The 57202-nt window shown below is 54.0% G+C and carries 53 protein-coding genes, 1 tRNA gene and 1 pseudogene (1 of these 55 cut by a window edge); 21 read left to right on the forward strand and 34 right to left on the reverse strand.

All coding sequences use genetic code 11. The features are described from left to right. The coding region (locus tag AAIG39_RS07880; RefSeq protein WP_343193575.1) for a TIR domain-containing protein at window positions 1-396 on the forward strand (396 nt) is incomplete at its 5' end. A gap of 48 nt (window positions 397-444) precedes the next feature. Here AAIG39_RS07880 and AAIG39_RS07885 read toward each other — a convergent pair. The 9 genes and pseudogenes from AAIG39_RS07885 to AAIG39_RS07925 form a co-directional block, all read right to left on the reverse strand. After that, window positions 445-2670, reverse strand: a complete 2226-nt coding sequence (locus AAIG39_RS07885; protein ID WP_343193576.1) for a KAP family P-loop NTPase fold protein — start codon at window positions 2668-2670, stop codon at window positions 445-447. 1 nt (window position 2671) lies between these two features. Further along, a complete protein-coding gene (locus tag AAIG39_RS07890; protein ID WP_343193677.1) occupies window positions 2672-3760 on the reverse strand; it encodes a transcriptional regulator in 1089 nt (362 codons plus the stop codon). A gap of 62 nt (window positions 3761-3822) precedes the next feature. Beyond that, a pseudogene (locus tag AAIG39_RS07895) lies at window positions 3823-4272 on the reverse strand (IS4-like element ISEc60 family transposase); the annotation flags it as partial. Between the two features lie 100 nt (window positions 4273-4372). Beyond that, window positions 4373-4753, reverse strand: a complete 381-nt coding sequence (locus tag AAIG39_RS07900; RefSeq protein ID WP_155034039.1) for a hypothetical protein — start codon at window positions 4751-4753, stop codon at window positions 4373-4375. A gap of 246 nt (window positions 4754-4999) precedes the next feature. Beyond that, on the reverse strand, window positions 5000-6484 hold the full coding sequence (locus tag AAIG39_RS07905; protein ID WP_343193577.1) for a hypothetical protein: 1485 nt from the start codon (window positions 6482-6484) through the stop codon (window positions 5000-5002). Beyond that, window positions 6456-7517 carry a nucleoid-associated protein gene (locus tag AAIG39_RS07910; RefSeq protein WP_343193578.1) on the reverse strand — a complete coding sequence of 354 codons (1062 nt, stop codon included), beginning with the start codon at window positions 7515-7517 and terminating at the stop codon, window positions 6456-6458. The genes AAIG39_RS07905 and AAIG39_RS07910 overlap by 29 nt, the downstream gene beginning before the upstream one ends. A 209-nt stretch (window positions 7518-7726) precedes the next feature. Further along, window positions 7727-8983, reverse strand: coding sequence for a tyrosine-type recombinase/integrase (locus AAIG39_RS07915; protein ID WP_063145386.1), 1257 nt, complete (start codon window positions 8981-8983; stop codon window positions 7727-7729). Window positions 8984-9178: 195 nt separating this feature from the next. After that, a tRNA-Phe gene (locus AAIG39_RS07920) sits at window positions 9179-9254 on the reverse strand. Window positions 9255-9359: 105 nt separating this feature from the next. After that, window positions 9360-10079 carry a DUF554 domain-containing protein gene (locus tag AAIG39_RS07925; protein ID WP_343193579.1) on the reverse strand — a complete coding sequence of 240 codons (720 nt, stop codon included), beginning with the start codon at window positions 10077-10079 and terminating at the stop codon, window positions 9360-9362. A 495-nt stretch (window positions 10080-10574) separates the two neighbouring features. On the opposite strand from AAIG39_RS07925, the gene AAIG39_RS07930 reads away from it, so the two are divergent. Then, window positions 10575-12725: an ornithine decarboxylase gene (locus AAIG39_RS07930; protein WP_343193580.1), complete on the forward strand. Its 2151-nt coding sequence runs from the start codon at window positions 10575-10577 to the stop codon at window positions 12723-12725. A 596-nt stretch (window positions 12726-13321) separates the two neighbouring features. Here the strand turns inward: AAIG39_RS07930 and AAIG39_RS07935 are convergent. Together AAIG39_RS07935 and AAIG39_RS07940 are read right to left on the reverse strand one after the other, a co-directional pair. Continuing rightward, complete coding sequence (locus AAIG39_RS07935) at window positions 13322-14020, reverse strand: response regulator (RefSeq protein ID WP_090083384.1); 699 nt, start codon at window positions 14018-14020, stop codon at window positions 13322-13324. Then, complete coding sequence (locus AAIG39_RS07940; protein ID WP_090083549.1) at window positions 14010-15647, reverse strand: ATP-binding protein; 1638 nt, start codon at window positions 15645-15647, stop codon at window positions 14010-14012. The genes AAIG39_RS07935 and AAIG39_RS07940 overlap by 11 nt, the downstream gene beginning before the upstream one ends. A gap of 332 nt (window positions 15648-15979) precedes the next feature. Between AAIG39_RS07940 and AAIG39_RS07945 the strand changes: the two genes are divergently transcribed. Genes AAIG39_RS07945 through citG form a run of 8 tightly spaced genes read left to right on the forward strand, consistent with a single transcriptional unit; the run spans window position 15980 to window position 23333 of the window. Then, window positions 15980-17344 carry a 2-hydroxycarboxylate transporter family protein gene (locus AAIG39_RS07945; protein WP_090083385.1) on the forward strand — a complete coding sequence of 455 codons (1365 nt, stop codon included), beginning with the start codon at window positions 15980-15982 and terminating at the stop codon, window positions 17342-17344. A 22-nt stretch (window positions 17345-17366) separates the two neighbouring features. Beyond that, window positions 17367-18230 carry a fumarylacetoacetate hydrolase family protein gene (locus AAIG39_RS07950; RefSeq protein WP_090083387.1) on the forward strand — a complete coding sequence of 288 codons (864 nt, stop codon included), beginning with the start codon at window positions 17367-17369 and terminating at the stop codon, window positions 18228-18230. Window positions 18231-18246: 16 nt separating this feature from the next. After that, window positions 18247-19266, forward strand: a complete 1020-nt coding sequence (gene citC / locus AAIG39_RS07955; protein ID WP_249572235.1) for a [citrate (pro-3S)-lyase] ligase — start codon at window positions 18247-18249, stop codon at window positions 19264-19266. 19 nt (window positions 19267-19285) lie between these two features. Then, the gene (citD, locus tag AAIG39_RS07960) at window positions 19286-19579 is read left to right on the forward strand and encodes a citrate lyase acyl carrier protein (protein ID WP_047368902.1); all 294 of its coding nucleotides are present in this window, start codon (window positions 19286-19288) and stop codon (window positions 19577-19579) included. After that, complete coding sequence (gene citE, locus AAIG39_RS07965; protein ID WP_039078038.1) at window positions 19576-20451, forward strand: citrate (pro-3S)-lyase subunit beta; 876 nt, start codon at window positions 19576-19578, stop codon at window positions 20449-20451. The genes citD and citE overlap by 4 nt, the downstream gene beginning before the upstream one ends. A gap of 10 nt (window positions 20452-20461) precedes the next feature. Continuing rightward, on the forward strand, window positions 20462-21979 hold the full coding sequence (gene citF / locus AAIG39_RS07970; protein ID WP_090083390.1) for a citrate lyase subunit alpha: 1518 nt from the start codon (window positions 20462-20464) through the stop codon (window positions 21977-21979). 6 nt (window positions 21980-21985) lie between these two features. Next, a complete protein-coding gene (gene citX / locus AAIG39_RS07975) occupies window positions 21986-22525 on the forward strand; it encodes a citrate lyase holo-[acyl-carrier protein] synthase (protein WP_090083391.1) in 540 nt (179 codons plus the stop codon). After that, window positions 22503-23333, forward strand: coding sequence for a triphosphoribosyl-dephospho-CoA synthase CitG (gene citG, locus AAIG39_RS07980; protein ID WP_090083393.1), 831 nt, complete (start codon window positions 22503-22505; stop codon window positions 23331-23333). Before citX ends, citG begins: the two co-directional genes overlap by 23 nt. Window positions 23334-23409: 76 nt before the next feature. Here citG and AAIG39_RS07985 read toward each other — a convergent pair whose 3' ends face one another. The 4 genes from AAIG39_RS07985 to mutY all read right to left on the reverse strand — a co-directional run bounded on the left by AAIG39_RS07985 (window position 23410) and on the right by mutY (window position 27422). After that, window positions 23410-24663, reverse strand: coding sequence for a nucleoside permease (locus AAIG39_RS07985; RefSeq protein WP_090083395.1), 1254 nt, complete (start codon window positions 24661-24663; stop codon window positions 23410-23412). 239 nt (window positions 24664-24902) lie between these two features. After that, window positions 24903-25991, reverse strand: coding sequence for a membrane-bound lytic murein transglycosylase MltC (gene mltC / locus AAIG39_RS07990; RefSeq protein WP_090083396.1), 1089 nt, complete (start codon window positions 25989-25991; stop codon window positions 24903-24905). Window positions 25992-26066: 75 nt separating this feature from the next. Next, window positions 26067-26342, reverse strand: coding sequence for an oxidative damage protection protein (locus AAIG39_RS07995; protein ID WP_039078032.1), 276 nt, complete (start codon window positions 26340-26342; stop codon window positions 26067-26069). Window positions 26343-26369: 27 nt separating this feature from the next. After that, window positions 26370-27422, reverse strand: a complete 1053-nt coding sequence (gene mutY / locus AAIG39_RS08000) for an A/G-specific adenine glycosylase (RefSeq protein WP_343193581.1) — start codon at window positions 27420-27422, stop codon at window positions 26370-26372. A 149-nt stretch (window positions 27423-27571) separates the two neighbouring features. On the opposite strand from mutY, the gene trmB reads away from it, so the two are divergent. The 3 genes from trmB to AAIG39_RS08015 are packed head-to-tail and all read left to right on the forward strand — an operon-like array spanning window position 27572 to window position 29388. Continuing rightward, window positions 27572-28291, forward strand: a complete 720-nt coding sequence (gene trmB / locus AAIG39_RS08005) for a tRNA (guanosine(46)-N7)-methyltransferase TrmB (RefSeq protein ID WP_090083398.1) — start codon at window positions 27572-27574, stop codon at window positions 28289-28291. Further along, entirely contained in the window at window positions 28291-28617 is a 327-nt protein-coding gene (locus AAIG39_RS08010) for a YggL family protein (RefSeq protein ID WP_090083399.1), read from the forward strand. Before trmB ends, AAIG39_RS08010 begins: the two co-directional genes overlap by 1 nt. A gap of 51 nt (window positions 28618-28668) precedes the next feature. Next, entirely contained in the window at window positions 28669-29388 is a 720-nt protein-coding gene (locus AAIG39_RS08015; RefSeq protein WP_090083401.1) for a YggN family protein, read from the forward strand. A 134-nt stretch (window positions 29389-29522) separates the two neighbouring features. On the opposite strand, the gene hemW is transcribed toward AAIG39_RS08015, so the two are convergent. From hemW to AAIG39_RS08040, 5 genes are read right to left on the reverse strand one after another with little or no spacing between them, the layout of a single operon-like run. Beyond that, window positions 29523-30662, reverse strand: coding sequence for a radical SAM family heme chaperone HemW (hemW, locus tag AAIG39_RS08020; RefSeq protein WP_343193582.1), 1140 nt, complete (start codon window positions 30660-30662; stop codon window positions 29523-29525). Continuing rightward, a complete protein-coding gene (locus tag AAIG39_RS08025) occupies window positions 30655-31248 on the reverse strand; it encodes an XTP/dITP diphosphatase (protein ID WP_090083403.1) in 594 nt (197 codons plus the stop codon). The genes hemW and AAIG39_RS08025 overlap by 8 nt, the downstream gene beginning before the upstream one ends. An 8-nt stretch (window positions 31249-31256) precedes the next feature. Further along, entirely contained in the window at window positions 31257-31547 is a 291-nt protein-coding gene (yggU, locus tag AAIG39_RS08030; RefSeq protein ID WP_090083405.1) for a DUF167 family protein YggU, read from the reverse strand. Further along, window positions 31544-32107 carry a YggT family protein gene (locus AAIG39_RS08035; protein WP_090083406.1) on the reverse strand — a complete coding sequence of 188 codons (564 nt, stop codon included), beginning with the start codon at window positions 32105-32107 and terminating at the stop codon, window positions 31544-31546. Before AAIG39_RS08035 ends, yggU begins: the two co-directional genes overlap by 4 nt. Window positions 32108-32125: 18 nt before the next feature. Further along, window positions 32126-32830: a YggS family pyridoxal phosphate-dependent enzyme gene (locus tag AAIG39_RS08040; protein ID WP_090083408.1), complete on the reverse strand. Its 705-nt coding sequence runs from the start codon at window positions 32828-32830 to the stop codon at window positions 32126-32128. 16 nt (window positions 32831-32846) lie between these two features. Between AAIG39_RS08040 and AAIG39_RS08045 the strand changes: the two genes are divergently transcribed. Then, window positions 32847-33827 (forward strand): type IV pilus twitching motility protein PilT, encoded by a 981-nt coding sequence (locus AAIG39_RS08045; RefSeq protein ID WP_343193583.1) that lies wholly within the window; start codon window positions 32847-32849, stop codon window positions 33825-33827. Here AAIG39_RS08045 and AAIG39_RS08050 read toward each other — a convergent pair. Continuing rightward, complete coding sequence (locus AAIG39_RS08050) at window positions 33824-36082, reverse strand: FAD-dependent oxidoreductase (RefSeq protein ID WP_343193584.1); 2259 nt, start codon at window positions 36080-36082, stop codon at window positions 33824-33826. The genes AAIG39_RS08045 and AAIG39_RS08050 overlap by 4 nt on opposite strands. A 70-nt stretch (window positions 36083-36152) precedes the next feature. On the opposite strand from AAIG39_RS08050, the gene AAIG39_RS08055 reads away from it, so the two are divergent. Next, a complete protein-coding gene (locus AAIG39_RS08055; protein ID WP_090083411.1) occupies window positions 36153-36845 on the forward strand; it encodes an IclR family transcriptional regulator domain-containing protein in 693 nt (230 codons plus the stop codon). A gap of 141 nt (window positions 36846-36986) precedes the next feature. Here AAIG39_RS08055 and ruvX read toward each other — a convergent pair whose 3' ends face one another. From ruvX to AAIG39_RS08105, 10 genes are all read right to left on the reverse strand, one after another. Beyond that, on the reverse strand, window positions 36987-37403 hold the full coding sequence (ruvX, locus tag AAIG39_RS08060; RefSeq protein ID WP_090083413.1) for a Holliday junction resolvase RuvX: 417 nt from the start codon (window positions 37401-37403) through the stop codon (window positions 36987-36989). Then, window positions 37403-37966 carry a YqgE/AlgH family protein gene (locus tag AAIG39_RS08065; protein WP_090083414.1) on the reverse strand — a complete coding sequence of 188 codons (564 nt, stop codon included), beginning with the start codon at window positions 37964-37966 and terminating at the stop codon, window positions 37403-37405. Before AAIG39_RS08065 ends, ruvX begins: the two co-directional genes overlap by 1 nt. 194 nt (window positions 37967-38160) lie before the next feature. Further along, a complete protein-coding gene (gene gshB / locus AAIG39_RS08070) occupies window positions 38161-39108 on the reverse strand; it encodes a glutathione synthase (RefSeq protein ID WP_343193585.1) in 948 nt (315 codons plus the stop codon). 12 nt (window positions 39109-39120) lie between these two features. Further along, window positions 39121-39852: a 16S rRNA (uracil(1498)-N(3))-methyltransferase gene (rsmE, locus tag AAIG39_RS08075; protein WP_343193586.1), complete on the reverse strand. Its 732-nt coding sequence runs from the start codon at window positions 39850-39852 to the stop codon at window positions 39121-39123. 136 nt (window positions 39853-39988) lie between these two features. Further along, on the reverse strand, window positions 39989-40684 hold the full coding sequence (gene endA / locus AAIG39_RS08080; RefSeq protein ID WP_090083419.1) for a deoxyribonuclease I: 696 nt from the start codon (window positions 40682-40684) through the stop codon (window positions 39989-39991). Window positions 40685-40779: 95 nt separating this feature from the next. Beyond that, window positions 40780-41280 carry a SprT family zinc-dependent metalloprotease gene (locus AAIG39_RS08085; RefSeq protein WP_090083421.1) on the reverse strand — a complete coding sequence of 167 codons (501 nt, stop codon included), beginning with the start codon at window positions 41278-41280 and terminating at the stop codon, window positions 40780-40782. Window positions 41281-41359: 79 nt separating this feature from the next. Then, window positions 41360-42181: an alpha/beta fold hydrolase gene (locus AAIG39_RS08090; RefSeq protein WP_343193587.1), complete on the reverse strand. Its 822-nt coding sequence runs from the start codon at window positions 42179-42181 to the stop codon at window positions 41360-41362. 47 nt (window positions 42182-42228) lie between these two features. Continuing rightward, window positions 42229-43857 carry an MFS transporter gene (locus AAIG39_RS08095; RefSeq protein WP_343193588.1) on the reverse strand — a complete coding sequence of 543 codons (1629 nt, stop codon included), beginning with the start codon at window positions 43855-43857 and terminating at the stop codon, window positions 42229-42231. Continuing rightward, window positions 43841-44266 carry a DoxX family protein gene (locus AAIG39_RS08100; RefSeq protein ID WP_090083554.1) on the reverse strand — a complete coding sequence of 142 codons (426 nt, stop codon included), beginning with the start codon at window positions 44264-44266 and terminating at the stop codon, window positions 43841-43843. The genes AAIG39_RS08095 and AAIG39_RS08100 overlap by 17 nt, the downstream gene beginning before the upstream one ends. A gap of 5 nt (window positions 44267-44271) precedes the next feature. Next, window positions 44272-46146: an amidohydrolase gene (locus tag AAIG39_RS08105; RefSeq protein ID WP_343193589.1), complete on the reverse strand. Its 1875-nt coding sequence runs from the start codon at window positions 46144-46146 to the stop codon at window positions 44272-44274. A gap of 334 nt (window positions 46147-46480) precedes the next feature. Here AAIG39_RS08105 and AAIG39_RS08110 point away from each other — a divergent pair, with 334 nt between their 5' ends. The 5 genes from AAIG39_RS08110 to AAIG39_RS08130 are packed head-to-tail and all read left to right on the forward strand — an operon-like array spanning window position 46481 to window position 53734. After that, complete coding sequence (locus AAIG39_RS08110; RefSeq protein WP_090083426.1) at window positions 46481-47170, forward strand: hydrolase; 690 nt, start codon at window positions 46481-46483, stop codon at window positions 47168-47170. A 59-nt stretch (window positions 47171-47229) separates the two neighbouring features. Then, entirely contained in the window at window positions 47230-47481 is a 252-nt protein-coding gene (locus AAIG39_RS08115) for a DUF1427 family protein (protein WP_249572225.1), read from the forward strand. A gap of 2 nt (window positions 47482-47483) precedes the next feature. Next, window positions 47484-47738 carry a XapX domain-containing protein gene (locus tag AAIG39_RS08120; RefSeq protein ID WP_090083429.1) on the forward strand — a complete coding sequence of 85 codons (255 nt, stop codon included), beginning with the start codon at window positions 47484-47486 and terminating at the stop codon, window positions 47736-47738. 26 nt (window positions 47739-47764) lie between these two features. After that, window positions 47765-48136, forward strand: a complete 372-nt coding sequence (locus AAIG39_RS08125; RefSeq protein WP_090083432.1) for a response regulator — start codon at window positions 47765-47767, stop codon at window positions 48134-48136. A gap of 9 nt (window positions 48137-48145) precedes the next feature. Then, entirely contained in the window at window positions 48146-53734 is a 5589-nt protein-coding gene (locus AAIG39_RS08130) for an ATP-binding sensor histidine kinase (RefSeq protein ID WP_343193590.1), read from the forward strand. 9 nt (window positions 53735-53743) lie between these two features. On the opposite strand, the gene AAIG39_RS08135 is transcribed toward AAIG39_RS08130, so the two are convergent. Beyond that, window positions 53744-54364: a response regulator transcription factor gene (locus AAIG39_RS08135; RefSeq protein ID WP_090083435.1), complete on the reverse strand. Its 621-nt coding sequence runs from the start codon at window positions 54362-54364 to the stop codon at window positions 53744-53746. A gap of 214 nt (window positions 54365-54578) precedes the next feature. Here AAIG39_RS08135 and AAIG39_RS08140 point away from each other — a divergent pair, with 214 nt between their 5' ends. Then, a complete protein-coding gene (locus AAIG39_RS08140) occupies window positions 54579-54740 on the forward strand; it encodes a hypothetical protein (RefSeq protein ID WP_249572223.1) in 162 nt (53 codons plus the stop codon). 36 nt (window positions 54741-54776) lie between these two features. On the opposite strand, the gene AAIG39_RS08145 is transcribed toward AAIG39_RS08140, so the two are convergent. Together AAIG39_RS08145 and metK are read right to left on the reverse strand one after the other, a co-directional pair. After that, complete coding sequence (locus AAIG39_RS08145; protein WP_090083437.1) at window positions 54777-56171, reverse strand: sugar porter family MFS transporter; 1395 nt, start codon at window positions 56169-56171, stop codon at window positions 54777-54779. 437 nt (window positions 56172-56608) lie between these two features. After that, a protein-coding gene (metK, locus tag AAIG39_RS08150; RefSeq protein WP_343193591.1) for a methionine adenosyltransferase crosses the window boundary here: on the reverse strand, window positions 56609-57202 show its 3' portion. It continues 561 nt past the right edge of the window; 594 of the gene's 1155 nt are visible here — the last part of the coding sequence; the start codon falls outside the window, past its right edge; the stop codon is at window positions 56609-56611.

Below are 57202 nucleotides of genomic sequence, written 5' to 3' on the forward strand. Positions count from 1 at the left end.
GCCCGTTTTATCTCTCGTATAGGGCTTGAGGAAATCAATCTTTCTGAACGTCCTGACGGCTCAAGGACGGTTATCGAGAAATTTGAAGCGGAGTCAGGAGATGTCAGCTTTGCCATAGTGCTGATGACGCCCGACGATAGCGGAAATGCCCTTTCCTCTGAAAGTACACGACTGCGTGCTCGCCAGAACGTTCTTTATGAACTGGGGTATTTCGCGGGTAAGCTTGGGCGAGGGAAAGTGCTGGTACTCAAGAAGGGAGATATCGAAATACCTTCCGATCTCGCCGGCGTACTCTATACCGAATTTGATGAGTATGGTGGATGGAAACGCAAGCTGCTGAGTGAGTTGGCGTATGCCGGTGTGCCTTTTGATAATGTAAAAGCGGTTAGCGCCTGATTCACTTTATTTAGTAAGAAAAAGGCCGCCAGGTGGCCTTTTATCTTGTCAGTTGTCATTTTCCAGCGCACTTTTGAGTTCTTCCTGCAGAGGCGTCAGTTCGTTGCCGGAAAGCATAGCCCTCAGTTTTTCCTCGACGGCAGGCCAGTCATCAAAGAACGGACTGACCTGGTCACGCGCTATCCTGCGATATGCCCCTTTGTCAGAACTGAACACGCTGGTCTGTAATCGTAGCAACAGGTCAACAAGGCCTTCATCCGTTGAAGTCACCTCTCTGACCCATTGCTTCACGATTTCAGGTGCGCTCATGTCTCTCCATGCATAGAGATAACCGAGAACAGACTGGCGCTGGAGAAGTTGTTTATGAAGTTCTGGCTGATTCATACGTTCAGCAAATCTTTCACGCAACCGTTCCGTAATATCGCGACTCAAAAGAGGTTCAGAGGCAGGAGGCACCGCACTTTGTGCAAGACCGTGTTCCCAGAGAAGTTCCCGCATAAAATCGGCTATCCAGAAAGGTGAAGTACCCCGTGTGACAAACGTTTCCAGCAGCGTGATTGTTCTGGCCTCATCAATAGTCAGCATATGCTTCAGAAGATGCCGTAAAACCTGATTGACGCCCGTATCACGCAGGGAAAACCATGCGTTACGGATCCGGAAGCGAGTGCTGACATCATCTGTGTGATCGAAGAAAAACTGAACCAGCCCTGCGCACTCTTCGAAATTGCGTTCTCTTATCAGGCCCGGAGTCAGCCTGCTCAGTATATGTTCGAACCAGGTTCCGGACAGACTACCCACACTGTTGATTTTTGAGAGGAGGTCTTCAGAGAGCTGCTGCTGTTTTTCCGGTACGCTTGCCTGCATAAAAAGCTGGTTGAAGAACTCAGGGGGAAGAACATTCTGGGGTGAGGAAAAGGCAAAATAATACCGCCAGTGCGTCAGACTGCTGAGTCGCTTGTTGGTCGTCTGGATATGGCGAAAATCCTCACTGACGGGCTCAAAGAGATCCAGATGTTCATCATTATATCCGCTGATACCGGGGATCCAGTCTGCAAGCGTCAGAAACGAGTCTGCATTCGATGCCCTGAACATCGCCATACACCTGATAAGTTCCTCGCGGAAAGCTGTCTTTTCTTGCTCAGCAAGCATGCCCTGGCCGGTTTCAATCACGGACCGTTCTGTCAGGTAATGCTCTGTCCAGTCATACAGGGCCGGGTTTGTCACCCGTATAAGCTGGAGCAGACACAAATCAGGGAAATACACAAAATCCCGCATCCCCGGATAAAGAAAAATCAGGGAGTTAATGGCCTGATGGATCTCACGTGGTGTTGAAAGTGCGGCACCATACGTATCAGTCACCGCGGCGAGATCCCTCGCCATACCTGAGTCTGCCGGTTGATTGTTAATTTGCTCATACAGATCCTCAGCTCGCTGTCGAAATTCATTGCGTAAATCAAAGGCCTCAGGTCGGGGTAATTTAAAACTGAGCTGAATGATTTTCTGCAGGTAGCGGCTGCCATCTTCGATATTCAGCGCATGCTCAACGGCATGAGTGATAATCTGCCTGTCATAACAGAGAATATGGGTAAAGCGGGGCAGATCGGCTACAGCCCGCACCAGTCTGAACACTTCCGCAATCTGATAAGGTTCAAGTCGATCAAGGTCATCCATAACTACGATGAATTTCAGATCCAGACTGACCAGTTGTTTCGCAATTTCCGCCCGCAGTTTTGTAGTCGTTTTTTGATCTACGGCGAGACGGCTCTCGGTAAATACTTTTATCCCGCCTGCTATCCAGTTAATTGTGCGGGAAAACTGCCCGATATACTGAACCAGCGGAAGGACGCGCGATGAAGTATTCTGAGCATACTCAATCACTTTCTGCGCTTCGGGTGACAACAGATATTTATGCCAGAGCTTTTTGAAGCCCTTCGGGGGATGGCGTTTTTCCATTTCCTGCTGGATAACCGTGGCAACAGGAAGAAAGAGCGCTTCAACCGGACTGCTGCCGCTCAGCCAAGGGGATATATGCAGAACATGTGTATACCCGTCTTTTTTCAGGGCAAGATTATTCAGTATCAGATTCAGGAGGCTTGTTTTCCCCGATCCCCATGCTCCTTCTATTCCGACAACATTTGAAGCCTCCTGTGGAAGGGAAAGGATGGACCGGGATATATTTTCTGCGATATGACTGAAACCGTATCGATCATCGGGTACATTTTCAACTGCCGCATCGAGCCCTTTCTGGTTCCACAGCTGCCTCAGTATTTTCATATTACAAATCTCCGTACAGGCAGCGCAGCCCGATCAGGGCCTCCGCAAGCGGCCCGGTCGCGGCAGCAGCGGTCAGGCCGCTGACCAGCGACTCAAAGGCCTCCGCCGGCAGGAAGATGCGCAGCCCCCCGATACCAAAAAATCCCTCCTTCGTGACGTCCCCCGGTGGGGAAAACATCACCAGTTCGCCCTGATGACCGTGAGACAGCGCCTGCGGATGACGGGCATACAGCGTGAACAGTCCCAGCAGTTCCGAGAAGACTTCCCAGCCGTACGGCACCACGAAGTCCTGGCCGGTGATGAGCAGGTGCAGACGGGGAGTGGTGTACCAGGCGCCGGGGCGCTCGCCAGGAGTCTGTCCCTCGATACGGATACCAAGACGCAGCGTACCGGCTTCAAGGGTTTCCGTAACGGCCGGGACGGCCGGACGCAGCTCCTGTGCCAGCGCGGTGGCCTTCTCTTCTGTCCAGTCCAGCCCGCGCAGGATCAGCGGGAAAATGGCCTTCAGCCGTGGCAGGGAGAAAATCTCGGCCAGTATGGCGTCCGGAACATCAGCCAGTGTGAAACAGTCGCTTTCCAGCGGACGCAGGAGATGCTCAGCATAAAGCGGGTCCACGACCGGACGCAGCGCCGCCCGGAAGGCATCAAATTCCGCCGTCCAGTTTTCACCAGCCAGGCGGAAGATCCCCTTCAGGTAGTGGCTGTCGACCGGCCGGTCATGCTCCACCTGCCAGGCCAGCAGATCGCGGGTGATATCGAGCAGTGTGTTCAGGGCCGGCAGCGTGGCCAGTCTGCCCTGTCCACGCAGAAAGGCATCCCTGGCATGAACCAGAATGAAGCGCAGCTCGTCGCGGGAGATCACAGACGTGCCGAAAGTCTGGCCAAGAACAATATGCCGGTACAGCTGCCGGACTGTGGCCTCCGGATCGGCAATCAGCTGAAACCAGCCGTCACCAGCAGCGGCCGTTTTCAGGCCGTCATCAAGGAAGCGTTCGGCCAGGGCATTGACCGAGGTATTTTCGCGACCGGCACGCACTTTCAGCGCCTCGATCAGCTTTTTATGAAAACGCAGGTTAAGCTGGCTGAGCATCATCGTTCTTTTCATCTTTGTTTTACTCATGATGCTAGCCTAGCATTTAAATATTTACTATTAGTGAAGCATTCAGAAAGCGACTCAAGAAAACGCTCATGTACTTCAGGATTCGCCGTCTGAGATGATGGAACGACGCAGCTCATCAGCGGTAAAGATCGGCCATCACATGCCAGGCTTGCCCGCAGGAGCTGGAAACGGGAAGCATGATAAGCGCTCCAGTCAATGAGTATCACAGCACGCGACATTCCCAGCGTCATTTTCTGAGTAATTCGCTGAAAAATGTGGGAAACCTCATTTTGCAAATGAGGATTCCCCAGCAGTCGATCTACACGCTTTATTTTGTTTTTAACTGATGCAGTTCCGGTTAAATGACGTCCGATACTGGTAAGCGTAAGAGAGGAAACATTTATTACAGCGCTGGTTGCCTCAATTAGTGAGTTTTGACGGTAAAGATGCAGAGGTTCCAGTATGTTTTTAAGAAATTTTCGGCATAACGAACGTGCAGGCATAGGGTTATCTCATTGAATTGGTAACACAATCAATAAGATCATAAATCCCAGTGCCTGTCATTTTTTCTGGGGATTCCTCAGGGATTAACCCCGCCTTTCATTATTGCATGCTGTGCTTATTCTTCTGTTGATTAATATTTTTCACTATAAACATTAACCCAAGGTATAACACGAAAGCGATACCTGCAGTCCACATAGCATAATCAGTTCCAGTCATTTTATGGGTTACGGCACCGGCACCAATGAATGCCATAACCTGGACAATAAAAAATAAAAACGGGGTCGCCATAGTCCGCACAGAAAAAAAGCGGGACAACATTTTTGCCATCCAGTATGCCAATAATACAGGTGGCAGTGATTCAGCCAAACTGTTGCTGAAAACAGGCGAAGAAATCAAACTGACCAACACACTTAAAAAAACGTACATCCCCAGACAGTAACAAAAAAAAACACTTTTCTTTCCTAAGAGTTTTAGAGACATTTCATTACCTTTTAGTATTTAAGTAGAGATATTTGTTCTACATGTTTATTTGCATTTAAATTAATCAGGCGCGGTGGTTCATAAATAATTATGATAGATTTTAACCTATATATCCAGACCTATTGTGGGATGCTGCGTGAGACCACTCCAGATATCGTGTATAGCACAGGTCATCCTGCTGAACGGTGATTCATAGGGTACCGCCGGATCTGTCAGATATCGGGACCGACTATATCTCTGATTGCTTCATTTCAAAGGACACACAGGGAACCACTCCGGCTCGCACAGAGCCCACGGAGTCAGAAGCTGTAATGCGCTCATGACCCAGGTGTATCCAGACTGCAGTATCGTACTGAGCGACCAGAATTCACCTGAGGCTGCCGTAAGTAATAGCGTGATTAGAATGAGCATGATGGCCGACGTCATTCCCTCAACCCGGTGATATGACCGCATTGCGGCGTTAATGGGAAGACCCGCCAGCTCCTGATAATCCTGTTCATCCAGAAAACCATATAACTTACTTCGCCAGGTGGTTCTGTTTTTTTCCAGCAACGAAAGGGCATGCCGGTTGATATAGACTGACATCCCATATGAGATGGCGATATACAGGGCCAGTGCACAAAATGTCAGGGCATATACTTTTTGCTGACCACTAGCATTCAGGGCCTCCAGACTGTAGCGGAGGACCAGCGTACTGATGACCAGGGCCATGTCTTTCCACAATGCGGAGGACAGATCCCGCGACTGTTGAAGAATTTTCTGGGTGTCTTCTGTCAGGCTTTTTCGCAAATCGCCCAGCGATTTCAGGGTGTCTTTTCCTCCTGCCCGGATATGTGCCTTGTAAAGCAGCCTGGCTGACTCCAGTGCAGGGGGGAGTCGATACACAATGCCTTCACAAAACGTGACACCCTCTGGCCATTCTCTGGCCAGTTCACTGGACAGAAAGGTATGTTTAAGCTCAGTCTCATTCCCTTCCAGAAAAATCCATTTTGCCGTTTCCTGAATGACGTCAAAGGCGGACAGTGCCGCATGTTCTTCTCCAAAAGGGATTTTCCTAGGTGGTTTTCCGGACAGCCCGACCGTTTTTATTTCGGCGGCAAAAAGCTCATTGACGAAACATTTCAACAACTCCCGGCAGGCGAGCGACGTCCAGATTTTCATTGGTACGTCGGTTATTTTGTCTCCGGATACCAGGAGCCAGGGGGCAATGGTATCCGGAGGAAGAAAGTCGGTTGAAAAACACCTGATAATGCTTTTTATGACGGAGGCTGTCCCGGCAGGGACGTCGGTTTCACTCTCCTCCGGGAGCATCTGTTTCCATGGCACGACTTTCCACTGTTGTGTTTCAAATGATTCGCTGACAAACAGGGCGCAGATACAGCGATACTGACGGAGTCTTGGATCCTGGAGTAAAAACGTGCGCCACCCTTCAAGGGTGAAGAGTCGCAGGATCCCAGGAACCTCATCACTGATGATGGTGATAAAGTGCTTCTGGTCAGGGACTCCCTGCCTGGGGTGGATATTATCCCGGCTTTCATCAAAAAAGGCGATCCTGAGATTTTCGGCATCAGCATCTATCACTTCCCCCCATAACTGGAGGGTGTCACTATCCATGGTTCCGGAAATGAACAGTTTCCGTGAGGTTGCCTGCTGATCCTCCGTGATCACCAGATCAGATGCGCGGCGTGAGCGGTCTATTGCCTTACCGATTTTTTCCAGTATCGATATCATCTGTTACCAGCCCTGCAGTCACTATCACTATACGTTTTCGCCCGTCTTCCATCGTCTCAATATCTGGGGCATTATCCTCATCGTAGATAACGATAACGTCTTCCAGAGTTTCCAGTTTTCTTTTCCGTGGCTTAGGGATGTTCTCAGGGACTATCCGGAAAGATTCACCTGAAATTCCCAGGTCTTTTATTTTACGGGTGAAGGATTTGACCAGTGGATGATCTTCTTCCATTGGCCCAAAAATCTGGTTCAGCAGGGAAAGGGGCTCATCGGTGTTAAAATCCTGTGCCCCATGATGTAACGTTTCATAAATCTTGTTAACACCACTGCGTCTGATGTCGTCCGGCAACAGGTCGCGGTGCTTTTTGAAGATATCCTTGAGAGCGGCAACTAATTTGTCGCTGAGGTCAGTTGTACTGTTGACGCGCTGCACCTGCAGAAAACGCTCAAAATAAACGGAGATATTGGTTCGTTTACTGCGATCCCGTACGACAACCTGTCCACCCTGAGTCTCTGCCGTCAGGCGGACCAGGGCAATTTTCTGCATGGCTTCCGCTTTTTTAACGAAACTTTCACGGAAGCGTTCGAGTCTGGGGACCTGAAACTCGTTTCCCTTCGCATCCAGCACGTAACGCACCACATCTTCATTATCATATTTAATGAGCGCAAACAGTTTTTCATCGTTGAGGATGTTAAGTTCAAAAAGAAAGAATACCCCCATACTGGCATTTTTGGTGTGATGATGAGACTGAAAATCGTTTGCCAGAAAGGTTGACTGTTCAGTGAAACAATGGGCGTCATTATCGGCATGGTTCCTGATGAGGCGCAGAATACGCTCGGTATTGGACAATTCCGTAAACCGGAACATGTTGCCGCTTAATGCAGATTTAATCCTCTCCAGAAAAAAATCGACATGTTCAGGCGGTGATATTTCACTGAGCAGCACGGGGATCTCCAGCTCCCCTCCAACGACATGGAAAATCATTCGCTTTATTGTCAGTGCATTAATTTCTTCATCCGTTAAAAAACTCATAGTGACGTCCCGTTATTTTGCGTCTTATTTTATCGTTAATTGCTGTGACAGGCTTCAATCTGGGTAGTATAAGTAATCACTTGTGCATGCGTAAAATATTCCAGAGCAGGGGGAAGTGCGGTGAATCATTAGCCCTTCTGTGAAGAAATATATACAGGGAAAAGAAAAATAAGGAAACATTCTCCCGGCAGTAATGCCGGGAGAATGGATTATGAGCGTTGTTGTCTGGCGTAATCGAAAGGCGAGACTGGGTTTTCACGGTTTGCATCCAGAAAATCAGCCCACCATTGCAGCATCAGTTTGCGTTCTTCAAGAAACTCCGCCCTGTGAATATAAGCTGCACGTACACCGTTACGTTCCTGATGGCTCATCTGGCGCTCCACTGCATCCCTGGACCATAATCCTGACTCAATCAGTGAGCTACAGGCCATAGCCCTGAAGCCGTGACCACATACATCGACCTTTGTATCGTAGCCCATCAGGCGTAATGCGTTATTCACCGTATTTTCACTCATGGGCTTCCAGGGATTGTGGTCGCCAGTGAAAATCAGTTCATGTTCTCCGCTGATGGTCTGTATCTGCTGCAGAATATCCAGCGCCTGAGTAGAGAGTGGCACCAGATGCTCTGTCCGCATTTTTGAACCACGATGCGAATACTTGACCCCGTCAATAGGTTTCCGCTCTGGAGGAATGGTCCACATGGCTTTCTTGAAGTCGATCTCAGTCCACCTGGCAAAGCGAAGTTCACTGGAACGGATGAAGATAAGCAGGGTAAGATTAGTTGCCAGTCGTGTGAGAGGTTGGCCTCTGTAAGCATCCAGTCGTTCAAGGAGCTCTGAAATGCGATTTAAGGCGAGAGCAGGGCGGTGTTGGCGTTTCACTGTCGTTAATGCGCCAGCCATATCGACAGCGGGATTATAGCTGATAATGCCGGACTGAGCAGCATAACGCATGATTGCTGTGATTCGTTGCTGGAGGCGGGCAGCTATCTCATATATCTCTTTGGCTTCGGCTGCTTTAACAGGAACAAGCAGGTCTGGCGTTTTCAGTGTGGTGATATCGCGTGAACCGATAAAAGGAAATACATGGGTTTCAAGGCTTTTAAGGGTTTTCTCGCTGTGCGACTCAGACCATTTTTTATTGCTGCTGTGCCATTGCCGGGCGATAGTTTCAAAAGTATGGGTGATATCGGGTACAGACTTCTTTGCTCGCTTTTGTTCGCAGGGGTCAATACCTTCGGCTATTTGCTTCCTGGCACTATCCCGCTTCTCTCTGGCCTCTGACAATGAGATGTCCGGATACACACCAAGAGCAAGCGTTTTTTCTTTGCCAAGGAAGCGATAGCGGAGGCGCCAGTAGCGGGAACCATTGGGATGAACAAGCAAAAACATATTGCCGCTGTCAGCGAGTTTATAAGGTTTTTCATCCGGTTTAGCTGCACGGATTTTAGCGTCAGTGAGCGCCATTGGTGAGGTCTCCTGATAGTAAAAGGGGTATAAATTTTATCGAATCAGACTATACCCTCAGTTGTACCCTCGCAAGGGACTTGATGTGGGTTGAAGTTGATTGAGTTGGGTGGAGTTAAAATATTATAAAGGTGTTGATTTCGGCGGGCTTTGAATGCAAAAACGGACCTCCGTGGAGGTCCGTTGATATGAATTTGGTGCCCGGACTCGGAATCGAACCAAGGACACGGGGATTTTCAATCCCCTGCTCTACCGACTGAGCTATCCGGGCAACGGGGCGCATTAAACCCGATCCATCTCGCCTCGTCAACGAAATTTCTTCAAATCGTTGCAGACTGCACAATCTATCACCACTTTGCTGATGATGCACGCGAACTCAGGCAAAAAAAGCTGTCCACAGGGCAGAAAGCGGCATCGCAAGTACCAGCGCTGGCAGCATATTTGCCACCGCAAACATCTTGATTCCACAAATCCTTAGGCCTGTTGCCAGCAACAGTACGCCGCCAACGGCGGTAAAATCCCCCATCATTGCAGGCGTGGTCAACGGTAAAATAAGTGTGGCGCAGGTGGCGAGCGTCAGTTGGATAATAAGCATCGGTATGGAGATCAACGCTACGGCAAAACCTAAGGAAGTGGCAAATATAACCGCCGTAAAGAAATCGAGAAAGGCTTTGGCAATCAGCAGACTCGGGTCACCGGTCATCCCCTCGCGCATGGCACCGAATATCCCGGTTCCACTGGCGCAAAACAGAATAATGATGGCCACCAGGCTTTGGATAAAAGATTCGTGGGCATCCAGCGCATGGCTTGCTGAGCGACGTTTTTGCGCTAATTTACGTAAACCGTTCACCGCGCCACTGATACCGCGCTCCACATAACACAGTTCACCTATCAACGTGCCGACCAGGGTTGCAAGCACCATAACGGGCAGATTGACGCATTTAATCACCAGCAGAATACCGATGCCCAGCGAGGCAAGACCAAAGATTGAGGGCATCGAGGAGCTAACCCGCTCCGGTAAACGGTGGCTGAGCAGTGCACCAATCGTCCCCCCCAGCAAAACGGCGGCGGCGTTGATATAAGGACCTGTTAACACGTCTTTTCTCCAGAGATTTTGCGAATACAACTGCATATTATGTCGCAATGAATCACATTATTATGCCTGATTAATGCGAGCAATAATTGCATTTGGCTTTTAAATATAATCACTTATGTAAATTACTAAAAACGTAATTGCATTATGTTGCATTTCGCCTTCGCTTCGTTGGTTGCACCTGCGAAAAAATGATGACATGATTGCGCGAATTTTCTTCTCAACCTCACGGGGACACCTGAAATGACGCAGTTTTTATCGCTCATACAGAGATGCCGCGCCACGCTGCGAACGTGCACCCGTTCAATTTTATCCCATACTTCACTCACCATGCGGTGAGGGTAACGCACGCTCACTGTAGGACAACAGTAAAACCAGAACATCTCTGTTTTTACTGATGTCTGGCGGTCGGAGCTGGTTCCAGTCAGACACGTTCGTTGGGTAAGGCTCCAGCTTTGCCCGGGGCCTTTTCTTCCCCTGAAACGGGTATCTGTGCTTATGAAAACAATGAAAATTGCCGTCAGCCGCGAGCTGATCTCCACTCTGTCTACCCACCGCCAGATGGTGACGATGGACAGTACCGATTTTACGGATGTGGCGGCAGTCGTCATTACGCTGGCGGAAAGTCGTAGCGGCATTCTGGCCTTGCTCAAACGGACGGGCTTCAATGTGCCGGTATTCTTATTTGACCAGGTGTCGGATGAAATGCCGGACGGCGTCACGGCGGTGATTAATGGCAAAGAACAGGACTGGCTGGAGCTGGAAACCGCCGCCTGCGATTATGAAGATAATCTGCTGCCGCCGTTTTTCGATACGTTACGTCAGTATGTCGAGATGAAAAACGACACCTTCGCCTGCCCCGGTCATCAGCACGGGGAGTTCTTTAAAAAGCATCCGGCCGGCCGACAGTTCTACGATTTCTTCGGTGAAAATGTTTTTCGTGCCGACATGTGCAACGCCGACGTGAAGCTGGGTGATCTGTTGATTCACGAGGGTTCGGCTAAACATGCGCAGAAGTTCGCGGCCAAAGTCTTCAATGCCGATAAAACCTACTTTGTTCTTAATGGCACTTCTGCGGCTAACAAAGTAGTGACCAACGCATTACTTACCCGTGGCGATCTGGTGTTGTTTGACCGTAATAACCACAAATCCAACCATCATGGCGCGCTGATACAGGCTGGTGCGACGCCGGTCTATCTGGAAGCCTCACGCAACCCGTTCGGCTTTATCGGTGGCATTGACGAGCACTGTTTTGATGAGCAATACCTGCGCGAATTGATCCGCGAAGTGGCACCGGAAAAAGCCAGCCAGCCGCGCCCGTTTCGCCTGGCAGTAATCCAGCTTGGCACCTATGACGGCACGATCTATAACGCCCGTCAGGTGATCGACAAAATCGGCACTCTGTGCGACTACATTTTGTTTGATTCGGCGTGGGTGGGCTATGAACAGTTCATTCCGATGATGGCGGACACCTCACCGTTGCTGCTGGAACTGAATGAAAACGATCCAGGGATATTCGTCACGCAATCCGTGCACAAACAGCAGGCCGGGTTTTCGCAAACCTCGCAGATCCATAAAAAGGATAACCACCTGCGTGGGCAGGCACGTTTCTGTCCGCATAAGCGCCTTAACAACGCCTTTATGCTGCACGCCTCGACCAGCCCCTTCTACCCGCTGTTTGCGGCACTCGATGTGAACGCCAAAATCCATCAGGGTGAAAGTGGCCGGCGCCTGTGGGCCGAGTGTGTGGAGGTGGGGATCGAGGCACGCAAATCGATTATCGCTAACTGCAAAATGATCCAGCCGTTCGTACCGCCGGTTATTGCCGGGCGTCCGTGGCAGGATCATCCGACAGAGATCATCGCTCGCGAGCGTCGCTTCTTTAGCTTTGAGCCCGGAGCAAGCTGGCACGGTTTTGAAGGCTACGCGCAGGATCAGTACTTTGTTGATCCTTGTAAGCTGCTGCTCACCACGCCGGGTATCGACGCTCAAACGGGTGAATACACCGAGTTTGGTATCCCGGCGACGATCCTCGCAAATTATCTGCGTGAAAACGGTATTGTCCCGGAAAAATGCGATCTCAACTCCATTCTGTTTCTGCTGACGCCAGCAGAAAGCAGCGCGAAGATGGCCCACCTGGTGGCTATGCTGTCGCAGTTTGAGCGTCACATAGAAGACGATACGCCGCTGGCGGATGTACTGCCCACTATCTATAACAAGTACCCGGTGCGTTATCGCGATTACACGATCCGCCAGCTATGCCAGGAGATGCATGACCTTTACGTCAGTTTCGATGTGAAGGATCTGCAAAAAGAGATGTTCCGTAAGGCGAGTTTCCCGGCGTTTGCCGTCAATCCGCAAGACGCTCATCAGGAGTATATTCGCGGCAACGTTGAGCTGGTGCGTATCAGCGAGGCGGAAGGACGGATTGCGGCGGAAGGGGCGCTGCCATATCCGCCGGGCGTGCTGTGCGTGGTGCCAGGGGAAGTATGGGGTGGGGCAGTGCAACGTTACTTCCTGGCGCTGGAAGAGGGCGTGAACTTGCTGCCAGGCTTCTCGCCGGAGCTACAGGGAGTCTATTCCGAGACGGATGCAGACGGGATTAAGCGCTTATACGGCAATGTGTTGAAACAGTCCTCTGCTATCTGATGTCCTCACCCTGGCCCTCTCGCACAGGAGAGGAATGGCAGAAATCCCGGATGGCGCTTTGCTAATCCGGGATACGACCGGTTTTCTCCCCGGGAGGGTTGGGGTGAGGGAATATGCGGCTCAGGAGGAGGGTTCCGTTCACCGTATCTTCATGGCGAAATGGATCTCCTGAACACGTGAACGGGTAAAGGGTAACACCGCGTTCCCCTTTACAATCCCCGCGGCCCCGCAAAGAAATCGGTGCTTCGCACTGCGTTCGCCTCCCGCCCCGCTGCCTGCGGTCGGTTTGACTCGCATTACTCGCCCCCTCCCTGGGGTTCGCCCTTGGGGCCAACGCGTTGCGTTGTTCAAAATTGTTCCGGACGATTTTGTCCTGTCCCGACAAACCTCAGTCCGCCATCCCTGGCGGCCTGCCCTTGTCATCGGGTCTTCGTCTCACCAATTTCAGCGGGGACTCAACCCCCTCGCTGCACGCTCTGCGCCAGGGGGCACAAAGATGTCGCTGTGGTTGTCATGCGGGAAAACGAGTCAGCCATGGTTAAGAGGTTGAAGGCGTTCACAGTATCTACGTTCTGGTGAGGTGAAAACCGCGAAACCTATACCTCGTCGCCCGACCGGCGATACATCCTGCGTGGATGCCCTATCTTGCCATATTGCATCTCTACCGATAAAAAGCCGGACTCCACGCCATGCTCCAGGTAGCGGCGGGCGGTGGTCTTACTTAGCCCTGTCTCTGTCACCACTTCATCCACGGAAAAACAGCGCTCACCTGCATCAGCAAACAGTGTCTGCACGCGGGACAGCGTATTTTCCTCAATCCCTTTACTGCCGTTATCCAGCTTGTAGTTCTTCGCCTGCAACTGATAAAGCGAATCCACGTTCTGCTGATCGACAATCTTCCAAACCCGTTGCTGTTCGGTGAACTGGACAAAACGTTCCAGTGACTGGCTCAGACGCTTCCATGACACCGGTTTGAGAATGTAGTCAAACGCGCCGTTGCGAATAGCCTGGCTACAGGTATCCATGTCGCTGGCGGCAGTAATGAAGATAACCGAGCAGTTGGCACGAATGATCATCGGGTCGCTGATAAGCGTAATCCCTTTACCGTCCGGCAGATAATTATCGAGCAATACCAGCTGCGGTTGTTTACTGGCGAGCTGTGCCTTAGCTTCTGCCAGGGATGTGGCGATGCCCACCAGCCGCAATCGCGGATGCTTACCAATAAGTTCCGCATGGAGCTGCGCCAGCTCATTTTCATCTTCTACTATCAGCACATCTATCTGTTCATGTCGCATAATTCTGATCTTCCAGAGTCGGAGCAGGGCGTTGTATATGACCCGTTTCCGGAATAAATAATGAGAAAATCGTTCCGCGCGGCGCGTTATCAGTAACTTCGATGGTGCCACCCACCTGCGTGACATAGCTGGAGATCAGATACAGGCCAATGCCATGATCGCCGTTGCATTTTGTCGTCATCCCCCGGTCAAAAATGCGATCCCGAATGGAGGGATCGATCCCGACGCCGCGATCTGCCACTTCAATAATCAGCTCGCGTTCATTTTGCAGGATCAGGACCTCGACCGGCTCGTGCGGCAAATCGGCACGTTGCGTAGCTTCAATGGCGTTATCCAGCAGGTTACCAATAATCGATATCAGTTCGGCTTCCACCAGCAGGTGCGCGGGGCGCGGCATCTGGCAGCCTGGGTCAAAAACCAGCTCCACCCCTTTTTCTCTGGCGCGGGCCGCTTTGCCCAGCAGCAAGCCGCATAACGTTGGGGAGCTAAAACGTGACGAAATAAAGTCGAGCAACTCCTGCGCATGTTCCGACTGGGCCTGAAGATAGCGTATTGCCTCGTCGTAGCGTTCCATATGCAGCAGACCGGAAAGCGTCGTCATCCGGTTAAGCTGCTCGTGGCGCATGATGCGCAGGTTATCGACATAACGCTTCACCTGACTTAACTGGGCGCTGAGGCTGTCGATTTCGTTGCGATCGCGAAAGGTAATGACCCAGCCTTGTAGCTTATCTTCCAGCATGATGCGCACACGACTGGCAATGACCGTCGCGTGATTAAAACGACAGATCTCATCGTGTGTATCTTTTGCCAGCATTGCGTTCCGGGAGAAAAAGGGGACGGCCGGAATCACTTCGGTAATCAGTTGCCCTCGCAGTTCGCGCGTGGGCTGGCTCAGATTGAGCAACGTTCTCGCGGCCTGGTTTATCACCTCGATGCGCAGATTGCTGTCGATGGCGATCACCCCTTCGTAAATCGACTCCATCATCGCTTTTTGCTGGCGAACCAGCAGACCAATTTCCCGTGGCTCCAGTGAAAAGATCTGCTTTTTGATACTGCGGGTAAAGAACCATGAAAAGACAAATAGCGCCGCTAACAGCAGTACGGCAGCGATAAAGATATTGATTGCCTTGCCCAGCGTGATGGTATCGAGATAGCTGGTCAGATAACCCACGGAAACAATACCGATCACCTGACCCGCATCATTGAATATCGGTGCTTTACTGCGTAAGGAAATACCCAGGCCGCCCTGACGAATAGTGGTCAGGCTTTTACCCTGCAACACTTCCTGGTTATCGCCTCCGACCAGGGTGGTCCCCACCCGGTCATCATAAACAGAATGGAACAGATGAATACCTTTATTATCGCCAATAACAATAAAGCTGGCATCGCTACGGTCGACCACTTGTTGCATAAATTGTGCAATCGCGGGAATATCTTTTTCAGCAACCGACTTGCGTAAATTCGGAATTATCGCTATTTCTTCAGCTTGTATTTTTGCTCGTGTACTCATTTCCTGATAAAGCTGGCGACCGATATCGATATAATAATAACCACCCAGTAAGATGAACAAACCGGAGAAAAACAGCACCAGCGATATAAAGAGCTTAATCTGGAAAGAAACTTTCATGGTGTGGTACACACAGAGCAACAAAACAGTAATGTAACATCTTTCCTGTTGACAGTGGCGAGTTTACTGGAAACTTGTGATCCTTTGCACACCAGACGCTGACTGGCGATGTGAAAGAAACAAAGATTTTCTGGAAATGTTATTAACTTGTTTTTTTATTTAAAAAAACCATAAAAACCACAGAAATAATTACGGCATTAATCACACTAAATAAAAGAAACCATAAAAACCATAGGTGCCATTAAAACTTCGGTTTTATTATGCTGTGCCTCACATAACGTCAAAACCTGGCCCTTTAAGCTAAAAATGCAAAATAACCAAGGGGCTTAATTATGAGCACAACTGACGATTCTTTTTCTATTACCTCTGAGTCGCTATCGATTCAAAAACCATCATTGAAAGACAGATGGTGGCACATTATGGATACCTGGAAAGTCGGGATTATTCCATTGCCGTTGTTTTTACTGGCTGGTGTATTAATCGCCATTGATTGTCTGGGTGGTAAATTACCCAGCGACATCGTGGTAATGGTCGCAACGCTGGCGTTTTTCGGCTTCGCCTGTGGTGAGTTCGGTAAACGTCTGCCGATTATCGGTAAACTGGGTGCGGCGGCGATTTGCGCTACCTTTATCCCTTCCGCAATGGTCTATTATGGCCTGCTGCCAGACGTGGTTGTTGAATCCACCACCAAGTTCTATAAATCCACCAATATTCTCTACCTCTACATTTGCTGCATTATTGTCGGCAGTATTATGAGCATGAATCGCACCACGCTGATTCAGGGCTTCCTGCGTATTTTCTTCCCGATGCTGTGCGGCGAAATCGTCGGCATGCTGGTAGGGATGGGCGTAGGGCTGCTGCTCGGTCTTGAACCGTTCCAGATCTTCTTCTTTATCATTCTGCCAATCATGGCGGGTGGTGTGGGTGAAGGCGCCATTCCGCTTTCTATCGGTTACGCCACCATTCTGCATATGGATCAAGGTGTTGCGCTGGGTCGCGTATTGCCGATGGTCATGCTTGGCGGCCTGACAGCCATCATTATCTCCGGCTGTCTGAACCAACTGGGTAAACGCTTCCCGCACCTGACCGGTGAAGGCCAGTTGATGCCTAATCGTGATAACTCCGATGAGAAAGCCCCTGCTGCGCCTGCGTTCAGCGGTAAAGCTGACGTCACCACTATCGCATCCGGTGCGCTGCTGGCTGTGCTGCTGTACATGCTGGGTATGCTGGGCCACAAACTGATTGGCCTGCCAGCGCCGGTTGGCATGCTGTTTATGGCGGTGCTGGTCAAACTGGTTCACGGCGTATCACCGAAGATCCTCGAAGGTTCTCAGGTCGTTTACAAATTCTTCCAGACCTCTGTGACTTACCCAATCCTCTTCGCTGTGGGCGTGGCTATCACCCCGTGGCAGGAGCTGGTACACGCATTCACCATCACTAACCTGCTGGTGATTGTCAGCACCGTGTCCGCGCTGGTCGCCACGGGCTTCTTTGTAGGTAAAAAAATCGGTATGCATCCGATTGATGTCGCCATCGTCTCCTGCTGTCAGAGCGGGCAGGGTGGCACCGGGGATGTTGCCATCCTCACTGCAGGTAACCGTATGAGCCTGATGCCGTTCGCACAGATCGCTACCCGTATCGGCGGCGCGATCAACGTCTCGGTATCACTGCTGATTCTCGGCAACTTCCTCGTCTGATTCATGTGTTACAGGAACTGATATGAAACTCGCAAGCTTTGTCCATCAGGGGATCCGCAGTTACGGGATCGTGAAGGCGGATGGTGTGATCAATCTGGGACGCCGTCTGGGCGATCGTTACAGCGATTTGAAATCGTTGCTCGCCGCCAACGCGTTAAATGAAGCGCAACAGCTGTCTGGCGAAACGCCGGATCTGAGCTTCGATGCGCTGGAATTTCTGCCGGTGATTGATAATCCAGGAAAAATTCTTTGCGTCGGCATGAACTACGCCGACAAACGTAAAGAGTTCGATCAGCACAATCCGGCACCGACACTGTTCGTCCGTTTTGCTGATTCGCAAACCGGCCACCAGACCCCGGTACTCAAACCGCGCCACTCCAGCGAGTTTGATTACGAAGGCGAACTGGCGGTGATCATCGGCAAAAGCGGTGAGAACATCTCCCGTGAAGAGGCATTGAGCCACGTTGCCGGTTATAGCTGTTATATGGACGGTTCTGCACGCGACTGGCAGCACACCTGGTTCACTGCCGGTAAAAACTGGCGTCAGACCGGTGCGTTCGGTCCGTGGATGACCACGGCAGATGAGATTCCCGATCCGCACAGTCTGGCGATCCGCACCTGGCTGAATGGCCGCATGGTGCAGGAAGACAACACCGCCAGCATGATCCACAAAGTGGCTGAGCTTATCGAGTACATCAGTACCTTCACGCGCCTGAATGCTGGCGATGTGATCATCACCGGTTCGCCGGGCGGCGTGGGTAAAAAACGTAACCCACCGCTGTTCATGAACGCAGGCGATCGCATCGAAGTGGAGATCGAGAATATCGGTCATCTCAGCAATGTGATTATGGACGCGCCAGCCTTATCGCTGTCGCCCATGCACTAAGGAAAGCGGCGGATTTATGCAAGCACAACCCCCCATTGATTTTCGCATTGCGGATGTCACGAGCGGTACGCAGCGCTTTACGCAGATTCGTAATCTGCTCGCGGACAGCGGCTTAGGCATGGACAACGATATCACCACTTTCGTTGAAGCCTGGTCGGGACTCCGGCTGGTGGGTTGTGCGGGCCTGGCCGCCAATGTCATCAAATGTGTGGCGGTAGATGAAAACCTGCGCGGAGAGAATCTCAGCGCTCGTTTACTGGCTGAGGTTGAACACCTCGCGCTTTCACGGGGCCATTTTCACCTGTTTCTGTGTACGCGCCCCTGTAATAAGGAGCGCTTTGCGCACAGCGGATTCTGGCCAATTGCGCAGAGCGGCAACAACGCGGTGTTAATGGAAAATACGCCCTTTGGCATCAGCCGTTATTGCCGCTCCTTGCAGCCTTATCGCGTGGAAGGAAAGCGCATTGGGGCTATCGTGATGAACGCCAACCCGTTCACCCTTGGGCACCGCCATCTGGTGGAACAGGCGGCGCACTCCTGCGATCACTTACATCTGTTTGTGGTTCAGGAAGATGCGTCCTTTTTCCCCTTCACCGACCGTCTGGACATGGTACGGGCAGGGGTCGCTCATCTGCCGAACGTGACCGTTCATAAAGGATCGGAATACATCATTTCGCGGGCGACATTTCCGGCCTATTTCCTCAAAGAGACCGGCAAGGTACAGCAGGCGTGGAGCGAAATCGATCTGTTGATTTTTCGCGACCACATCGCTCCTGCGCTGGGTATTACCCATCGATTCATCGGCTCAGAGCCGTTTTGCGATATTACGCGCCAGTACAACCAGACTATGCACCGCCTGCTGACAGGCGCGGTAGAGGTGGTGGAGATCCCGCGCATCAAAGCCACGGGCAATGCCATCTCTGCCTCGGAAGTTCGCCGTCTGCTCAAGACGCACCAGTTTTCCCGTATTCGGGAAATAGTACCGGATACCACTTTCGTGCATCTCGAAACGCACTACAGCGCGGAAGTCGCTTAAAAAACTCAGGAAATAAATTATGAAAATTGTTAGGGAGGCGCTGGCCGGGACTATGGAGTCCAGCGACCTGATGGTGAAAATAGCCCCCGCTGATGGCGAGCTGGACATCGTCATCCACAGTGAAGTGATTAAGCAGTTTGGCGATCAAATTCGTCATGTGGTCACCACCACGCTGCGCACCATGGAAGTCCACCAGGGACTGATCATTATCGAAGATAAAGGCGCGCTGGACTGTGTGATCCGCGCCCGCCTACAGAGCGCGGTATTACGCGCCAGTGACAGTGACAATATTGACTGGGAGAAACTGCAATGAAAAAGCTTCGTCGTAGCATGCTGTTTCTCCCGGGCGCCAACGCCGCCATGCTCTCCAACTCGTTTATTTACCGCCCGGACTCCATCATGTTTGACCTGGAAGATGCCGTGGCGCTGCGTGAAAAAGACACCGCACGTCTGCTGGTCTTTCATGCGCTGCAACACCCGATGTATGAAGACATCGAAACTGTCGTTCGTATCAACCCGCTCAATACCCCGTTTGGCCTGAAAGATCTGGAAGCCGTGGTTCGCGCCGGGGTGGATGTTGTACGTCTGCCCAAGACCGACACGCCGGAAGATATTTACGAACTTGAACGCCATCTTGAACGCATCGAAATGGCCTGCGGGCGTGAAATCGGATCCACGAAGGTTATGGCGGCGATCGAATCCGCGATCGGCGTTATTAATGCGGTGGCGATCGCACGCAGTTCTCAGCGCCTGATCGGCATTGCGCTGGCAGCGTTTGACTATGTGATGGACATGCAAACCGAGCGCGGTGACGGCACCGAGCTGTTCTATGCCCGCTGCGCAGTACTGCATGCCGCGCGTGCCGCCGGGATCGATGCCTTTGACGTGGTGTGGTCGGATGTTAATGACGAAGCCGGTTTCCTGCGCGAAGTCGATCTGATCCGCAAAATGGGCTTTAACGGTAAGTCGCTGATCAACCCGCGTCAGATCGATCTGCTGCACAACGCTTATGCGCCAACGCAGCACGAAGTGGATCACGCGAAGTTAGTGATCGAAGCGGCAGAAGAGGGCGAACGCAACGGGCTGGGCGTGGTGTCGCTGAACGGTAAGATGATCGACGGCCCCATTATTAATCATGCGCGAATGGTGCTGGAACGTGCCGCCGCGTCCGGCGTGCGTCGGTAAGGACAGAACAATGAATCAGACAGAGCTTCTCCACGTTAACTTTCCACATCTGCGCGATTTAAAACCGTTCGATAGCGCCCATGCCAGCACGCCGTGGCTTGCCGATCTCGACAGCAAACATAACCGCAAATTGTGCGCCACCCTTGAAGATGCCATTGCCCGCAGTGGCCTGAAAGACGGTATGACCATTTCGTTCCACCATGCGTTTCGCGAAGGCGATCGGGTGATCAACAATGTGGTGGAAATCCTGGCGCGACTGGGCTTTAAAGATCTGACGCTGGCCTCCAGCTCGCTGATGACCTGTAACGAAAGCCTGATTGAACATATCAAAAACGGCGTTATCACCCGCATCTACACCTCCGGTATGCGCGGCAAGCTGGCGGATGCGATCTCTCATGGCCTGATGGCGGAACCGGTGCAAATCCACTCGCACGGCGGTCGCGTGAAGCTGCTGCAGGATGGCGAGCTGAATATTGATGTCGCCTTCCTCGGCGTACCGTGCAGCGACGAGTTTGGTAATGCTAACGGCACACAGGGTAAATCCTGCTGCGGTTCGCTGGGTTATGCCATGGTCGATGCGCAATTCGCGAAAAAAGTGGTGTTGCTGACCGAAGAACTGGTGCCGTTCCCGAACATGCCCGCCAGCCTGGTACAGGATCAGGTGGATTACATCGTACAGGTCGAGAGCGTAGGCGACCCGGCGAAAATCAGCGTTGGCGCGGCTCGCGTGACCAGTAACCCGCGCGAACTGATGATTGCCCGTTATGCGGCAGACGTGATTGAACATTCCGGCTATTTCAAAAATGGCTTCTCCATGCAGACGGGTTCCGGCGCCGCTTCGACGGCCTGTACACGTTTTATGGAAGAGAAAATGGAACGTCACGGCGTGAAAGCAAGCTTTGCGCTGGGCGGTATCACCGGTGGTCTGGTGTCTCTGCATGAAAAAGGTCTGGTAGCAAAACTGCTGGATACGCAGTGCTTTGACAGTGAGGCGGCAGCGTCGCTGGCGCGTAACCCGAACCACGTGGAAATCTCTACCAACGTTTACGCCAACCCAGGCAGCAAAGCGGCCTGCTGTGACCAGCTGGACATCGTTATCCTCAGTGCGCTGGAAATCGACGTTGACTTCAACGTCAACGTCATCACCGGCTCCGATGGCGTGATGCGCGGCGCATCCGGCGGCCACTGCGACGTCGCTGCGGCAGCAAACTTGACCATCGTCGTGGCACCGCTTCTGCGCAGCCGTATCCCGACCGTGGTAAAACGCGTCACCACGCTGCTGACGCCGGGGGAAAGCATTGATGTGCTGGTTACCGACCACGGGATTGCCGTTAACCCGGCACGCCCGGAAATTCGCGAGCGCCTGGTGAATGCAGGGCTGAAAGTGGTGGATATCGAGGCACTGTACGCGCGTGCGATCTCGCTGACTGGGGCACCGAAACCCATTGAATTCACTGACCGTATCGTCGGGGTGATTCGCTATCGTGACGGCAGCGTGATTGACGTTGTGCGTCAGGTAAAGGAGTAACATCTCATGACATTACTGACGCCCGTAAGAGCGGGCGTCAGCCTTGAAGCGCTGCTGACGGCAAAAGAAAACCGCGCGGCGCGTCAGGCTGACTGGCTCACTCATTATCACCATCCGGTTATCTCCCTGACGCTGGTTACCCCCGGCGCGCAGAAAGACAGTATCCGTTACCGTAATACCATGGGCGTGGCGCTACAGGCGTGCGATCAACTGTTGTGGCAGAACCACTGGCCAGTGCTCGATCGCCAGGTGCTGTGGTTGCCGACCGGGGCGGAAGCTCTGTGGTGTGTTGACCATGCTGCGGCGGAAATTAAAGCCCAGTGTATTGAGCTGGAGCAGACGCATCCGCTTGGCAGATTGTGGGATTTTGATGTGATTTGCCCGAAAAACGGCCAGGTGGGACGTCAGTCTCTGGATCTCACTACCCGACGCTGTCTGGTCTGCGATGAGCCTGCCCACGGTTGCGCCCGTTCGCGCCGTCATCCCATGGAAGAGGTCGTATCACGCGTGGAGACCCTGATCGATGGCTGGTTCGCTCGCGACTAAACTCGCCCGTTTTGATGTCTGGGCGCTGGCCGCCACGGCACTGCGTCTGGAAGTTAATCTCACCCCCAAACCGGGGCTGGTGGATATGGCGAACAACGGTTCGCACAGCGATATGGATCATGCGCTGTTTTTACGCAGCATCGACGCCATCACCCCCTGGTTTCGCGTCTTTGAAAAAGCCGGTTTCGAACATGCTTTAAAACCCGCCAGCGAGCAGTTGCGCTTATTGCGCCCGGCAGGAATGGCCTGCGAGCAGGCGATGTTCGAGGCGACTGACGGCGTTAACACTCATAAAGGCGGCATCTTTTCCCTCGGCCTGATCTGCTTTGCGGCAGGGCGTTTACGTGGGCAGAATCGCCTGGTCTGCGCGGAGTCTGTCTGCCAGCAGGTAGCCGCAATCTGCAAAGGGCTGGTAGCGCGGGAGCTGGCTTCCCGCACGCATGCAATAACAGCCGGTGAAAAACAGTATCAACAGTTTGGCCTGACCGGCGCGCGCGGTGAGGCGGAACTGGGCTTTCCCACGGTACGGCAACATGTGCTGCCGTACTGGTATCAGGAGGCGGGTGAACGGCGTTTTCACCATGCATTGCTGCGTTTAATGGCGGTAAATCCCGACAGCAATCTGGTCTCCCGCGGCGGTATCGACGGGCTGTGTTATGTTCAGGAATATGCGCAGACACTGTTAAAAAATGGCTGGAACATGGCGCGCCTGCAGGAGATGGACAGAGCCTTAATCAGCCGTAACCTCAGCCCCGGCGGCAGCGCCGATCTGCTGGCGGCCTCGTATGTGCTGGCGACGCTGGGTTAGCTGTGGAGGTTAACCTCCAGCCATAAAAAAGCCCGGTGGCATAACGCGCACCGGGCAGGCATTAAATCAATCAGGCTTACGCTTTCTGCGCTACGCCAGCCGCTTGCGGAACATGTTTGTATTTGAACATCGCCATAAACGCAAAGGCCAGAACCACGGAGTAGCCGGCGAAAATCAGCCACACGGTTTTCCAGTCGGTTGCGCCCGCAACGGTGTACATTTCAACCACTTTACCGCTCGCCATGCCGCCGAGAATACAGCCGAAGCCGTTAGTCATCATCAGCAGCATACCCTGCGCACTGGCACGGATAGCCGGGTTCACTTCTTTCTCTACGAATACAGAACCAGAGATATTGAAGAAGTCGAACGCACAACCGTAAACGATCATGGAGAGGACCAGCAGGACGGTGCCGAACGGGGTCGGATCGCCGTAAGCGAACAGGCCGAAACGCAGCATCCAGGCAACGATACTCATCAGCATGACGTTCTTAATGCCGTAACGGCCCAGGAAGAACGGAATAGCCAGGATAAAGATGGTTTCTGAAATCTGCGAAATGGACATCAGCACAGAGGCGTGCGTCACGATGAAGCTATTTGCGAACAGCGGATTTGAGTCGAAGCTGTGCAGGAAGGTGTTACCAAACATATTGGTAATCTGCAGTTCTGCGCCCAGCAGCATGGAGAAGATAAAGAAAATGGCCATGCGTTTGTTTTTGAACAGCGCGAAAGCGTTCAGCCCCAGCATTTCCACCCAGGTCTGGTTTTTCTGAGTGTTGCTTACCGGCATATGCGGCAGGGTCAGGGAGAACAGGCTCAGCAGCAGGGAGAGCACAGCACCGATATAGAGCTGCATATGGCTCAGCTCGAAGCCAGAGAAGCTCACCGCCCACATCGCCAGAATAAAGCCGATGGTGCCCCAGATACGAATCGGTGGGAAGTCCGTAACGATGTCATAACCGGCATTTTGCAGACGTGCGTAAGAGATGGTGTTTACCAGGCCCAGAGTTGGCATATACGCCAGCGAGTTGAGCAGGATAACCGCAAACATCGCACCCGGTGTGGTCACACCCGCGGCGATAAACAGGGTAATAGCACCCACCAGGTGGCAGATGGCGTAAACCCATTTCGCGCTCAGCCATTTATCGGCCACGATACCCAGCAACGCAGGCATAAAGACCGATGCAATACCCAGGGAGCTATAGACCGCGCCAATTTCCGCACCCTGGAATTTCAGGGTGACGAACATATAAGAGCCGAGCGTAGTCAGCCAGCTCCCCCACAGGCAGAACTGCAGGAAGATAATCACTTTAAGCTGCAGCTTAAGATTCATGTTAGTTTCCTCACCGAAGGAGTCTGATAGATGTTGGAATTAAGACAATTACTGTTGTTATGTGGGGCGATTCTATCATTGAAGCCGGGGCGAGATTGTTACATCCGACATATAAATGCAAACTTGATATGGTTGCAGTCGAATATAGTGACGTTCGTCACATTTGTGTGCGGGGGATACCGGGATTCAAAGGGAATACTTATCCCCTCCCGCTAAAACGGAAGGGGATAAATCACCTCTTACTTCGTGCGACGATAGCTTTTTTGCGCAGTATTCACTTTATAAAGATAGTTGCGCGACTCCGCAGAAGGGTGGCGTGTGGTCAGGGTGGAATAGACATCGCCCGGCGCCATCGTGTTGATGATATTCGCGGCCTGCACTTTGTCGCTGGAGAAGACACGCAAAACGCTACCCGCACCGCCATTGTAAGCCGTGATGACGGCATAACGGCGTGAAGTGGGGTTGGTTATCCCGGAAAGATAGACATTATTCAACATTGCCAGGTAAGCCGTGCCGGTATCGATATTGCTTTCCGGATCGAAAAGATAACTGCGGCTCGGAGTGCCGGATTTGCCCTGTGCGCGGAATACATCCCGACCGGCACTATGCTGCACTACCTGCATCAGCCCCAGCGCGTCGGAGCGGCTGACCGCATAGGGGTTAAATGACGATTCGGTCTGCATAATTGCCAGAATCAGCGACTCGTCAACGCCATAGCGACGAGCGGCCTGATGTACCATACCGATATATTTATGCGCACGTTTATCCAGGTGGTTTGGCACCAGATTAAACGTCACGCTGTAGATGATTTTTAGCCCGACGCTGCGTTTTTGCAGCCGCGTTGTCAGCAGGTAATCCGCGAAGCTGGTTGCGCGTCCGATCCAGCGAATAGGCTGGCCCGTGTTATCCACTACCTGGCCATACAGGAACGGTTCTCTGGAAATCTGGATATCATCAGCGTCGGAATAGAGATCGATAGAGCCGGGATCATCACCCATCAGCAGGGTTTTGATAATGGCCTGGCGCAAATGTGCCGTAGGATCGGTGCCGGAGATGGTCTCGACGGTGATGGTGCCTTCGTCGAAGTTAATGTGGCTTCGGGTTTGGTACTGATCGGTGTATTTGACGTAATCTTTTGGACCGGCAATCAGTACTTCGCTAAACCCCCATAAATTCTCAATATTGTGGGCGAACTGCCCCATTAAAATGTCAAAACCGTTGGTATCTTTAACCCAGGCTTCGTTATAGGTCTCGCCATTTTTATCTGAGCTGGAACAAGAAATAAGCAACGGCGCAATGATCGCTAGCGCTAAAAATTTTCTCATCATTCCGGAAGTATTGTTGGTTGTATAAATGACCCTGAATCAGGCCGCAGAGGGGTATCCATCACTGCGGCCATGACACTATTTTTTATCTTCCGGCGTATAGCCTTCAATATGCACATCTTTCCCTTCGAACAGGTAACTCACCATTTCCTGCTCAAGCAATTTACGATGCTCAACGTTCATCATGTTAAGTTTCTTCTCGTTGATCAGCATCGTCTGCTTTTTCTGCCACTGGGACCAGGCTTCTTTGGAAATTTCGTTGTAAATACGCTTACCCAGCTCGCCCGGATAGAGCTGGAAGTCTTGCCCCTCTGCATCGCGTTGCAGGAAGGTACAGAAAATAGTGCGGCTCATAAATTGTCCTCTTTACTCGGCGCGGCGTTACATCGCCACGCCGATACGTAATTGTTGTAACAGGCGCTCCACGGGGGCTGCCAGACCCACTGACGGCGGCTGCGCTAAGTTATACCAAAGACCTGTACCTTCATCCATGCAAGAACTGAACGAGGACACGGTAAGCCACACAGGCACAATATCCAGATGGAAATGGCTGAATGTGTGGCGAAACGCAATCAGTTGGCTGAGATTATCGGCCTTAATCTGACGTTGCGCCAGCCAGTCACGTAATGACTCTTCATCTTCGAACTGCGGAAAACAGAACAAGCCGCCCCATAACCCAACCGGCGGACGCTGTTGCAGGAAGACCTGATCGCCTTGTTGCATCAGTAAGAAGTAGGCGGTGCGTTCCGGCAGCGTTTGCTTTGGTTTTTTGCCAGGATACTCGGCCCATGAGTGATTTGCGTAGGCAATACAACCTGTTTGTAGCGGGCAAAGCGTGCATTTAGGCTTTGAGCGTGTACAGACCATGGCGCCTAAATCCATCATCGCCTGGTTAAAACGTTCCACGCCTTTGGCTGGGGTCACCTGTTCGGCCAGATCCCACAGCCGTTTCTCGACCTCTTTCTTACCAGGCCAGCCAGCAACCGCGTAGCAGCGTGCAAGGACACGTTTTACGTTACCGTCGAGGATCGCAAAGTGTTTGCCCAGCGATAAGGAAAGAATGGCACCGGCAGTCGATCGTCCAACGCCTGGCAGGGCGGCAACTTCGTCAAAGGTTTGCGGGAAGACGCCCCCATGAACCTCGGCCACCTGTTTTGCCGCCTTATGCAGATTGCGCGCACGGGCGTAATAGCCGAGCCCCGTCCATAAATGCAGCACTTCATCAAGTGGTGCATTCGCCAGATCGGTGACGGTAGGGAACCGCGCCATAAAACGTTCAAAATAAGGGATGACGGTTGCGACCTGCGTCTGTTGCAACATCACTTCGGATAGCCATACTTTGTAAGGCGTTTTTTCAATTTGCCAGGGCAGGGTTTTGCGCCCGTATTTGTCGTACCAGTCCAGAACCTGGGCTGAAAATTGAGACGCTTGCATGGTCACCAACATTGCGTTAACAGGGTGGGTGATTGCAGCACAGCGGCATGAACGTGTAAACCGGAACTTTCCGGTGCTTTCATCTTGCATACTGTATCGAACTTTGGATAATGCCCGTTTCCTGAACACTCTCACAAGCAGACTCATTTATGAATAACGACGTCATCTCACCAGAATTTGATGAAAACGGCCGCCCGCTGCGCCGTATCCGCAGCTTTGTCCGCCGCCAGGGGCGCCTGACCAAAGGGCAACAGCATGCGCTTGATAATTACTGGCCGGTGATGGGTGTTGAGTTTGCTGAACAGCCGCTCGATTTTGCCGCCCTGTTTGGCAATAACGGACCGGTGACGCTGGAAATTGGCTTTGGCATGGGGGCATCGCTGGTGGAAATGGCGAAAACCCGTCCGGAGCAGAACTTTTTAGGTATTGAAGTACATTCGCCGGGTGTGGGCGCCTGCCTCTCTTCCGCCCATGAAGAGGGCGTCGGGAACCTGCGTGTGATGTGCCATGATGCCGTTGAAGTGCTGCACAAAATGATTCCTGACAACTCATTAAACATGGTTCAGCTCTTTTTCCCTGACCCGTGGCATAAAGCACGTCATAATAAGCGCCGTATCGTTCAGGTGCCGTTTGCTGAACTGGTGAAGAGCAAGCTGAAACTGGGCGGCGTATTTCATATGGCGACAGACTGGGAAGCCTACGCAGAGCACATGCTGGAAGTGATGTCCTCTCTGGATGGTTATCAGAATCTGTCGTCGACGAAAGATTATGTGCCGCGCCCGGATTCACGCCCGGTAACCAAATTTGAACAACGTGGTCATCGTCTTGGCCACGGCGTATGGGACTTAATGTTCGAGAGGGTAAAATAATGGCAAAGAACCGTAGTCGTCGTCTGCGTAAAAAGATGCACATTGACGAATTTCAGGAGATCGGTTTTTCCGTCAAATGGCGTTTTCCGGAAGGCACCACTGAAGAACAGATCGATCAGCTGGTTGATAAGTTTATCAGCGAAGCCGTTGAAGCTAATGGTCTGATCTTCGGCGGTAGCGGCTTCCTGGCATGGGAAGGTCTGGTCTGCAAACCGAACATTGGTCATTGTACCGAAGAGGACCAGGCGCTGGTTCGTAAATGGCTTGAGGAGCACAAATTCGAAGAGGTCAGCGTCAGCGAACTTTTCGATATTTGGTGGGACTAAGAATGAAAGGGTCGGCAAATGCCGGCCCATTTTGTCTCTACAGGAGTGGTTATGATGCGCAAGACGCTACTGGCGGTAGTACTGACGGCAACGGCTTTTGCCGCGAATGCGGATTACAAATGTAGCGTGAACCCGCGTGATGATGTGATTCTGAGCCCGCAAACCGTCCAGGTGAAAGGCGAGAACGGTAATCTGATCTTAACGCCGGAAGGTAATGTGACCTTCAACGGTAAACAATATTCGTTAAGTGCCGCACAGCGCGAGCAGGCGAAGGACTACCAGGCTGAATTGCGCAGCGCGTTACCATGGATTGACGAAGGCGCTCGTACACGGGTCGAGAAAAGTCGCGTGGCGCTGGATCGAATCATCGTCAAGGAAGTGGGCGAGAGCAGCAACATGCGTGGTCGTCTGACAAAGCTGGATGCCCAGCTTAAAGAGCAGATGAACAAAATTATTGAGCATCGCAGTGACGGTCTGGCGTTCCACTATAAAGCAGTTGATGACGTGCAGGCTAACGGCCAACAACTGGTGAACCAGGCGATGGGCGGTATTCTGCAGGACAGTATTAACGAGATGGGCGCCAAAGCGGTGCTGAAAGGCGGCGGCAACCCATTGCAGGGTGTGCTCGGTAGCCTCGGCGGTTTACAGACTGCCATCCAGAATGAGTGGAAAAACCAGGAAGCGGATTTCCAGCAGTTCGGTAAAGATGTCTGTAGCCGGGTGGTGTCGCTGGAAGCTAACCGCAAAGCGCTGGTAAGCGGACTTAAGTAAGGCTCTGTTCTGTCTGTTCCCCCATGCTGCCCCCTCCCAAAAGGGCGAGGGGACTTATCGCACGGCGTGAGAGGTGCAGGTTTGTCGGCGAGGTGTAAGTGCGTTCAGTATGACAATGCCGGACTGGATACAGCTCACTCTTCGGCGAGGAACAGCTCCAGCAGGGAGTTGAGGAACAGCTTACCGTGCCCGGTGATTTGCCAGTACTGCTCGTTTTCGGTGATGTAGCCCTGTGCTAACGCCTCGTCGATTTGCGGGCGAATCACGCTTTCATCCAGTCCGGTGAAGAGCGTGAACTCCGTACGTGGCGCCGCTTCAAGCAAACGAAAGCGGTTCATAAAGAACTCGAACGGCTTATCTGCGGCTTCCACATCATGCTGGCGCTCCAGATAACGTCCCTGCATATACCCACGTGGGTGGCGCGTTTTTGCGGTGCGAAGAATGCGCCCGTCGGGGAACGTCACTTTGCCATGCGCACCACAGCCAATACCCAGGTAATCACCAAAGCGCCAGTAATTGAGGTTGTGCTGACACTGGTAGCCCGGTTTCGCGTAGGCCGAGGTTTCGTATTGCTGATAACCTGCGGCGGTCAGTAACTGATGGCCACGCTCAAAAATATCCCATAGCGCATCGTCATCCGGCAGCACCGGCGGACGCGAGCCGAACAGGGTGTTCGGTTCGATGGTCAACTGATACCAGGAGAGATGCGGCGGGTTCAGTTCAATGGCCTGGCGCAAATCGTCCAGCGCCTCTTCCAGCGTCTGATCGGGCAGGCCGTGCATCAAATCGAGGTTAAAACTGCGCAACCCCAGGTTGTTTGCCAGTCGCGCGGCGCGTTTGGCCTCTTCCGGGCCGTGGATACGCCCCAGTCGCTGCAATTTCGGCTCGCTAAAGCTCTGGACGCCAATCGAAATACGGTTCACCCCGGCACGTTGATAATCAACAAAGCGGTCCGCCTCAACCGTTCCGGGGTTGGCTTCCATGGTGATTTCCGCATCCGCCGCCAGATTCAGGCGCGCACGCACGCCGTCCAGCAACGTCTGCATCGCCGGGCCGGAGAGCAGGCTCGGCGTACCGCCACCAATAAAGATGGTCTTTACTTCACGCCCCTGCGCATAAGGCACATCAGCCTCAAGATCGGCGAGCAGGTGCTGCACATAATCATCGTGAGGCACTTCGCCTTTCAATGCGTGGGAATTGAAATCGCAGTACGGGCATTTCTGCACGCACCACGGAATGTGAATATAAAGGCTCAGGGGTGGCAAATTAGCCATTACGTAATGCTTCCAGTAACTGTTTCAACGCCTGTCCACGGTGGGAGATGGCGCTTTTTTCTTCGCGGGTCAGTTCGGCGGCGGTTTTACCTTCCGTCGGGACGAAGAAAATCGGATCGTAACCAAACCCGCCCTGACCGGCAGGCGCACGGGTAATCACACCAGGCCAGCTACCGTGGCACACCAGCGGCGTCGGGTCTTCGGCGTGGCGCAGATAGACCAGCACGCAGTGGAACTGAGCCTGACGCTTGTCGTCCGGGACATCCTGCAAGGTAGTCAGTAGTTTTTGCAGATTGGCTTCGTCAGTGGCATCCGCACCAGAGTAACGCGCGGAGTAGATCCCCGGTGCGCCACCCAGTGCATCGACGGCCAGACCGGAGTCGTCAGCGATCGCGGGCAGACCGGTCACCTGAGCAGCATGGCGCGCTTTCAGAATGGCGTTTTCAATAAAGGTCAGGCCGGTCTCCTCGGCAGACTCCACGCCCAGCTCGGTTTGCGCCACGATATCCAGACCGAAATCACTCAGTAGCGAGGCAAGCTCGCGCACTTTGCCGGCATTACCGGTTGCGAGAACAACTTTTTGCATAATAGATCCTAATTCATCAGGGCCGTGATGGCCGAAGGTATCTGTTGCGGATGGGTAATTTTGATTTGTTTATGGCGGCCCAGTTCGCCTTTTTCAATCAGCACCTGATTTTTGGCCACCCGAAACTGTTTGGCGAGAAATTTCACCAGATGGGCATTGGCCTGCCCATCAACCGGTGGGGCGGTAATGGCGACTTTTAGCTCATCGCCATGCAACCCAATAATGCTGTCCCGGCTGGCCTTTGGCTGAATATACAGCCGCAACACCAGCCCGTCGTCACAGGAGGTGACAGCACTCATGCCCAGTTCCAGATATAGGCTAACGGTACGACGGTGTTAGCCAGAAACTCCATCACGCCCATATTGATGACATACATCAGCAGCACCAGAATCATCGGCGAGAAATCAAGACCGCCCATTGACGGCAGCAGGCGACGAATCGGGCGCAACAAGGGTTCGGTAAGCTGCAGCAGTACATATTCCACCGGGCTACGGCCCTGGCTGACCCAGCTCATGATTGCCATTAACAGCAGCACCCAGAAGATCAGCGAGCCAAGGGTTTTGATAACAATCAGCACCGCCGCCAGCACGATGAGCACGCCGTCCATGGATACATACGGGTTCAGGAAGGCTTTCACCACACACAGTAGTAGCGCAATAAGCAATGATGCGCTGTCAATTGGCCCCATCGCCGGAATGATGCGACGCAGCGGGCCAACAATCGGCTGGGTGATTTTCACGATAAACTGGGAAAACGGGTTATAAAAATCACAGCGCGCCCACTGCATCCAGATACGCAGCAACAGCACCATCGTGTAAGCCTGGATAATCAGTGACAGGAGAGTGGACAACGTATTCATGGCGTTCCTCAGTTTTCCTTAGTTTTTTGTGTAATCGCGCGCGCCAAAAATGGCGGTTCCGATGCGCACCATGGTGCTACCTGCCGCAATCGCGGCCTGCATATCGTCAGACATTCCCAGCGAAAGGGTATCCACGCCCGGATAACGTACCTTAAGCGCGTCAAATGCGACAGCCATTTGGCGGGCCACGGCAAACTGCCGTTCATAATCAGCCTCGGGAGCGGGGATCGCCATCAGTCCACGCAGGCAAAGACCGGGTAATTCCACCACCTGCGCCGCCAGCGCGTCCAGTTCCGCAAGGGCGATGCCGGATTTGCTCTGCTCGTCACTGATATTAACCTGAATCAGCACGTTCAGCGGCGGCAGAGACTCCGGTCGCTGCTCGCTCAGGCGGCTGGCGATTTTGAGGCGGTCCACGGTGTGGCACCAGTCAAAATGCTCAGCCACGAGACGGCTTTTGTTGGACTGTAATGGGCCGATAAAGTGCCACTGGATATCCGCGATGCCCGAATCTTTAAAATGGCGAATCTTATCCACACCTTCCTGCACGTAGTTTTCACCAAAACCACGCTGACCCGCCGCGTAAGCTTCTTCGATGGCGCTCGCAGGTTTTGTTTTGCTCACTGCAAGCAGTGTGACTTCTTCTGGAGCACGGCCGCAGGATGTTGCAGCGGCTGAGATTTTGTCCCTGACCTGTGCCAGGTTATGCGCAATATCGTTCATGTTCCCGGGTGGCTTTATGAATATGGAAAAAATAGTGGAGCTTAGTGTAAAGCATAATGTCTCGGATCTACACCTGTGCGATTGCCGTCCACCGCGCTGGCGAAGGCAAGGACGGCTGGAAGCCGCACCGTTCGCCGCTGTGGATATTCACGCACTGCTTGCTGAAAGTTTAAACACGAAGCAGCAACAGCAGTGGCAGGCGTGTGGACAGATTGATTTTGCCCTCACTATCCGGGGCCTTCAACGCCTTCGCGCCAGCGCGTTTTTACACCACGACGGGGTGTCGCTTGCTCTGCGTCTGTTGCCTGACGCCTGTCCGACGCTGGACATGCTGGACGTGCCCGCCGCCATCCCGGAATTACTCAAGCGCGACAACGGTATTATCCTGGTTACCGGGGCGACGGGGAGCGGGAAATCCACGACGCTTGCGGCGATGGTGGATAATCTTAATCACTTTCTCGACGGGCATATCCTGACCCTGGAAGATCCGGTGGAGTTTATCCATACGAGCAAACGTTGCCTGATCCAACAGCGGGAAATCGGCCCACACTGCCCCTCATTTGCGGCGGGATTACGCGCGGCATTACGCGAAGACCCGGATGTCATTTTGCTGGGCGAACTGCGCGACAGCGAAACTATCCGCCTGGCGTTGACCGCCGCCGAAACCGGGCATCTGGTACTGGCAACATTGCATACACGCGGCGCGCCGCAGGCTATTGAACGGCTGGTGGACAGTTTTCCCGCTCAGGAGAAAGACCCGGTGCGCAGCCAGCTTGCCGGAAGCCTGCAGGCCGTCTTGTCACAGCGGCTGGAGGAAGACAAGCAGGGCGGGCGTGTGGCGCTGTTTGAACTGCTTATCAATACACCTGCGGTAGCCAATCTTATCCGTGAAGGGAAAACCCACCAGTTGCCCGGCGTGTTACAGACCGGGCAGCAGGCGGGAATGCAAACCTTCGACCAAAGCCGCCGCCAGCGGCAGGCGCAGGGGCGACTTTAGCGGATGTTCAGTGCGTAAACCGCCGGTAACGCGCCTGCGGTGGCTATGATCTCCAGGCGCACATTTTGCGCGGTGACGGGGGCGGATAACCGGTGTTCACGCACGGAGTGGTGGTTATTTGTTTCCTCGGCCAGCAGGATATCATCGGCCCAAAGGCGATAATGGGTGATGCAGTGTGGCGTTACAGGCAGGAAATGGCCCATCTGCACGGTTTCCATAGCGTTATCGAAATCGTTGTCCTGTACCAGCGTCAGGCTGGTAAAGGTTTGCGGTACATCCCAGTGCCAGCGTAATACCGGTTTGATGTCATCGGCCGCGGGCACCCAGGCATTGGCCTGTTGCTCGGGGCGCAGGCGACCGTTAAGCACGTTGTCGGCGCGATAGCAGTTTAACGGCCGGTTAAAACGTAATGCAGGCATTACCTGATGTGGACGACGGCGCGGCAGCCAGAAGTCAAACTCATCGACACCATAGTCACCGTCCACCACCTGGCGGGTATGTTTGGCGACGCGGGCATTCAGGCTATTGAAAACTGTCATGATTCCGGGCAGGTGTGTATCAGTGAGGGCAATTTCTACCTGCTCATTCGCCTCAAAGGCGATAAAGACATACTCATCGCGCTCGCTTTGCCACGGAAAATGTACCGTCTGTTCCTGTTCACCCGCGACGTTTAGCGTTGTACTGGCGTACTGATAGTCGGGCGTGAAGTTACCGCTACGCGCGCTGCCCAGAAGCGACACCTCAAGTGTCTGCCGCGACGCTGAACGCAGGTTAAATATGATGTCGGGCAGCGATTCCCCTGCTTTGACAGGCAGCAGTAGCGCCATTCTTTCGCCAAGCGAATGCCAGTGACCGCAAGGGGCAAGCGCACTGAGGGAATATTCACTGCTGGCTGTGACCGAAGCACCCAGGGCCGGGTCCTGTAACCACTGGCGGGGGATGTAGCAGCCACTGGCCTGCAACCGCTGTTGCAGCAGACCGACGTTTTCCCTCTGTGCAAGATCTGCGGGGGAGAGGTTATTCGCTTTACACAGCGCGGCAGCACGGCCAACCACCTCACCCAGCAGGCCGCAGGTACACATCACCCGTGCGCTACCAAAGGCAACGTGGGAGGCAGAAATGAGTCGCCCGGTCAGGAAAAGGTTGTCCAGCGAGCGGCTATAAAGGCTTCGCAGCGGAATGGTATAGGTGCCTTTACTGTGAAACTGGCGACAGCCATCATGGCTGCTGTAGACCCCATCAGCCGGATGCAGATCGATAGACCAGCCGCCGTAGGCCACGGCGTCGTAGTGGTCGCGCTGTTCAATGATGTCCTGCTGGCAAAGCAAATGATCGCCCATAAAGCGACGGCTTTCGCGCTTACCGGGAATGACGCCAACCCATTCGATGGTCATGTTGGCCGCTTCCGGGAACTCGCCGGAGTTTTTTATGTAATCCCACACCCCCCAGACGATTTTCCACAGCTCCCATTTGATCTCTTCACTCTGGTGAACGGTATCCAGCCGTCCGCCCCACTCCAGCCACCACAGGTCGCAACCATTGAGGGTGGACGTCAGACGTTTGTAGCGGGGAATAGCGGTAATATCTTTTAACGCGAAGGAAGGGGGGACGAAGTTCACCGGCCCGGTCGTCTGTTTGGTGTAGAAATAGATTGAGTGCCCAAGCTTGTGGCCGAAGTTATCGCCGGGCGCCATTTTTTCCCCCAGTTCGTCAACCTCTTCTGCGCCTTCACGGTATTCTGCGCCGGCCAGAAAGCCCAGTACGCCATCCCCCGTTGCGTCGCAAAACTGGTCGGCGGTGACGGTATAAAACGTCTCGTTAATGGCGTTAAAGGCGCTCACCTGGGTGAGGGTTTGCTGATTTTTCTCCAGCGCATAAATAGTAGTATTGAGCAGCAATGTCAGCCCCGGCTGGCTTTTGGCCATATCCAGCAGCACCAGGTCGAACATAACCGGGTTACCCTCTTTGTTGCGCCAGAGGTTTTCTTCGAGGATTTCCCCCATGATTCCGCCTTCACGCGCCCAGCGGTTATTGTTTCCCATATGCGATGTCGCACCATTGGCCCACAGGCGAACTTCGCTGGAGGCATTGCCGCCAAGTACCGGTCGGTCCTGGACCAATACGACCTGTAACCCGTCTCGGGCGGCGGCGAGCGCGGCGCAAAGACCCGCGAGGCCACCACCTGCCACCAGCAGATCGGCATGCAAGTGTTCAGAGGGAAAGGTTCTGGACGCAGTTTGCGGATAGATGTTCATACCTTGTATCCTTCTTTACTGAACTGACGGTAAAATCGAAATTCCTGCCACCTGAGAGATAAAGCCTGTTATGTCCTCACAACCGAACCAAAGTCTGATTGATGGCATTCGCTGCCTGCAGTACCTGGTCTCCAGCGGTCGCGCGATTGGCTGTCGCGAACTGGCGCGTCTGATGGGGATCAATACCACCCGCGTAAACCGGTTGCTGATGACGATGGCATCCATTGGTCTGACGATGCAGGACGACCATCGTCGTTACCTTCCCGGCCCCGGTATTCATGCTCTTGCGGCGCAGGCGATACGCGGCTCGGCACTCTTTTCCCAGGCGCTCCCCCTGCTGGAAAGCTATGCGCCCAAAGACATCGTGGTGGCAATGGGGGTGCTCTGGGAGGATCAGGTGATTTATATCTATCACTCTGAGCCCGGTAGCCGGATGAGCCAGGCGCTGGCCGGTTTTCATATGCTTCCCGCATGGCAGTCGGTCATCGGCATGTCGCTTCTGGCGGCAGAAAGCGATGAAGAACTGCAAAAACGTTTTGTCGACGAACAGTGGCAGCAACTTGCGCCGCATGTTGCCCAGCAACGTGAGTCTGGACGTGTGGTCTGGCATCACGATGACGGCGAAGTATCCATGGCGAAGCCTCTTGGCGCACACTCTGCCGCGCTGGCGTTTGCCGGGATGTGGCAGGCCGACGACGCTGTCATTGATGAACGCTTAAGCGAACTTCACACCCTGGCGCGGCGGCTGACGCAAAAACCCTGACGCATTTTATTGCCTGCCAATGTTTCTTTTATAGAAACATTGGCGGAAATGCAAAAAGCGCCTCTCTGAAGTGTGAGAGCGATCGATGGATTGCGTCTTTGGGAAAGGGAAATGAAGGCTGAGCGATGCTCAGCCCGAGAATTACAGATTTTGTTCGAAGTAGCTTTCGAGGATGATAACCGCAGAGGCTGAATCAACACTGCCTTTATTCAATGCGCGAAAACCGCCGCGTTCAAACAGACCCGCACGTGCTTCCACCGTACTAAGCCGCTCATCATGGAGAATTATTTTTGCGCCGAAGCGGCCATGGATTTTATTGGCGAAGTTGCGTGCGCGTGCGGTCAGTGGTTGCTCTGTGCCATCCATATTCAGCGGCAGGCCAACGATAACGGCTTCCGGTTGCCACTCTTTTAACAATTTCTCGATAAGCTTCCAGTCCGGCGTCCCGTCCTGGGCTTTCAGGGCATTGAGCGGGCGTGCCGTACCGGTCACACGTTGTCCGATGGCGACGCCAATACTTTTGGTACCAAAATCAAAGGCCAGCAGGGTTCCACTCATCAGGCATGTCCCGCCACGCCCGGCATGGTCGAGATATCAATGCCGATAAGCTTCGCCGCTTCCCGCCAGCGATCGGCGATAGGCGTTTTAAACAGGATATTTTGATCCGCAGGAGCGGTAAGCCAGGCGTTATCCAGTATCTCCTGCTCAAGCTGGCCTTTTTCCCAGGAGGAATAGCCCAGCGCGACCAGCACTTCCCTGGGTTGATCGGCCGTGCCCAGGGTTTCCAGGACATCACGCGAGGTAGTGATCACGGTGTTATCCGAGACGCGAATGCTGGAAGAGAAGCTGGCGGGTGGCGTATGCAGAATAAACCCGCGATCTTCCGCCAGCGGGCCGCCAAGCAGCACTGGTTTATCCAGACGAATGGCCGGATCGCGTGCTTCCGGGTTAATTTTCAGCTTCTCCAGAACGCTATCAACTTTCAGGTTTTCCAGGGGCTTGTTGATGATAAGACCCATGGCGCCGTCTTCGTTGTATTCGCAAATATAAACCACAGATCGCCGAAAAAGGGGATCCTGGAGAGCAGGCATGGCAATAAGAAAGTGATGCTGTAAATTCATTGTCAGAGGTTCTGTTTCCTGGTTCAAAAAAGCAGCAGCCTGGTAGTATGAGGGGAAAGCTACACGCTGTCACTAGCCAGACTTTGGAGTTTATGAGCGGGTTCCCTCCCGCCATCCCTTTACCTGACCTCCTTCGCGTTGCCTGTGCGTTGGCACGGTTGTGCAACCCGAATGAGTCAGCGTTGATATATTTATTATTTCGCCATGCGTTTTTCGATAGCGTCCATCAGCATGCCGGTAATAGAGATCGGGAACTCTGCCTCGATTTCGCGCACGCAGGTTGGACTGGTAACGTTAATTTCGGTCAGACGGTCGCCAATGATATCCAGCCCGACGAAAATCAGCCCTTTGGCTTTCAGCGTCGGACCGACGCGGCGGGCAATCGCCCAGTCGCTTTCGGTCAGCGGACGCGGTTCGCCACGCCCACCAGCTGCCAGATTACCACGCGTTTCGCCCCCCTGCGGGATACGCGCCAGGCAGTAGGGCACCGGCTCGCCATCCACCACCAGCACACGTTTGTCGCCATCTTTGATAGCCGGCAGATAGTTCTGCGCCATGCAGTAGCGGTTGCCCAACTCAGTCAGGGTTTCGGTAATAACACCCAGATTCGGATCGCCCTCTTTAACGCGGAAAATCGAGGTGCCACCCATGCCGTCCAGCGGCTTGAGGATGATATCGGTGTGCTTTTGCCAGAACGCTTTAAGCTGTGCTTTATTACGCGTCACCAGCGTTTCCGGCGTCAGTTCCGGGAACCAGGCGGTAAACAGCTTCTCGTTACAATCGCGCAGGCTCTGCGGTTTATTAACGATCAAGGTGCCTTTTTCTTCGGCACGCTCAAGGATATACGTGGCGTAGATAAATTCCGTATCAAACGGCGGATCCTTACGCATCACCACCACATCCAGCGAGGCGAGTTCGATATCCTGCTCGCTGCCAAACTCGTACCATTTGTCGTAGTTTTGCTCGACGGAAAGCAGACGGGTACGCGCACGGGCTTCGCCGTTGATCAGGTAAAGATCCGCCATTTCCATGTAGTGCAGTTCATAGCCGCGACGCTGCGCTTCGAGCAGCATGGCGAAGCTGGTGTCTTTTTTGATATTAATCTGCGCGATGGGATCCATCACGATGCCGAGCTTAATCATAGGCTTCTCCGTTTAACCCAGATCGCCAAACCGCACCTGCAGCGCGGTAATGGCAGTAAGGGCAGTTGTCTCTGTGCGCAATACGCGGGGTCCCAACAGAATATCAGTAAACTGGTAGCGCGAGGTCATGGCGATTTCGTCTGCCGTCAATCCGCCTTCCGGGCCAATCAGTAATCGTACACGTTCCACCGGCAACGGCAGGGTATTAATGCTCTGGCTGGCGCGAGGATGAAGATTGAGCTTAAGGCCGTTCTCTTCTTCTGCACACCACTTTTCGAGATCCATCGCCGGGCGAATTTCAGGAATACGGTTACGACCACACTGTTCACAGGCGGCGATGGCGATCTTCTGCCACTGCTGAATCTTTTTATTCAGGCGGTCGGCATCCAGTTTAACGCCGCAGCGCTCAGAAAAAAGTGGCGTAATGAGGCTTACACCCAGTTCGATCGATTTCTGGATAGTAAATTCCATTTTCTCGCCGCGAGACATCACCTGGCCCAGATGAATGTGCAGCGGCGACTCACGATCGTCCACCGCACCCTGAATCACTTTAACGATAACGCTCTTTTTATCGGCGCGAGTGATTTCAGCGTCAAACACCTGGTTTGAACCGTCAAAGAGCTGAATAGTCTGGCCCTGGACCATACGTAATACGCGGCCAACATGGTTTGCCGCATCATCGGCGAGTGCGATTTCAGTGCCAGTCTGGATGAGTTCAGGGTGGTGGATGCGTGGGACGCGCATAGTTCAGATTTCCGTGTGAAAGGTGGCGCATTTCCCCTTCGCCTTCAAAGGGGACGATTTGCGCCCTCTCCCTTTCGGGGAGGGCCAGAGTGAGAGTCAATGCACCTGCAAAATTTACAATTGCCGCTAGTGTAGGTTAGCTCTTTCGCGCCATGCAAGCGCGCTGCACATACGGGTTATGATTCCCCTGTACCTGAGCGATGCGCGCATCACGCGTACATTCCCAGTCGGTCACCGGGTAGAGTTTATCCCAGGCAGTAAAAAGCTGTGTCTGCTGGCGCGACAGGGTGAGCTGATACTGATCGCGCATATAGAAGTAAGTGCGGGCAATCACGCCACGGGCGCTGGCAGGCGGTTCGGCCAGTTTGGCTCTGAAGTCGACTTTCATTTCGCAGCGACCATACTGGCCTTCGCCACCGTTCCACTGGCCATACATAAAGTTGCCGCGATCGGCGTTCACTTCACCCACAGCGGGTTGCAGGTTATGCATGTCGCTTTCCATCTTGCGATAAACAGGATCTTTGGCGCAGTTTTTCCGTCCGCCATCCTGCCAGCACTGACGCTGATGACCGAATTGCCAGGCCGGGACAACATGCTCCCATTCAATACGGCTGGCGCGGTTTTCATTTTTGCGCACCTTATAGCCGCAAGAGGCCAGATCCACCACCCCTTTTTTCCCCTGCCACTGAATTTTACAGCCGCAATAAAAATCGCCCGGTACGTCGGCGTTGACTTTAACCCCGGCGGCTTTGGCCTGCGCGAAGCTATTGATGCCGTCCGCCAGTACCGGCGCGCTGAGAATAAGCAGTAAAGATGAGATAACGCGTAACATTGAGAACTCCCTGTCAACTGGAGTGCGCAACGTAGCGGAAGCGATTGTCAGATGCAATCAGTAGGCGCGGAAAACATTCTTAATGGTTCATGTAATTAGCGCTCAGGCACCAGCGTTTCGCCACAGTGTACGCAGCGATAGGTGGTCTCACCGCGTACCACGCGATTGTGCCGCCGCACGGTCAACTGATGCTGCTGGCACTTGCAGCGGTAGGGAAAGGTATCAGGCCGCACCGATTCAAGTTCAAACTGATGAGTACGGCGCGCGGGGACGCCAAGCACGCTTTCCATCATCCATTTCCACTCTTTGCCGTGTGGCGAAACGCGGCCAAAATGTTTCCAGACCAATAAGTGCGCCAGTTCGTGCGGCACCACTTCGTCGATAAACGCCTGTTGGTTTTCCATCAGCAACACCGGGTTAAGGCGGATTTCATACGTATTGAGCCAGGCCGTGCCTGCCGCTGTCCCCCGTTGCTGATAAACCAGTTTGGGTTCCGGATAATTACGCTCAAGTTTCTGATTGGCCAGGGCAAGTTTTTCCCGCAGGCTGCGCATGACGGCCTGCTGTATAGCGATGGGGAGACGGGAGGTTTTCATAAGCGCAGAGAATAGGGCGATGAGCGGGGGAGTGCAAGAAAAAGCCTCCTCCGGACAGGGAGCGAGGCTTCATTCTGACTTACAGCGATTGCAGGAAGGAGAGTAAATCGTTGTTCAGTTGATCCTGATGAGTCACCGCAAAACCGTGCGGTCCATTGTCATACACTTTTAATTGCGCGCCTGGGATCATCTCTGCGGCCACTTTACCGGTTGATTCGAACGGGACGATCTGGTCGTTGCTGCCATGAATCACCAGCGTCGGCACGTTAACTTTGGCGATATCCGAACGGAAATCGGTCTCGCCGAAGGCGGTGACGCAATCAATGGTCCCTTTAAGTGAGGCCAGTAGCGCAATGTTCAGCGTCTGGGTCAGAACCCCCTGAGAAACCGTCTGCCCGGCGTTAATGCCATAAAACGGCGTGGCGAAATCGCTGATAAACTGCGCCCTGTCTTTACGCAGTCCGTCGCGAATGCCTTCGAAAACGCTTGAATCGACACCCTGCGGGTAGTCTGCCGTTTTGCCGAAAATTGGCGTCACCGCACCCAGCAGTACCAGCGCTTTGACACGCGCCGTGCCGTAACGACCAATATAGCGAGACACATCGCCGCCGCCCATGGAGAAGCCCACCAGCGTCACATCCTGCAAATCAAGCGTGGTGATAAGATCGTTAATGTCAGATGCGAAGGTGTCGTAGTTGTAACCTTCCCACGGCTGATCGGAACGACCAAAACCACGGCGGTCAAAGGCGATGACGCGATAGCCGCGCTCTGCCAGAAAATTTAACTGGCTGTCCCACATATCGCCATCCAGCGGCCAGCCGTGGCTGAACAATACCGGTTTTCCCGCGCCCCAGTCTTTGTAATAAATCTGCGTACCGTCCTGCGTTTTGATTGTGCTCATACGTAAATCCTCACTGTCGCTATTGCTTGGGTTGATATGGGTTGCTGTTACATTATGGGTGCTATCAGATAACGTGCTTCGGGAAGATGCCCGCCGCGATGGAATGCCTGTACTTTGCTTTGAATCAGCAGGTCATTCACCGTATGGCGCTCCAGCTGGCGCAGATGCTCGATCCATGTGCCGACCACGAACGATTCCACAAAGACGCCGGGGCGCTGGATATCCTCATACACAGACCAGCTCAACGCACCGCCGCGCACTCGCACCCGGCGAATCTCCTGGATACAGACGACAAAGCGGGAGACATCCTCGGGATCGATCAGATATTCATACATCACCATTACCGGACCACGTTCATGTGAAACATCAAGTGCCTGGGCATTACTGTCGATATCGCGAATGTCCAGGTTGAGATCGGGGTCTTTATTCAGTTGCCAGCGCAGTACAGTCAGACTCGCCAGCAGCATGCCGACTGTTGCCACGCACAAGGAGGTGGGAATACTAAAGTGCGATGCCAGCTGGCCCCAGATGGCGCTACCGAGCGTCATCGAACCAAAAAAGACGGTCAGATAGACGGCCAGCGCCCGGGCTTTCACCCATTTGGCGGCGCTACGTTGTGCTCCGACATTGAGGGTGGAGAGCACCGCAATCCAGGCGAAGCCGGTCAAAAATTCAAAAGCGTTGAGCAGCCAGAAATGGCGGATAAACGCCAGCGCCAGCATGCTGATAGCGAAAATGACGCTGTTAAGTACCATCAGCCTGTCCGGGTTAAAGCGTTTGCGTAAACGCGGCAGCACTATCGCACCGCAAATCGCCCCCAGGCCGATACAGGCCAGCATGATGCCGTAACCGCCAGGTCCAAGGCCCAGCTCGCGGCGAGCCACCAGCGGCAGAAGCGCCCAGCCGGCGCTGGCAAAGGTGAAGAATGCCACGGTCCGCACCAGCACGTTACGCAGTACCGGAGCGGCATGGACATAGCGCAGCCCGGCCCGTACGGCGGAAAAGAAGTGTTCCGGCGGCAGGCGCTGAATCAACGGTTCTGCTTTCCAGCGCCACAGGACCCAGGCGACACCCAGCACCGACGTCGCATTGAGGGCGAATACCACCCAGGGGCCGGCAAAAGAGAGGATCAGCCCGCCCAGCGCCGGGCCGATGGCGCGGCTGATGTTGATGCCGAGCGAGTTCAGCGCGATGGCCGCAGCCAGCTCATGTTTTTCCACCAGGTCCGGCACAATGGCCTGAAATGGTGGAGAGCTCATGGCTGCGCCAGTGCTTAATAAGAAAGCCGCAACCAGCAGCACCGTCGGTGTCACCAGCCCGGCAAAAGAGAGCAGGGTTAGCCCGGCGGCAGCAATAAACACCCACAGCTGGGAAAACAGCAGATATTTTCGCCGGTCGACAATATCTGCCATCACGCCGGAGGGGAGGGCGAAAAGAAACATCGGCAGACTGCTCGCTGCCTGGACCAGGGCCACGGAAAGCGGATCGTCGCTTAACGTCAGCATGGTCCAGTTCACCCCCACATCGTTCATCCATGAACCGATGTTAGAGACCACCGTGGCAATCCACAGCATCCGGAATACTGGCTGGCGTAGCGGCTGCCAGGAGGACGCACCAGCGGAAGCGGCTGACGGAGTTTGTACCGTCGCCGCATGAACATCATTGACTTGCGCCATGCCTGAACTCCTGTTTGCCCGGCATACTCACCCGCCATTTACCCGGGCCGGTTAACGCCAGCGTGGTGAAGATGATGAGCAGCAGCCAGCCAAATTGTCCTTCCGCGATACTCCATTGCGGGTGTACAACCAGCATGGCAACCAGCAGCACGCCAATAATCGGCAGGCAAGCCAGCCGCGTGCCAATGCCGGTAATAATGAATATCGGGCATACCACCTCTGCCAGAATGGCGGGCAGCAGGCTGAACCAGGGGCCAAAACCGAACGGGTCCTCAATTCGGCTAAGTTCTTCATGAAAGTTCAGCACCTTCGGCAGACCATGCACATAGAGAAGTAACAGGCTGCCGGTCAGGCGCAGGAAGAAGAGCCCCGCATCAATACGGGGCGACATCAGCGTTGTATTTTTCATAGGCATCAGAACGCGAAGCAGCTGCAGCCGAGCGCGCCCCAGAAGGCGTTATCGTCTGAAACCGGAATGGAAGATCCGCGCGCCACATCGTGCTGGTGATGATGCACGCCACAGGGGCCACTGCAGTGATGTACGGTGGGCATCATCCCGACGCGTGTCTGCTGTGGCGGCGCGCTGCGGTAGTGACCCGGCACGTTGACCACCGGCGACCACTCCGGCAACACCGGAATCGCAGGCGGGGCTTCTGAGCTGAAACCGCCTGCGGCATAGACGATGTTGCCATTGACCACGGTCAGTACCGACTCAATGCCTTTGATTTCGTCTTCCGGTACGCGGAAATAGTCTTTGCTCAGCACTGCGAGGTCAGCCAGTTGGCCCACCTTAATCTGACCTTTTTTGCCCTGTTCGCTCGAGAACCAGGCGCTGCCCTGTGTCCAGAGCATCAGCGCGGTGTCGCGGTCGAGCCTGGCATTGACATCGTACATCTGCATACCGCCGACGGTGCGCCCTGAGACCAGCCAGTACAATGCGGTCCACGGGTTGTAGCTGGCCACGCGGGTTGCGTCGGTTCCCAGCCCGACCGGTACGCCGGTTTCGAGCATTTTTGTCACCGGCGGGGTGTGGCGCACCGCGTCCATGCCATAACGTTCCGCGAAGTATTCCCCCTGAAACGCCATACGGTGCTGCACGGCGATACCGCCGCCCAGCGCTTTGATGCGGTCAATGTTGGCCTGGGTGACGGTTTCCGCATGGTCGAAGAACCAGTGCAGGCCGTTGAACGGAATATCGCGGTTTACGCGCTCGAAGACGTCAAGCATGCGGCTGATGGATTCGTTATAGGTAGCGTGCAGGCGGAACGGCCAGCGGTGCTCCACCAGGTGGCGCACCACGCGCTCCAGCTCATCCTCCATGCCAGGCGCGAGGTCCGGGCGCGGTTCAAGGAAATCTTCAAAATCCGCGGCAGAGAACACCAGCATTTCACCTGCGCCGTTGTGACGGAAGAAATCGCTACCCTGGCCCGGTGTCAGCATATCGGTCCATTTCTCGAAATCTTCCAGCTCATGGCCGGGGCGCTGGGTGAAGAGGTTGTAGGCGATACGGATGGTCATCTGCTCTTTGGCGTGCAGTTCGCTTATCACTTCATAATCTTCGGGGTAGTTCTGGAAGCCGCCGCCCGCGTCGATAGCGCTGGTCAGCCCCAGGCGGTTTAGCTCGCGCATAAACTGGCGGGTGGAGTTAACCTGCTGCTCCAGCGGCAGCTTCGGCCCTTTGGCCAGTGTGGCATAGAGGATCATGGCGTTTGGCCGGACAATGAGCATGCCGGTGGGGTTGCCGTTGCTGTCGCGCTGGATCTCTCCCCCCGGCGGGTTCGGCGTATCTTTGGTGTAGCCGACAACGCGCAGGGCGGCGCGGTTGAGCAGGGCGCGGTCATAAAGATGGAGGATAAAAACCGGGGTATCCGGCGCGGCCTCGTTGATCTCCTCAAGCGTCGGCATCCGACGCTCGGCAAACTGGAATTCGCTCCAGCCGCCCACCACGCGCACCCATTGCGGTGAGGGGGTACGCAGCGCCTGTTCTTTCAGCATCCGCAGGGCGTCAGCCAACGATGGTACACCTTCCCAGCGCAGTTCAAGGTTGTAGTTGAGACCACCGCGAATCAGATGCAGGTGTGAGTCGTTAAGGCCTGGAATGGCGGTACTGCCTTTGAGGTCCACCACCTTGCTGCCGTCGCTGTGATATTCCATCACTTCGGCCTGCGTGCCTACCGCCAGGAATTTGCCGTCACGGATGGCGACCGCTTCTGCGACCGGGTTTTCCCTGTCCACCGTATGAAATTTGCCGTTGATTAATATCAGTTCAGCTTTGCCGAGCGAGACCATAAATCCTCCTGTCTGAGCCATCCGAAGCAGGCAAAACGCCGCCGGACGATAAGATGCGATGCTCCGTCAGAACAGAGCGTGGAAGTGGGAGGGATTATGGTGAGCTGGCGAAAACGGCGTCTAGTTATACGAAGGTATACCTATACGAACGTATAGTTATACACAGAGATAATAGTTCTCATTTCTGACAACTCTTACTATCCGTCCCGACAGCAGCGTCCGGGACGAAACGCATTTCGCCTGTTCAGGCAGCGCGAGAATACCCGGTCACTGTCAGAAAAATCTCCGCTCCCCTTTCACGGGAAACTGCTACTTAACGACAACGGGTATTCTTATGACCAACTCTAAGCTTGAAGTACTGACTCCCCAGAATTGCCAGATTATTTTTATCGATCAGCAGCCGCAGATGGCGTTTGGCGTGCAGTCTATTGACCGCCAGGTGCTGAAAAACAATGTCGTGGGCCTGGCGAAAGCGGCAAAAGTTTTCAACATTCCGACCACTATCACCACCGTTGAGACGGAAAGCTTCTCCGGAAATACCTTCCCTGAACTGCTGGACGTATTCCCCGAGCATGACCTTCTTGAGCGCACCTCCATGAACTCCTGGGATGACCAGAAAGTGCGTGATGCGCTGGCGAAAAATGGTCAGAAAAAAGTGGTGGTATCCGGCTTGTGGACGGAAGTGTGCAACAACACGTTCGCCCTGTGCGCCATGCTGGAAGGGGGATATGAAATCTATATGGTGGCTGATGCTTCCGGCGGTACTTCGAAAGAAGCGCATGATTACGCGATGCAGCGCATGATTCAGGCGGGGGTGATCCCGGTGACCTGGCAGCAGGTTTTGCTGGAGTGGCAGCGCGACTGGGCGCACAAAGAGACCTACAACGCGGTGATGGATATCGTGAAGGAGCACTCCGGCGCCTACGGGATGGGCGTTGATTACGCCTATACCATGGTGCACAAAGCACCGGCACGTGCCAAAGGGGCGCACCGCACTTTAGCTCCGGTTCCGGCCAATAAATAATTTGCAGGGGCGGCGCGTCAGCGTCGCCCGATTCTGAACCCGATAAGGGGAGAATGACCATGAGTACAGCGCTCATTTCCCTCGGCGCAGGTGTGTTTATTGGGCTGGTCTATGCCTTGTTAAACGTCCGTTCCCCGGCCCCGCCAGCGATAGCTCTGGTGGGACTGCTCGGCATGCTGGCGGGCGAGCAGGCGATCTCCGCGCTGCGCTCGCACCATCAACCCCAGGCCGCCATAAGTCAGCCGCAGGCCGCAGCGCAAATGGCGGACAACGCGATCCTTTCTTCAGGCCGTCAGACAGGGGCGGGTTAACTATGTTGAAATCGTATCTAATTTCCCTGGCGACGGGCCTGTTAGTGGGCGTTATCTATGGCGCAATGCAGGTGCACTCACCCGCACCACCCATCATCGCCCTGCTGGGCCTTTTTGGTATGCTGATTGGCGAACAACTGATTCCGCTTGCCCGTCGGCTTCTGCGCCGCGAGCCGGTGACAATGGCGTGGTTTCGTCATGAATGTGTGCCCAAAATTAGCGGCACGCCACCTCCTGACGACAAAAGCGCCCCTTAGCCTGAGGGCAGACAGAGGAGTACGGCATGAGGCTGTCACCGCGCATTGTCATCATTGATGATGAACGTTCCGTCCGTAGTGGATTAAGCAACCTGCTCCAGTCGGAGGGGTACGACTCTGACGCCTTCGACTCTGCGGAGGCATTTCTTCATAATGAATCCGCGCTGTCTGACGCATCTCTGCTTATTATTGATATCAAGCTAAAAGGTATGAGTGGCCTGGACCTGTATCGCCGGGTGGCTCAGCGTTGCGCTCCGCCGCCGGTGATTTTTATCTCCGGACATGAAGATGAAAACCTGTCGCGTTATGCTCCTGAGTTCGGGGGCGTTACGCTGCTGCGTAAGCCCATTAAAATCGAAACGCTGCTGGAACAGATCCGCCGCGAACTCTCTGTGTGAGGAGCGCTAATGAGCGAGAAACTTTCTGCTGCCGGTAAAATGATGGATGGTGAGGTTGTCACCTTAACCGATGACATTATTTTCACTCCGCTGACGCAGGAAGGAGGTATCGCCTGGACGCTGTGTCAGCCGCTACATTCCGGCAGCAGTTTTATTCTTGCCTGCGCGGCCGTCACGGGTGATGAAGCCGCATTCCATACCACCCAACGCTTAAAAAATGAATTTGCTCTGCGCAGACGACTCTCTGGTGTATGGGCGATAAAGCCGTTCAGCAGTACCAGTTACCATGGCCATTACGCACTGGTCTATGCGCCATTTCCTTTCCGCACCCTTGCACAACTGCCCCGGCAGCGAGCGCGTAGCATTGCCGATTTTCTTTCGGTTGCTATTGGCCTCTGTGCCCCGCTACGCCAGATGCATGCGCAGGGGCTGATGCACAGCGATATCAAACCAGGCCACTTTTTTATCGACCCCGGCGGCGCTTACCGCCTGGGGGGATTTGGCCTTGCCAGCGAAGGAACGAATGCCTTCGACCCGTCTCGCCTGACGGAGCCTGGCGGGACGCTGGCGTATATGTCGCCGGAGCACACCTCCCGTACGCCGGACAGGGTCGACAGCCGCAGCGATCTCTATAGTCTTGGCATTGTGCTCTACGAACTGCTGACCGGTGAGTTGCCCTTCGATCTCAGCGATGGCGGGCAGGCTGAATGGGCCCATCACCATATTGCCTCCGCCCCCAGGCCACCCCGGCAGGTACGTACATCGGTTCCCCCAACGCTCTCGGACATGATTTTGCGGCTGCTGGAGAAATCCCCGGATAACCGTTACCAGACGGTTGACGGATTGATTGCCGACCTGCGCCGCTGCGAGGCTTCGCTGGCCAAAAACGGTGAAATTACGCCGTTTATTCCCGGTTTGCAGGATCGGGTTGCGGCGCGTCTGCAGCCGGACCCGCTTTTTCTCGACCACCCGCAGCACCATCAACTGCTGGCGGTGTTTGACCGGGTGGCGGAGAGTGGCACGCATGCCCTGGTAACCATCAGTGGACCGCCGGGCTGCGGTAAATCTTCGCTCATTGCCTCGGCGCTCAGAAAGTTGCAACAGCGGCAGGCGTTACTCGCCGTGAGTAAGGCCGACCAGTATTCCCCGGTTCTGCCTTATACGGTCATTGCTTCTGCGTTTCGCTCGCTGACGCTCTGGCTGCTCGGCCAGGGAGCGGAAGAGGTGGCCCGCTGGAAAATGCGTTTAACACGGGCGCTTGGCGTCCATGCCGCGCTGGCGGTCAATCTGGTGCCGGAGTTAGGTTTACTGCTTGAAAACCCACCGTTGACCGTTGTGAATACCCAGTCGGCGGATAGCCGAATGCGTTTCAACCTGATGGCGCATCGGCTTGTTGAGGCGTTTGCCACTCCTGACCGCCCGCTGGTGCTTGTGATTGATGATATTGACTGGATAGATCAGGCAAGCCTGCATCTGCTGGAGCATCTTGTCAGCAGCAGCGAGTCGCTGCCGCTGCTGCTGGTGGTTTCCTGCGCTGACACCGGCGTGTTTGCGGATGTCAGCGAAGAGGCGCAGTTGTCGACTCTGCGCGTCGGCGCCCGCTATACCGTTGAACTGCGGCCTGAACCGTTGAGCGTCAAAGCGGTATCCCGATGGCTGGCGGACCTGTTGCAGGCGCGGGCCTCCTGCCTCGGTGAACTGGCAACGCTGATCCACGAAAAAACCGGTGGTAACCCCCTCTTTACCCATGAGTTTATTCAGCGCATCGTCAAAGACGGGCTGATTACTCATCACAAACAGCAGGGCAAATTGCACTACGATTCACACGCGATCCGTTCACGTAACTACACGGAAAATGTGGCAAGCCTGGTGGTGCTGCAACTGGCAGAGATGCCACCCATGACGCGCAGACTGCTGGGCTGTCTGGCCTGTGTAGGGGGAAACGGTAATCCCGCACTGCTTAGCGCAATGCAGGAGACAGGGCCGGAGCTGCTACATGACCATCTGCTGCCTGCTGTTGCCGCCCGGCTGATTAGCCGCAGCGGTGATCAATATGCCTTTACCCATGATCGGGTGCAGAAGGCTGCGCAGGCACTGCTCGAAGCTGATGATATCTGTCATCTCAATTTTGCTGCCGCGCGGTTCTTTACCGACGCGGTGTCTCAAAACGACAGCAATGAAAATCTGTTTCTGGCGGTCCACCACATAAGCTCATCCATCGACTGTGTTCGCGTTTCACCCGAACGCGATAATTATCGTGCGATCTGCCGTCTTGCTGCGCAGCGCGCCAGGTTGACGGGGGATTATGCCTCGGCGGTGCGCTATCTGCGTACCGCGCGGTTATTGAAAGAGGATGCCCTGATTACCGCGCCTGATGAGGATTTCGCTCTCGCTTTTGAAGAGGCGGAGTGTGAGTTTTTGCAGGGTAATCTGCCCTCTGCGCTGACGCTGTGTCAACAGCTACTGCGTGCGCCGGGTAGCCTGCAACAAAAGGCGGTTACCGCAGGCATGATGGCGGAAGTGCAAATGCGACAGTCGGATATGAGCCTTGCGCTCGAGACCGCCCTGGCCTGGCTTGCGGTGTTCGGCATTCATCTGAGCCGTGCGCCGACAGATGCGGAGTGCGATGATGCCTGGCAAATGATTGAAGCGCGTATCGGGGATTATCCGGCGAGCCATTTTCGCCAGCTTGCGCGGATTGAAAACCCCGAGGCAGAAGCCGTCATCAACCTGATGCTCAGCGCCAGTATGTTTGCCGCATTTACCGCTCCACGCCTGCATTTTCTGTTACTTTGCCGAATCATATTGATGACCCTGGAGCATGGCTTAAATGGCGCGTTTACCACGGCGATTGCCTGGTACGGTGTCTTGACTGGTTGTCGCTACCATGCGTATGAAAAGGGGTATATGTACACGCTGCTGGGGCGCGATTTAGTGAAGGAGCAGCCGCTAAACCCCTTTATGGGGCGTACCTTTCTGGCGGTGGATTTGTGCAGCGCCTGGGTGAAGCCGCTGGGCGTTGCGGTGGATCACGCTAAAGCGTGCTTTACAGCGGCGGTTGAGCACGGCGATTTAACCGCAGCCTGTTTTATTATCCGCCATCAGACGATGAATTTCCTGATTCGTGGCGACCACCTCGACGGGGTGTTGACGACCATTGAAGGCGGACTGAGTTTTATCCGCAAGCTACGTTTCCCGGATGTTGAGGTCATGCTGCTTATCCAGCGCCTGTACGTTAATCATTTGCGTAACGCTGGATCGGGCAAGTTAAGTGGTCATAACCTCTATTCTGCGGCGTTGCTCAACTCAACCAACAAACACGAGAGACAGCCGATACCCCTGACCATTTTCTGGTTCTGGCTCTATCAGGGCATGGCCCATTTTATGGCAGGCGAGTATGACGATGCTTCCCGCTGTCTGGAGAAGGCGGCCCCGGTAGCCGATATGGTGCCGGGCTATCTGCATCTGCTGGATTATCACTTTTATAGCGCTCTCTCGCTGAGCCTGAGATTAACACCGGAAACGGTGACGCCCGCGCAGCGGGAAATCCTTGTTGCACATTATGACGTTATCGCACGCTGGGCGGATCATAACCCGGCGACCTTTGCCGATAAGGCCGCGCTGGTGCACGCGGAACTGGCGAGGCTGGAGCAGGCGAACGATGTCGCCATCGCCCGGTACGAAAACGCCATCGCCCTTTCTGCTGAGGTTGAGTGTCATCCGGTGAATGGCCTGGCTTGCGAACTGGCCGGGGGTTTTGCCAAAGCGATGGGCTGGCATGTGGCTGCAGATGGCTATTTCAGAAACGCCTTTTCCGCATGGCGGCGCTGGGGGGCGGTGGCAAAACTGCGTCAGCTTGAACGCCAGTACCCCCATCTGGCCTCCTCAGGACAACGCTCGCCTTACGACACCATCACTTTCGCGCAAAACGAAATGATGCACGATCTGGAAAGTGTCCTGCGGGCGGTCCGTGCCATGACCGAAGAGATTGACCTCGACCGCCTTGTCCACACGTTGATGACGATGTTACTGGAGCGGGCAGGGGCGCAGCGTGGGCTTTTGATTCGTATCCTTGATAATACCATTCCCGAAACCCAGGCGTGGGCGGAGACATCCTCTGAAGGGGTGAAGGTACAGATTGTCAGAGAGCGCCCCTCTGCTACCGATATGCCCCTGTCGGTACTGGCGGCGGTGATGCGTACCGGGCAGGAGATTCGTATCAGCAAGTCTGAGTTGTTCGGCCCGTTCAGTCAGGATCCGTATCTGGTGACTTCCGGTGCGGGCATCATGTGTGTACCGATGCATAAGCAGGGAAAACTGGTGGGGGTGCTCTATCTGGAAAATCGGGTGATGCCGGAAATTTTCACCGCCGGGCATTCACGTATCGTCAGAATGCTGGCGGCGCAGGCGGCGGTTTCGCTGGAGACGGCACGCCTTTATGCCGAGCGGGTCGAAGAGAACGTACAGCGTCGCCGGGCGGAAAAAGAGCTACGCGCCAGCCAGACCTCGCTGATGCTCGGGGAGAAAATCAGCAATACCGGAACATGGCGTTGGGAGCTGGAGCAGGATGTGATGTTTGTTTCCGATGAGTATGCGCGCATCCTTGGCCTGCCCGACCATCAGCGGACGTTATCAATGGCCGACTTTATGACGCTGGTGCATCCGGAGGATTTTCCGCGTATCAACGCTCTGGTTAACGATAGCGTGCGTAATAGCGTCTCAATGCGGGCGGAGTTTCGTATTTTCCGCCCGGATGGTGAATGCCGCTATATTCTGGGTGTGGGCAATCCGGTGGAATATGAGGCTAACGTCGCGGAGTATTTCGGCGTTATCACCGATATCACGGCGCGTCGCCAGTCTGAGGATGCGGTTCGCGTGGCGCAGGCCGATCTCGCCCGTGTTTCCCGCGCGACAACCGTTGGTCAGTTGACGGCCTCTATCGCCCATGAGATTAACCAGCCGCTGATGTCGATTGTCGCCAATGCGGGCGCCAGCCTGCGCTGGCTGAGCCGCGAGCCTGCGATGCTGAGTAATGCACGCGCAAGCCTGGAGGAGATCATCAGCGAAGGAGAGCGTGCGGGTAATATTATCCGTGGTCTGCAGGCGCTGACGCGAAACCAGACCTCAGGCTGCACGCAGATTAATCTGCATCACCTTGTCTATCATATTGTGGCGCTCTCGCGCAGCGAGCTGGAACGCCAGGAGATCGCGCTGCATTACCAACTGGAGGCGCAGAATGCCGCGATTTTTGGCGACAGCGTACAAATACAGCAGGTGCTGTTAAATCTGATCGTCAATGCGATTGATGCAATGGCGGGAATAGAGGATCGCCCGCTGATGCTGACTGTAAGTTCAGCAAATTCGCAACCCGATAAAATTCGCCTGGCCATTGCCGATACCGGCGTAGGTCTTACGCCTGAGGTACAGAAGCGTCTGTTCGACTCCTTCTACACCACTAAGGAGCATGGCATGGGAATGGGGCTGAGTATCAGCTACGGCATTATTGAAAAGCACGGCGGTAAATTGACGGCGGAGCCTCGCCAACCCTGCGGCAGCATCTTTACTTTTACGTTGCCGACCCACCCGGCGCAAGCGTAAACCAGGCCGCTATCGTCCCAGGGTTTTTTGAATATTCAGACGGTCTGCAGCCCTGACCAGATCGGTCAGGGAGCGGACCTGCATTTTCTCCATCACCCGCTTTTTATGTACTTTGGCAGTAATTTCGCTGACCCCCATTTCGGTGGCGATCTGCTTATTGAGCAGTCCACCAATAGCCAATTGAAACACCTCTTTTTCGCGCGGCGTTAGTGAGTCATAACGGGTGGTCAATGCCTGTATCTCTTGAGTTTCGTCGAGAGTTTTCTCCGCCAGTTTCAGGGCGTCGGCCACCGCCTGCAGCAGTAAGCCTGGGACGGCGGGTTTGGTCATAAACTCATACGCCCCTGCTTTCATCGCTTTGACCGACAGCGGAATGGTGCCAAAACCAGTCAGGAAAATGACCGGAATCACATGTCCGAGGCGGGAAAGGGCGTCGGTGACGTCGAAACCGCTGGCACCGGGCATATTCATATCCAGAATCAGACAGCCTGGCTGTGGAGTAAAAGGGTGAGACAGAAACGCTTGCGCTGAGGAGAAGTCGGCCACCCGATAATCCTCCGCGCGCAGCAGACTAACCAGCGCCTGCCTGACGGAATTATCATCGTCCACAACGTAAACAATGTGATCCATGCGTGTTCCTGGTTATTAGGGATATGTCTGTGCAAGAAAGATACTGACGTGAAGAGACGCCCGTTATGTTTCTTACATTACAGTGACATACATAGTTTTTTACTAAAGGATAACTGAATGTTAACACAATAATTATCATTATCATGTTTCAAATGAAAATAATAAAAATGCATGGCGTAATAACCGACGTTTCATTCCTGGCGTGTGTTAGCAGATGAAAAACAGCGTGTTGGCGGCAGGAAACAGAAATCGCGGAGCCTTCGATCTCTTTACCCTTATGCATAAAACAGCGGTGGAGGGAAAAATTCAGATTATTCTGTCAGGAAGCGAACAGGCCAGCACTCAGAAGAGGGCTGGCCTGCAGTATCACCTGTGAATGGTCGTGCCTGTGGGACAAAGGCACGCCATCAACTTAATTATGGGAACCGATTTCGCGCAGCGGGCGGCCTTTCATCAGGTTACGCTCGATATGCTCCAGCGAAATATGTTTTGTTTCCGGAACCAGCCACAGCGTCAGGATAATAAACAGGACGTTGAGGCCACCATAGACCCAGAAGGTGTTGGCGTTGCCAAGGGAGTCCAGCATAGTGAGGAACGTGGCACCGACAATCATGTTCGCTATCCAGTTGGTTGCTGTGGAGCAGGTGATACCGAAATCACGCCCTTTCAGCGGCTGAATTTCTGAACACAGTACCCAGATGACCGGACCGGCACTCATGGCAAACCCGACGATAAACATCAGCAGCATGGCGACAGCAAAGTATTGCGCACCCGGTGAGTGAATGCCCAGATGCAGCATGGTCCCCAGAACCCCCATCCCGACGGCCATCACCAGGAAACCAAGCACCAGTGTGGGTTTGCGGCCCCAGCGGTCAACAACACCAATCGCGATAAAGGTAGCCAGGACGTTGGTCAGACCGACAATTACCGTCCCCCACATTTGCTGGGTGGTATTACTGTAGCCTGCCAGTTCGAAGATTTTCGGTGCGTAATACATGATTACGTTCATCCCGGTGAACTGCTGCATCACCTGCAACAGCACGCCAAGGAAGACCGCGCGACGGAAATTGTTATTCTCTTTAAACAGCGCCCAGCCGGTCTGTTTCACCTGCAGACTTTCACGAATTTCATCCAGCTCGTTTTTGGCTTCGGCGCTGGTATCACGCAGGCGTAACAGTACGCGTTCAGCATCGTGGAAACGGCGTTTGGCGGCATACCAGCGCGGGCTATCCGGCAGGAAGAAGACGCCGATAAGCAGCAGGATCGCCGGAATAACAATCACGCCGAGCATCCAGCGCCACGCGCCACTGTAGCTGAATGCCGTATCTGACAGATAGGCTCCGAGGATACCGATGGTAATCATCAGCTGGTACATCGAAATCATACTGCCACGGATTTTTTCCGGTGCTATTTCGGACAGATAGAGCGGGGCGGTATAAGAGGCTATCCCCACAGCAAGACCCAGAATAACGCGGGAAATAATCAGGACTTCGACGTTAGGGGCGACAGCTGAGCACAGAGAACCAATAACAAAGAGAATGGCGCCGATCATCAGGCTTTTCTTACGCCCGAGTTTCCACGACATCCAGCCGCTGCCTACGGCACCGACTGCGGCACCAAACATCATTGAACTGACCACCCACTCCTGTACATGAGAGTCAATTTTAAAATCATTGGTGATAAAGGGCAGCGCCCCGGCGATAACACCAATATCCAGGCCAAAAAGAAGTCCTGCCAGTGCGGCAAGGAAGCAGACAAAAAAGGTCATCGCCTTGTTTGAATGTCCCTGTTTTTTATTGTCAGGCATGATGCCCTCCATATCGTTATATCAGTTTTTGCGATGGTAAACGTAGGCCAATGCCGGGCTGTTTTTTTGTGATGAATGTCACGCAAGTGTAATCGGTTACATTTTCCCGAAAACAGCCAGATAAATAAAACTGATAAATATTATAGATATAAGAAAAAGCGGCGGGGGCGCGTGACGCGAGTTTCAGACTAAACCGAAAGGGGATGTAACAGCGGATCTGTGCCTGGTAAAGGTTGGGTTATAAGCCGCGTGAATAACGGCAAAACACAGATGTAATCGTTCTCATTAAGATATTGAAAATGCTTTAAAAGTTTAGTCGGTTTTTGTAAAAGCGCAGGAGGCAGTGCACTGATAAACAAAAGGCCAGCACGAGGCTGGCCTGTTACAAAACGCTAAAGCGTTTACGCCGTATCCGGGAAATCTCCCCGGTAGCGCTGTTATTTCAGACCGGCAGCTTCACGCAGCTGAGCGGCTTTGTCGGTTTTTTCCCACGGGAAGGTTTCGCGACCAAAGTGACCATAAGCAGCCGTTTGCTTGTAGATCGGATGCAGCAGGTCCAGCATCTGAATCAGACCATAAGGACGCAGGTCAAAGAACTCGCGCACCAACAGGATCAACTGCTCAGCAGGCACTTTCTCTGTACCGAACGTTTCCACCATGATGGAGGTCGGTTCCGCCACGCCGATAGCGTAGGAGACCTGGATTTCACAACGGTCAGCCAGACCAGCCGCGACGATGTTTTTTGCCACATAACGGGCTGCGTAGGCTGCGGAGCGGTCAACTTTAGACGGATCCTTACCAGAGAACGCGCCACCACCATGACGAGCCATGCCGCCGTAGGTATCAACGATGATTTTACGACCGGTCAGGCCGCAGTCGCCCATCGGGCCACCGATAACGAAACGGCCCGTCGGGTTGATAAAGAATTTGGTGGATTCGTTCAGCCACGTGGTCGGCAGGACCGGTTTGATGATCTCTTCCATTACCGCTTCCTGCAGCGATTTCTGGTCGATATCTTCGGCGTGCTGGGT

It is taken from the genome of Phytobacter palmae, from assembly GCF_039409775.1.
In the GTDB taxonomy this organism is placed as follows: Bacteria; Pseudomonadota; Gammaproteobacteria; order Enterobacterales; family Enterobacteriaceae; genus Phytobacter; species Phytobacter palmae.

What these genes read in the sequence shown, in the direction of transcription:
- AAIG39_RS07985 (WP_090083395.1), bottom strand. Translation starts at nt 24,663, where the DNA reads ATGAATCTTAAGCTGCAGCTTAAAGTGATTATCTTCCTGCAGTTCTGC.
- AAIG39_RS08090 (WP_343193587.1), bottom strand. Translation starts at nt 42,181, where the DNA reads ATGAGCACAATCAAAACGCAGGACGGTACGCAGATTTATTACAAAGAC.
- AAIG39_RS07930 (WP_343193580.1), top strand. Translation starts at nt 10,575, where the DNA reads ATGAAAACAATGAAAATTGCCGTCAGCCGCGAGCTGATCTCCACTCTG.
- AAIG39_RS08135 (WP_090083435.1), bottom strand. Translation starts at nt 54,364, where the DNA reads ATGGATCACATTGTTTACGTTGTGGACGATGATAATTCCGTCAGGCAG.
- AAIG39_RS07950 (WP_090083387.1), top strand. Translation starts at nt 17,367, where the DNA reads ATGAAACTCGCAAGCTTTGTCCATCAGGGGATCCGCAGTTACGGGATC.
- AAIG39_RS07940 (WP_090083549.1), bottom strand. Translation starts at nt 15,647, where the DNA reads ATGAAAGTTTCTTTCCAGATTAAGCTCTTTATATCGCTGGTGCTGTTT.
- AAIG39_RS08120 (WP_090083429.1), top strand. Translation starts at nt 47,484, where the DNA reads ATGTTGAAATCGTATCTAATTTCCCTGGCGACGGGCCTGTTAGTGGGC.
- AAIG39_RS08140 (WP_249572223.1), top strand. Translation starts at nt 54,579, where the DNA reads ATGAAAAACAGCGTGTTGGCGGCAGGAAACAGAAATCGCGGAGCCTTC.
- AAIG39_RS08025 (WP_090083403.1), bottom strand. Translation starts at nt 31,248, where the DNA reads ATGCAAAAAGTTGTTCTCGCAACCGGTAATGCCGGCAAAGTGCGCGAG.
- AAIG39_RS08125 (WP_090083432.1), top strand. Translation starts at nt 47,765, where the DNA reads ATGAGGCTGTCACCGCGCATTGTCATCATTGATGATGAACGTTCCGTC.
- citD (WP_047368902.1), top strand. Translation starts at nt 19,286, where the DNA reads ATGAAAATTGTTAGGGAGGCGCTGGCCGGGACTATGGAGTCCAGCGAC.
- AAIG39_RS07905 (WP_343193577.1), bottom strand. Translation starts at nt 6,484, where the DNA reads ATGATATCGATACTGGAAAAAATCGGTAAGGCAATAGACCGCTCACGC.
- yggU (WP_090083405.1), bottom strand. Translation starts at nt 31,547, where the DNA reads ATGAGTGCTGTCACCTCCTGTGACGACGGGCTGGTGTTGCGGCTGTAT.
- AAIG39_RS07995 (WP_039078032.1), bottom strand. Translation starts at nt 26,342, where the DNA reads ATGAGCCGCACTATTTTCTGTACCTTCCTGCAACGCGATGCAGAGGGG.
- rsmE (WP_343193586.1), bottom strand. Translation starts at nt 39,852, where the DNA reads ATGCGCGTCCCACGCATCCACCACCCTGAACTCATCCAGACTGGCACT.
- citX (WP_090083391.1), top strand. Translation starts at nt 21,986, where the DNA reads ATGACATTACTGACGCCCGTAAGAGCGGGCGTCAGCCTTGAAGCGCTG.
- AAIG39_RS08115 (WP_249572225.1), top strand. Translation starts at nt 47,230, where the DNA reads ATGAGTACAGCGCTCATTTCCCTCGGCGCAGGTGTGTTTATTGGGCTG.
- AAIG39_RS08035 (WP_090083406.1), bottom strand. Translation starts at nt 32,107, where the DNA reads ATGAATACGTTGTCCACTCTCCTGTCACTGATTATCCAGGCTTACACG.
- AAIG39_RS08100 (WP_090083554.1), bottom strand. Translation starts at nt 44,266, where the DNA reads ATGAAAAATACAACGCTGATGTCGCCCCGTATTGATGCGGGGCTCTTC.
- trmB (WP_090083398.1), top strand. Translation starts at nt 27,572, where the DNA reads ATGAATAACGACGTCATCTCACCAGAATTTGATGAAAACGGCCGCCCG.
- AAIG39_RS08055 (WP_090083411.1), top strand. Translation starts at nt 36,153, where the DNA reads ATGTCCTCACAACCGAACCAAAGTCTGATTGATGGCATTCGCTGCCTG.
- citG (WP_090083393.1), top strand. Translation starts at nt 22,503, where the DNA reads ATGGCTGGTTCGCTCGCGACTAAACTCGCCCGTTTTGATGTCTGGGCG.
- AAIG39_RS08015 (WP_090083401.1), top strand. Translation starts at nt 28,669, where the DNA reads ATGATGCGCAAGACGCTACTGGCGGTAGTACTGACGGCAACGGCTTTT.
- AAIG39_RS07910 (WP_343193578.1), bottom strand. Translation starts at nt 7,517, where the DNA reads ATGAGTTTTTTAACGGATGAAGAAATTAATGCACTGACAATAAAGCGA.
- AAIG39_RS07935 (WP_090083384.1), bottom strand. Translation starts at nt 14,020, where the DNA reads ATGCGACATGAACAGATAGATGTGCTGATAGTAGAAGATGAAAATGAG.
- AAIG39_RS07890 (WP_343193677.1), bottom strand. Translation starts at nt 3,760, where the DNA reads ATGCTCAGCCAGCTTAACCTGCGTTTTCATAAAAAGCTGATCGAGGCG.
- gshB (WP_343193585.1), bottom strand. Translation starts at nt 39,108, where the DNA reads ATGATTAAGCTCGGCATCGTGATGGATCCCATCGCGCAGATTAATATC.
- mltC (WP_090083396.1), bottom strand. Translation starts at nt 25,991, where the DNA reads ATGATGAGAAAATTTTTAGCGCTAGCGATCATTGCGCCGTTGCTTATT.
- AAIG39_RS08130 (WP_343193590.1), top strand. Translation starts at nt 48,146, where the DNA reads ATGAGCGAGAAACTTTCTGCTGCCGGTAAAATGATGGATGGTGAGGTT.
- AAIG39_RS07900 (WP_155034039.1), bottom strand. Translation starts at nt 4,753, where the DNA reads ATGTCTCTAAAACTCTTAGGAAAGAAAAGTGTTTTTTTTTGTTACTGT.
- AAIG39_RS08110 (WP_090083426.1), top strand. Translation starts at nt 46,481, where the DNA reads ATGACCAACTCTAAGCTTGAAGTACTGACTCCCCAGAATTGCCAGATT.
- AAIG39_RS08045 (WP_343193583.1), top strand. Translation starts at nt 32,847, where the DNA reads ATGAATATGGAAAAAATAGTGGAGCTTAGTGTAAAGCATAATGTCTCG.
- AAIG39_RS08085 (WP_090083421.1), bottom strand. Translation starts at nt 41,280, where the DNA reads ATGAAAACCTCCCGTCTCCCCATCGCTATACAGCAGGCCGTCATGCGC.
- AAIG39_RS07945 (WP_090083385.1), top strand. Translation starts at nt 15,980, where the DNA reads ATGAGCACAACTGACGATTCTTTTTCTATTACCTCTGAGTCGCTATCG.
- AAIG39_RS08145 (WP_090083437.1), bottom strand. Translation starts at nt 56,171, where the DNA reads ATGCCTGACAATAAAAAACAGGGACATTCAAACAAGGCGATGACCTTT.
- AAIG39_RS08010 (WP_090083399.1), top strand. Translation starts at nt 28,291, where the DNA reads ATGGCAAAGAACCGTAGTCGTCGTCTGCGTAAAAAGATGCACATTGAC.
- citC (WP_249572235.1), top strand. Translation starts at nt 18,247, where the DNA reads ATGCAAGCACAACCCCCCATTGATTTTCGCATTGCGGATGTCACGAGC.
- AAIG39_RS08105 (WP_343193589.1), bottom strand. Translation starts at nt 46,146, where the DNA reads ATGGTCTCGCTCGGCAAAGCTGAACTGATATTAATCAACGGCAAATTT.
- AAIG39_RS08050 (WP_343193584.1), bottom strand. Translation starts at nt 36,082, where the DNA reads ATGAACATCTATCCGCAAACTGCGTCCAGAACCTTTCCCTCTGAACAC.
- citE (WP_039078038.1), top strand. Translation starts at nt 19,576, where the DNA reads ATGAAAAAGCTTCGTCGTAGCATGCTGTTTCTCCCGGGCGCCAACGCC.
- AAIG39_RS08040 (WP_090083408.1), bottom strand. Translation starts at nt 32,830, where the DNA reads ATGAACGATATTGCGCATAACCTGGCACAGGTCAGGGACAAAATCTCA.
- AAIG39_RS07915 (WP_063145386.1), bottom strand. Translation starts at nt 8,983, where the DNA reads ATGGCGCTCACTGACGCTAAAATCCGTGCAGCTAAACCGGATGAAAAA.
- AAIG39_RS08065 (WP_090083414.1), bottom strand. Translation starts at nt 37,966, where the DNA reads ATGAATTTACAGCATCACTTTCTTATTGCCATGCCTGCTCTCCAGGAT.
- citF (WP_090083390.1), top strand. Translation starts at nt 20,462, where the DNA reads ATGAATCAGACAGAGCTTCTCCACGTTAACTTTCCACATCTGCGCGAT.
- mutY (WP_343193581.1), bottom strand. Translation starts at nt 27,422, where the DNA reads ATGCAAGCGTCTCAATTTTCAGCCCAGGTTCTGGACTGGTACGACAAA.
- AAIG39_RS07885 (WP_343193576.1), bottom strand. Translation starts at nt 2,670, where the DNA reads ATGAAAATACTGAGGCAGCTGTGGAACCAGAAAGGGCTCGATGCGGCA.
- endA (WP_090083419.1), bottom strand. Translation starts at nt 40,684, where the DNA reads ATGTTACGCGTTATCTCATCTTTACTGCTTATTCTCAGCGCGCCGGTA.
- AAIG39_RS08095 (WP_343193588.1), bottom strand. Translation starts at nt 43,857, where the DNA reads ATGGCGCAAGTCAATGATGTTCATGCGGCGACGGTACAAACTCCGTCA.
- hemW (WP_343193582.1), bottom strand. Translation starts at nt 30,662, where the DNA reads ATGGCTAATTTGCCACCCCTGAGCCTTTATATTCACATTCCGTGGTGC.
- ruvX (WP_090083413.1), bottom strand. Translation starts at nt 37,403, where the DNA reads ATGAGTGGAACCCTGCTGGCCTTTGATTTTGGTACCAAAAGTATTGGC.